The sequence below is a fragment of the Actinospica acidithermotolerans genome (assembly GCF_018139625.1).
GTDB classification, from domain to species: domain Bacteria; phylum Actinomycetota; class Actinomycetes; order Streptomycetales; family Catenulisporaceae; genus Actinospica; species Actinospica acidithermotolerans.
Map to the genome: position 1 here is coordinate 1 of NZ_JAGSOH010000027.1, position 55574 is coordinate 55574.

General features: G+C 70.8%; 55 protein-coding genes and 1 pseudogene (1 of these 56 running past the window's edge). 24 read left to right on the plus strand and 32 right to left on the minus strand.

Annotation, left to right across the window (positions count from 1 at the left end):
* From KDK95_RS11925 to KDK95_RS11950, 6 genes are all read right to left on the minus strand, one after another.
* On the minus strand, positions 1-989 hold a 989-nt coding region (locus KDK95_RS11925; protein ID WP_212518166.1), incomplete at its 3' end, for a hypothetical protein.
* 90 nt (positions 990-1079) lie between these two features.
* Positions 1080-1997 (minus strand): hypothetical protein, encoded by a 918-nt coding sequence (locus KDK95_RS11930; RefSeq protein ID WP_212518167.1) that lies wholly within the window; start codon positions 1995-1997, stop codon positions 1080-1082.
* Between the two features lie 159 nt (positions 1998-2156).
* Positions 2157-3098 (minus strand): hypothetical protein, encoded by a 942-nt coding sequence (locus tag KDK95_RS11935; protein WP_212518168.1) that lies wholly within the window; start codon positions 3096-3098, stop codon positions 2157-2159.
* Positions 3099-3235: 137 nt separating this feature from the next.
* Entirely contained in the window at positions 3236-5872 is a 2637-nt protein-coding gene (locus KDK95_RS11940; protein ID WP_212518169.1) for a helix-turn-helix transcriptional regulator, read from the minus strand.
* A gap of 256 nt (positions 5873-6128) precedes the next feature.
* Positions 6129-6878, minus strand: coding sequence for a GOLPH3/VPS74 family protein (locus KDK95_RS11945; protein ID WP_212518170.1), 750 nt, complete (start codon positions 6876-6878; stop codon positions 6129-6131).
* Between the two features lie 123 nt (positions 6879-7001).
* The gene (locus tag KDK95_RS11950) at positions 7002-8237 is read right to left on the minus strand and encodes a serine hydrolase domain-containing protein (protein ID WP_212518171.1); all 1236 of its coding nucleotides are present in this window, start codon (positions 8235-8237) and stop codon (positions 7002-7004) included.
* Positions 8238-8371: 134 nt separating this feature from the next.
* Here KDK95_RS11950 and KDK95_RS11955 point away from each other — a divergent pair, with 134 nt between their 5' ends.
* Positions 8372-8800: a nitroreductase family deazaflavin-dependent oxidoreductase gene (locus tag KDK95_RS11955; RefSeq protein ID WP_212518172.1), complete on the plus strand. Its 429-nt coding sequence runs from the start codon at positions 8372-8374 to the stop codon at positions 8798-8800.
* 162 nt (positions 8801-8962) lie between these two features.
* Here the strand turns inward: KDK95_RS11955 and KDK95_RS11960 are convergent, their stop codons facing one another.
* Positions 8963-10354, minus strand: a complete 1392-nt coding sequence (locus KDK95_RS11960) for a TldD/PmbA family protein (RefSeq protein WP_212518173.1) — start codon at positions 10352-10354, stop codon at positions 8963-8965.
* On the minus strand, positions 10351-11793 hold the full coding sequence (locus tag KDK95_RS11965; protein WP_212518174.1) for a TldD/PmbA family protein: 1443 nt from the start codon (positions 11791-11793) through the stop codon (positions 10351-10353). The genes KDK95_RS11960 and KDK95_RS11965 overlap by 4 nt, the downstream gene beginning before the upstream one ends.
* Before the next feature lie 209 nt (positions 11794-12002).
* Here KDK95_RS11965 and KDK95_RS11970 point away from each other — a divergent pair, with 209 nt between their 5' ends.
* Complete coding sequence (locus KDK95_RS11970; RefSeq protein ID WP_212518175.1) at positions 12003-12908, plus strand: hypothetical protein; 906 nt, start codon at positions 12003-12005, stop codon at positions 12906-12908.
* 11 nt (positions 12909-12919) lie between these two features.
* Here KDK95_RS11970 and KDK95_RS11975 read toward each other — a convergent pair whose 3' ends face one another.
* Positions 12920-13537, minus strand: a complete 618-nt coding sequence (locus KDK95_RS11975; RefSeq protein WP_212518176.1) for a QsdR family transcriptional regulator — start codon at positions 13535-13537, stop codon at positions 12920-12922.
* A 291-nt stretch (positions 13538-13828) separates the two neighbouring features.
* Here KDK95_RS11975 and KDK95_RS11980 point away from each other — a divergent pair, with 291 nt between their 5' ends.
* Positions 13829-15955 carry an MFS transporter gene (locus KDK95_RS11980; RefSeq protein WP_212518177.1) on the plus strand — a complete coding sequence of 709 codons (2127 nt, stop codon included), beginning with the start codon at positions 13829-13831 and terminating at the stop codon, positions 15953-15955.
* A gap of 50 nt (positions 15956-16005) precedes the next feature.
* Here the strand turns inward: KDK95_RS11980 and KDK95_RS11985 are convergent, their stop codons facing one another.
* The 10 genes and pseudogenes from KDK95_RS11985 to KDK95_RS12025 form a co-directional block, all read right to left on the minus strand.
* Positions 16006-16800, minus strand: coding sequence for a DUF6390 family protein (locus KDK95_RS11985; RefSeq protein ID WP_212518178.1), 795 nt, complete (start codon positions 16798-16800; stop codon positions 16006-16008).
* Positions 16788-17030: a HypC/HybG/HupF family hydrogenase formation chaperone gene (locus KDK95_RS11990; protein ID WP_212518179.1), complete on the minus strand. Its 243-nt coding sequence runs from the start codon at positions 17028-17030 to the stop codon at positions 16788-16790. Before KDK95_RS11990 ends, KDK95_RS11985 begins: the two co-directional genes overlap by 13 nt.
* A 19-nt stretch (positions 17031-17049) precedes the next feature.
* Positions 17050-17154, minus strand: a complete 105-nt coding sequence (locus KDK95_RS38200) for a DUF6893 family small protein (RefSeq protein ID WP_372463310.1) — start codon at positions 17152-17154, stop codon at positions 17050-17052.
* 52 nt (positions 17155-17206) lie between these two features.
* Positions 17207-17668: pseudogene (locus KDK95_RS11995) on the minus strand (hydrogenase maturation protease); the annotation flags it as partial.
* Entirely contained in the window at positions 17665-18957 is a 1293-nt protein-coding gene (locus KDK95_RS12000) for a hypothetical protein (protein WP_212518181.1), read from the minus strand. The gene KDK95_RS12000 and the pseudogene KDK95_RS11995, both read right to left, overlap by 4 nt.
* Positions 18954-19592 carry a DUF6084 family protein gene (locus KDK95_RS12005; protein WP_212518182.1) on the minus strand — a complete coding sequence of 213 codons (639 nt, stop codon included), beginning with the start codon at positions 19590-19592 and terminating at the stop codon, positions 18954-18956. The genes KDK95_RS12000 and KDK95_RS12005 overlap by 4 nt, the downstream gene beginning before the upstream one ends.
* Positions 19589-20131, minus strand: a complete 543-nt coding sequence (locus KDK95_RS12010) for a DUF5947 family protein (protein WP_212518183.1) — start codon at positions 20129-20131, stop codon at positions 19589-19591. Before KDK95_RS12010 ends, KDK95_RS12005 begins: the two co-directional genes overlap by 4 nt.
* 110 nt (positions 20132-20241) lie before the next feature.
* The gene (locus KDK95_RS12015) at positions 20242-21105 is read right to left on the minus strand and encodes a NifU family protein (RefSeq protein WP_212518184.1); all 864 of its coding nucleotides are present in this window, start codon (positions 21103-21105) and stop codon (positions 20242-20244) included.
* A 9-nt stretch (positions 21106-21114) separates the two neighbouring features.
* A complete protein-coding gene (locus KDK95_RS12020; protein WP_212518185.1) occupies positions 21115-22896 on the minus strand; it encodes a nickel-dependent hydrogenase large subunit in 1782 nt (593 codons plus the stop codon).
* A 15-nt stretch (positions 22897-22911) separates the two neighbouring features.
* A complete protein-coding gene (locus KDK95_RS12025) occupies positions 22912-23913 on the minus strand; it encodes an NADH-quinone oxidoreductase subunit B family protein (RefSeq protein WP_249161009.1) in 1002 nt (333 codons plus the stop codon).
* A gap of 253 nt (positions 23914-24166) precedes the next feature.
* Between KDK95_RS12025 and KDK95_RS12030 the strand changes: the two genes are divergently transcribed.
* The 9 genes from KDK95_RS12030 to hypB all read left to right on the plus strand — a co-directional run bounded on the left by KDK95_RS12030 (position 24167) and on the right by hypB (position 31017).
* Entirely contained in the window at positions 24167-24706 is a 540-nt protein-coding gene (locus KDK95_RS12030) for a helix-turn-helix domain-containing protein (RefSeq protein WP_212518187.1), read from the plus strand.
* Positions 24707-24811: 105 nt separating this feature from the next.
* Entirely contained in the window at positions 24812-25372 is a 561-nt protein-coding gene (locus KDK95_RS12035) for a YceI family protein (protein ID WP_212518188.1), read from the plus strand.
* Positions 25366-25653 carry a muconolactone Delta-isomerase family protein gene (locus KDK95_RS12040; RefSeq protein ID WP_212518189.1) on the plus strand — a complete coding sequence of 96 codons (288 nt, stop codon included), beginning with the start codon at positions 25366-25368 and terminating at the stop codon, positions 25651-25653. Before KDK95_RS12035 ends, KDK95_RS12040 begins: the two co-directional genes overlap by 7 nt.
* 97 nt (positions 25654-25750) lie before the next feature.
* Positions 25751-26128, plus strand: coding sequence for a helix-turn-helix domain-containing protein (locus tag KDK95_RS12045; RefSeq protein WP_212518190.1), 378 nt, complete (start codon positions 25751-25753; stop codon positions 26126-26128).
* Positions 26129-26151: 23 nt separating this feature from the next.
* On the plus strand, positions 26152-27174 hold the full coding sequence (locus KDK95_RS12050) for an extracellular solute-binding protein (RefSeq protein WP_212518191.1): 1023 nt from the start codon (positions 26152-26154) through the stop codon (positions 27172-27174).
* Between the two features lies 1 nt (position 27175).
* Positions 27176-28816, plus strand: coding sequence for an ABC transporter permease (locus KDK95_RS12055; RefSeq protein ID WP_212518192.1), 1641 nt, complete (start codon positions 27176-27178; stop codon positions 28814-28816).
* An 8-nt stretch (positions 28817-28824) separates the two neighbouring features.
* Positions 28825-29868, plus strand: coding sequence for an ABC transporter ATP-binding protein (locus KDK95_RS12060; protein ID WP_212518193.1), 1044 nt, complete (start codon positions 28825-28827; stop codon positions 29866-29868).
* Positions 29869-29878: 10 nt separating this feature from the next.
* Positions 29879-30208: a hydrogenase maturation nickel metallochaperone HypA/HybF gene (locus KDK95_RS12065; protein WP_212518194.1), complete on the plus strand. Its 330-nt coding sequence runs from the start codon at positions 29879-29881 to the stop codon at positions 30206-30208.
* Between the two features lie 2 nt (positions 30209-30210).
* On the plus strand, positions 30211-31017 hold the full coding sequence (gene hypB / locus KDK95_RS12070; RefSeq protein WP_212518195.1) for a hydrogenase nickel incorporation protein HypB: 807 nt from the start codon (positions 30211-30213) through the stop codon (positions 31015-31017).
* Between the two features lie 13 nt (positions 31018-31030).
* Here hypB and KDK95_RS12075 read toward each other — a convergent pair whose 3' ends face one another.
* The gene (locus KDK95_RS12075; protein ID WP_307844320.1) at positions 31031-31903 is read right to left on the minus strand and encodes an endo alpha-1,4 polygalactosaminidase; all 873 of its coding nucleotides are present in this window, start codon (positions 31901-31903) and stop codon (positions 31031-31033) included.
* 154 nt (positions 31904-32057) lie between these two features.
* On the opposite strand from KDK95_RS12075, the gene KDK95_RS12080 reads away from it, so the two are divergent.
* Positions 32058-32501: a universal stress protein gene (locus KDK95_RS12080; RefSeq protein WP_212518196.1), complete on the plus strand. Its 444-nt coding sequence runs from the start codon at positions 32058-32060 to the stop codon at positions 32499-32501.
* On the opposite strand, the gene KDK95_RS12085 is transcribed toward KDK95_RS12080, so the two are convergent.
* Positions 32485-33903, minus strand: coding sequence for an MFS transporter (locus KDK95_RS12085; protein ID WP_212518197.1), 1419 nt, complete (start codon positions 33901-33903; stop codon positions 32485-32487). The two genes, KDK95_RS12080 and KDK95_RS12085, sit on opposite strands and share 17 nt — an antisense overlap.
* Before the next feature lie 94 nt (positions 33904-33997).
* Here KDK95_RS12085 and KDK95_RS12090 point away from each other — a divergent pair, with 94 nt between their 5' ends.
* Positions 33998-34471, plus strand: coding sequence for a winged helix-turn-helix transcriptional regulator (locus KDK95_RS12090; protein ID WP_212518198.1), 474 nt, complete (start codon positions 33998-34000; stop codon positions 34469-34471).
* A gap of 21 nt (positions 34472-34492) precedes the next feature.
* Here KDK95_RS12090 and KDK95_RS12095 read toward each other — a convergent pair whose 3' ends face one another.
* From KDK95_RS12095 to KDK95_RS12110, 4 genes are all read right to left on the minus strand, one after another.
* Positions 34493-36640, minus strand: coding sequence for a hypothetical protein (locus tag KDK95_RS12095; protein ID WP_212518199.1), 2148 nt, complete (start codon positions 36638-36640; stop codon positions 34493-34495).
* A gap of 78 nt (positions 36641-36718) precedes the next feature.
* Entirely contained in the window at positions 36719-38113 is a 1395-nt protein-coding gene (locus KDK95_RS12100; RefSeq protein ID WP_212518200.1) for an MFS transporter, read from the minus strand.
* 125 nt (positions 38114-38238) lie between these two features.
* The gene (locus KDK95_RS12105; protein WP_212518201.1) at positions 38239-39705 is read right to left on the minus strand and encodes a ricin-type beta-trefoil lectin domain protein; all 1467 of its coding nucleotides are present in this window, start codon (positions 39703-39705) and stop codon (positions 38239-38241) included.
* Between the two features lie 79 nt (positions 39706-39784).
* Positions 39785-40249, minus strand: coding sequence for a universal stress protein (locus tag KDK95_RS12110; RefSeq protein ID WP_212518202.1), 465 nt, complete (start codon positions 40247-40249; stop codon positions 39785-39787).
* Positions 40250-40369: 120 nt separating this feature from the next.
* On the opposite strand from KDK95_RS12110, the gene KDK95_RS12115 reads away from it, so the two are divergent.
* Complete coding sequence (locus KDK95_RS12115; protein WP_212518203.1) at positions 40370-41023, plus strand: TetR family transcriptional regulator; 654 nt, start codon at positions 40370-40372, stop codon at positions 41021-41023.
* Between the two features lie 17 nt (positions 41024-41040).
* Here the strand turns inward: KDK95_RS12115 and KDK95_RS12120 are convergent, their stop codons facing one another.
* Positions 41041-41901 carry an SDR family oxidoreductase gene (locus tag KDK95_RS12120; protein ID WP_212518204.1) on the minus strand — a complete coding sequence of 287 codons (861 nt, stop codon included), beginning with the start codon at positions 41899-41901 and terminating at the stop codon, positions 41041-41043.
* 143 nt (positions 41902-42044) lie between these two features.
* Between KDK95_RS12120 and KDK95_RS12125 the strand changes: the two genes are divergently transcribed.
* Positions 42045-42458 carry a winged helix-turn-helix transcriptional regulator gene (locus tag KDK95_RS12125; RefSeq protein WP_212518205.1) on the plus strand — a complete coding sequence of 138 codons (414 nt, stop codon included), beginning with the start codon at positions 42045-42047 and terminating at the stop codon, positions 42456-42458.
* Here the strand turns inward: KDK95_RS12125 and KDK95_RS12130 are convergent.
* Positions 42428-43444 (minus strand): bile acid:sodium symporter family protein, encoded by a 1017-nt coding sequence (locus KDK95_RS12130; protein WP_212518206.1) that lies wholly within the window; start codon positions 43442-43444, stop codon positions 42428-42430. The genes KDK95_RS12125 and KDK95_RS12130 overlap by 31 nt on opposite strands.
* Positions 43445-43499: 55 nt before the next feature.
* Here KDK95_RS12130 and KDK95_RS12135 point away from each other — a divergent pair, with 55 nt between their 5' ends.
* The 3 genes from KDK95_RS12135 to KDK95_RS12145 all read left to right on the plus strand — a co-directional run bounded on the left by KDK95_RS12135 (position 43500) and on the right by KDK95_RS12145 (position 45461).
* Positions 43500-44408, plus strand: a complete 909-nt coding sequence (locus KDK95_RS12135) for a LysR substrate-binding domain-containing protein (protein WP_212518207.1) — start codon at positions 43500-43502, stop codon at positions 44406-44408.
* A gap of 79 nt (positions 44409-44487) precedes the next feature.
* Positions 44488-45015 (plus strand): NUDIX hydrolase family protein, encoded by a 528-nt coding sequence (locus KDK95_RS12140; protein WP_212518232.1) that lies wholly within the window; start codon positions 44488-44490, stop codon positions 45013-45015.
* Complete coding sequence (locus tag KDK95_RS12145; protein WP_212518208.1) at positions 45015-45461, plus strand: secondary thiamine-phosphate synthase enzyme YjbQ; 447 nt, start codon at positions 45015-45017, stop codon at positions 45459-45461. Before KDK95_RS12140 ends, KDK95_RS12145 begins: the two co-directional genes overlap by 1 nt.
* A gap of 8 nt (positions 45462-45469) precedes the next feature.
* Here KDK95_RS12145 and KDK95_RS12150 read toward each other — a convergent pair whose 3' ends face one another.
* Both KDK95_RS12150 and KDK95_RS12155 read right to left on the minus strand, forming a co-directional pair.
* Positions 45470-46240 carry a hypothetical protein gene (locus KDK95_RS12150; protein ID WP_212518209.1) on the minus strand — a complete coding sequence of 257 codons (771 nt, stop codon included), beginning with the start codon at positions 46238-46240 and terminating at the stop codon, positions 45470-45472.
* A gap of 75 nt (positions 46241-46315) precedes the next feature.
* Positions 46316-47080, minus strand: coding sequence for a cupin domain-containing protein (locus tag KDK95_RS12155; RefSeq protein ID WP_212518210.1), 765 nt, complete (start codon positions 47078-47080; stop codon positions 46316-46318).
* Between the two features lie 184 nt (positions 47081-47264).
* Here KDK95_RS12155 and KDK95_RS12160 point away from each other — a divergent pair, with 184 nt between their 5' ends.
* Together KDK95_RS12160 and KDK95_RS12165 are read left to right on the plus strand one after the other, a co-directional pair.
* Positions 47265-47612, plus strand: a complete 348-nt coding sequence (locus KDK95_RS12160) for a VOC family protein (RefSeq protein WP_212518211.1) — start codon at positions 47265-47267, stop codon at positions 47610-47612.
* Positions 47613-47661: 49 nt separating this feature from the next.
* Positions 47662-48126 (plus strand): DUF8821 family protein, encoded by a 465-nt coding sequence (locus tag KDK95_RS12165; RefSeq protein ID WP_372463311.1) that lies wholly within the window; start codon positions 47662-47664, stop codon positions 48124-48126.
* Between the two features lie 46 nt (positions 48127-48172).
* Here KDK95_RS12165 and KDK95_RS12170 read toward each other — a convergent pair whose 3' ends face one another.
* Complete coding sequence (locus KDK95_RS12170) at positions 48173-48910, minus strand: DUF427 domain-containing protein (RefSeq protein ID WP_212518213.1); 738 nt, start codon at positions 48908-48910, stop codon at positions 48173-48175.
* Positions 48911-49135: 225 nt separating this feature from the next.
* On the opposite strand from KDK95_RS12170, the gene uppS reads away from it, so the two are divergent.
* From uppS to KDK95_RS12185, 3 genes are all read left to right on the plus strand, one after another.
* Positions 49136-49888 (plus strand): polyprenyl diphosphate synthase, encoded by a 753-nt coding sequence (gene uppS, locus KDK95_RS12175; RefSeq protein WP_212518214.1) that lies wholly within the window; start codon positions 49136-49138, stop codon positions 49886-49888.
* The gene (locus KDK95_RS12180) at positions 49870-51303 is read left to right on the plus strand and encodes an oxygenase MpaB family protein (protein WP_212518215.1); all 1434 of its coding nucleotides are present in this window, start codon (positions 49870-49872) and stop codon (positions 51301-51303) included. The genes uppS and KDK95_RS12180 overlap by 19 nt, the downstream gene beginning before the upstream one ends.
* Before the next feature lie 73 nt (positions 51304-51376).
* Positions 51377-53572 (plus strand): DEAD/DEAH box helicase, encoded by a 2196-nt coding sequence (locus KDK95_RS12185; protein ID WP_307844322.1) that lies wholly within the window; start codon positions 51377-51379, stop codon positions 53570-53572.
* Positions 53573-53599: 27 nt separating this feature from the next.
* Here KDK95_RS12185 and KDK95_RS37665 read toward each other — a convergent pair whose 3' ends face one another.
* Both KDK95_RS37665 and KDK95_RS12195 read right to left on the minus strand, forming a co-directional pair.
* Complete coding sequence (locus KDK95_RS37665) at positions 53600-54382, minus strand: N-acetylmuramoyl-L-alanine amidase family protein (RefSeq protein ID WP_212518216.1); 783 nt, start codon at positions 54380-54382, stop codon at positions 53600-53602.
* A gap of 455 nt (positions 54383-54837) precedes the next feature.
* On the minus strand, positions 54838-55574 hold the 3' portion of the coding sequence (locus KDK95_RS12195; protein WP_212518217.1) for an NHL repeat-containing protein. It continues 514 nt past the right edge of the window; the window shows 737 of its 1251 coding nt (coding positions 515-1251); its start codon lies beyond the right edge, outside the window — the gene reads right to left on this strand; it ends in the stop codon at positions 54838-54840.

Below are 55574 nucleotides of genomic sequence, written 5' to 3' on the forward strand. Positions count from 1 at the left end.
CCCGGCACGCGCACCTCGACGTACCAGAACCCGGAGTACCAGAAGGCGGCCGGGGCGTTCGCGAACCTGACGCTGCAGGAGATCGACTCGGTGAACATCAACCAGCCGGGCGTGGCCCCGCAGCCGGCTCCCGGCGTGTACTCGGCCACGTAGCTGCGATCGGGGGCCAGGCCGTAGAGCGTGCTGCGGCTGACGGCGAACATGTAGCCGGGGCCGCCGACGGTCGTCCAGCTTCCGGGAGTGCCGGTGTACTGCTGCAGGTTGCCGCTGCCCGTGGCGGCGGCGTAGACGTTGCCGGACGTGCCGCCGACGAACAGGCTCTTGTACCCGGAGCCGAGTACGGTCCAGCTCTCGCCGTAGCCGGCCCACTGCTCGACCTGTCCGGCGGCGTTCAGGACGTAGACGCCGCCGTCGTCGACGGCCATCAGCTGATGGTCGAATGCGACGTCGGAACCGCTGATCTGCGTCCACGAGCCGGGGGTGCCGTTGTACATGTACGTGTCGGGGCCGCTCGGCCCGATGGTCGCTACCAGGCCTTCGCCGCCGCCCTCAAGGTCCGTGACGCTGCCGACGGAGCCGCTGTAGATGATCGTCCAGCCGCCGGATGCGCCGTTCCACTCGGCGATGTAGTTGGTGTACGGGCCCACGCCGAACAGGTGGCCGCCGCTCTGTGCGAACGTCCAGCCAGGGCCGCCGATCACGGTCCAGCTGCCCGGCGTGCCGTTGTACTGGGAGATGTCGCCGGTCGACGGGTCGGTGGCGAAGACGCCGGCCGATCCCACGTAGAGCTGGTTCGCCGGGCCGCCTATCTCGGTCCAGCCGAGGCCCGGGCCGTTCCACTCGGCCACGTAGCTGTCGTTCGGGCCCAGGGCGAACACGGTGGTCTGCCAGGTTTGCAGGCTCGACCGGACCGTCGCGGCGCCGGCGGTGCCGGACGAGGCGGCTACTACGAGTGCTGCGGCGACAATCGCCGCGCTTCTGCGGATCATGCGATTCCCCTCCTGGAAAGATGTGTCCTGACTCGCGCGTCGCGACCGGCCGGGCGGGGTCGCCCGGGCCGCGCGACCCCACCCTGCCGCTCAGCCGCCGGCGGCGATCGCGTTGACCTGCGAGCCGGTCAGGCCGCCGCTGATCACGTACCAGCCGTTGCCGGGCGAGTACTGGGCCACGTAGCTCAGGTCGGGGGCAAGGCCGTAGACGGCGGTGTCGCTGACGGCGAAGTCCGAGCCGGGGCCGCCGATGATGGTCCAGTAGCCCGGCGTGCCGTTGTACTGCGCGATGTCGCCGGTCGACGACTGGACGCCATATACGCCGTCGCCGCCGACGTGGAGGGTCTGCACGCCGCTGCCGATCACGGTCCAGCTCATGCCTCCGGCCCACTGCTCGACCACTCCGGCGGCCGTCACGGCGTAGATGCCCGAGTCGCTGACGCTGAACGTCGAGCCGGTGGCGATCGAACTGTCGCCGATCTGGGTCCAGGAGCCGCCGACGTAGCGGTACACCGCGTTCCCGGCCGGGTTCTTGGCGACGAGGCCGTAGCCGCCCGCCGCGATGGCGCTCGCGGCGCCGCCGATGACGGCCCAGCCCGACGAGAGGCCGTTCCACACGGCCACGTAGTTGCCGGAGGGGCCGAGGCCGTAGAGGTACGAGCCGCCGATGGCGAATTGCGCGCCGGGGCCGCCGATCGTCGTCCAGCTGCCCGGGGTGCCGTTGTAGATGGCGATGTCGTTGCTGTCGGGCAGGATCGCGAACACGCCGGGCGCCCCGATGTAGACGGCTCTGGCCGTCAGTTCGAGGTTGGTCCAGCCGCCCTGGCCGTAGTTGTACAGGTTCACCATGTCGCAGGCGTCAAGCACGGCGACGGTCTCCACGTATGGCGAGAGCGAGACGGAGATGGGAGCCACCGACACGGACGCGGACGCGGTCGAGGCGGCTGCGAGCGGGCCGCCGACCGCGGCGGCCAGGGCGGCGGTGAGCATGGTTCTGCGAGTTGGCATGGCGGTTCTTCCTGCCCTTGAAGGTCGGTCGGTGCTGCGAACTGACGTGACGTCGGTGCTGCGAACTGACGTGACGTCGGTGCTGCGAGCTGATGGTCGGTGCTGTTGCGAGCCGATGGTCAGTGCTGCTGCGAGCTGATGGCCGGTACGGCGCGGCGGTCAGTCGCCGGCGGCCAGCGGGATGTCCGCGGGGCCGCCGATGACGGTCCATGAGGTGCCGGTGCCGTTGTAGATGTCGACGGCGTCGATGTTCGTGACGAGCGTCGTGTCGGTGACGATGGCGTAGAGGCTCGTCCGGCTTTCCGCGTCCGGGAACGGGCTGCCCCAGCTCACGTCGCTGATCTTGGTCCAGCTGTTCGGCGTGCCGTTGTACTCGAGGTTTCCGCCCCCGCTGTTGGAGGCCCAGCGCATGTACACGCCCGCGTAGCCGGCGAGGAGGTCGTCGACCGTGTCGTCGGGGCCGCTGGTGAAGATCGGGGTCCAGGTGGTGCCGCCGGTCCACACGGAGACGGTGGTGACGCCGGTGATGCCGGGCGCGCTCGGGATGCCGACCCGGTAGACGGCGCCGACCCCCACGGCGAAGTCGTCGCCCGGGCCGCCGATGTCGGTCCAGTCGTTCGGGGTGCCGTTGTATTTCCACACATCGCCGGTGGAGCCGTCCGGCGCTGTCGCGACCAGGCCGTCCGGACCGGCGTAGATGTGCTTCGCCGGGCCGCCGATGATGGTCCAGCTGTTCGGCGTGCCGTTCCATTCGGCGACGTACGCGTCGTTCGGGCCGAGGCCGTAGAGGTGGCCGGCGCCCTCGGCGAACTCGGCGCCGGGACCGCCGATCTCGGTCCAGCTGTACGGTGTGCCGTTGTACATCCAGATGTTGCCGGACGCGTCGAGCTCGAACACGCCCGCCGAGCCCGCGTAGACCTGCTTCGCCGGGCCGCCGATGACCGTCCAACCCGAGGACAGGCCCATCCACTCGGCCACATAGCTGTCGTCGGGCGCCAAGGCGTAGACCGTGTCCTGCGGCCACGGGTTGTACCGCACCGCCGCCTGGCTCGTGCCGGTGGCAGCCGCGGATACGGCCGCTGTCACGAGTGATAAGGCCACCAGGGCAGCCTTCTTCTGAAGCACGTGGATCCCCCTCCAGGAACACGCTGAGCGCGCGATCGCCCACACCGATGCTCCCGGCGCGGCCTGGGGGGCGTCATGAGTAACGCGTACTCACATATGCGCCAAGCGACAGATCAGGCGCCGAGGACGCGCCGTAGGTCGCTCCGGCTGGTCACGCCGAGTTTGGTGTAGGCGCGCTGCAGGTGGTTCTGGACGGTGCGCACGGATACGTGCAGCGACTCGGCGATCTCCCGGCTCGGGGTCCCGCGCGCGGCCATGACGGCGATCTCGCGTTCGCGGTCGGTGAGCGAGGCCGTGGTCTGTGAGTCGCGCAGCAGCGGGGTACGCGGGCGGTCGCCGCAGCGTTCGAGGTGGCGGTTGGCGTCTTGGGCCGCCGCGGTGGCCCGGCGGGTGTCGCCTGCGCGGGCGTACGCGGCGGAGGCGGCGCACGATGCCTCGGCGGCCATCAGGTCGGCTCCGCGGGAGGCTAGCTCGGCGGCGGCCGCGACGAGCTGTGCCGGAGAGTCGTCGGCCAGTGCGGCGGCCAGGTGCGCGAGCGCGGGGACCAGGTCGCCGTCGAAGACGTCTGCGATCTCGCTGAGCCTGGCGGCGGACTGCGCGGCGCCGCCCAGCCGGGCGAGGTCGGCGAGGAGCAGTGCCTCGCCGAGTAGGCAGCCGGAGGCACGCGCCTGGTCGGCCGCGGCGATCAGAGTCGCCTGGATCTCGCGGGCGGATTCGCCGTTGGCGACGCGGATCCAGACTCCTGCCAGTGCGTTCCAGTGTGCGTGCATTCCGAGCACCGGGTATTTGTCCGCCTCGGTGCGCGCCTGCTCGGCCGCGTCGAGGTCGCCGAGGAGGGCAGCACAGAGAGCGAGTCCGGTCTGCGCGGTGCTGACGGCCACCACTCGGCGCAGGGCGCGTGCGACGGCGGCGGCCTCCGCGAAGAGGCGGCGCGCGTCGGAGAGGTGACCTGCCATCAATTCGAGATAGCCCACGTACACGGACATCCACATCCGGATGCCCGATGCGCGCGCCTGGGTCAACCGGTAGATGGCGTCCTGGCCGATGCCCCGCGCTTCGGTGAAGCCGCCGGCCGCGCTGTGGGCGACGACGGCCGAGATGAGGTGGAACGAAGGATGAGGGAACAGGACTCGCTCATCCATGCTCAGCCGTAGCCGGTAGGCGCGGTCGGCCCATGCGACGGCCTGCGCGGTGCGGCCGGCATAGCTGAGGCCGACCGGTTTCATCGTGGCGGCGTGCAGCCACGCGGCCCCTTCCGCGGTGGGGCTCAGCTCCTCGGCGAGATCTTCGAGCAGCGTCAGGCCGCGTGCGGTGTCGCCCGCGTTGATGCGCACGGCGCCCTGGAAAAGGCGCAGGGCGGTGAGGACTTCGGGCTCGCTGGCGCTCTTCTGGGCCGATTCGAGCAGGTCGAGGGTCCCGTCGTAGTCACCTTCGCCCCAGGAACGGTTGAGCGCGTGGGCCATGACGACGGAGAGGAACTGCCGCTCGCCTTCGGCGGTGCGTCCGGCGGCGGTCAGGACCTCGTCGGCGCGGGCGGGCTCGCCGGTGTGCCAGAGCACGTCCCCGAACAGCAGTCGGGCGGAGGTGGTGAAGTCGTCCTCGCTCAGCGCCTCGAGGAGGCGCTTGGCCTGCGGGTAGTCGTGGGCGTGGCGAGCCAGTGCGGCGGCTTCGATCAGCAGCGCGGGCTCGGCGGTACCCGTGGCCTCCAACTGCCACGCGGCGATCCTGCGGGTGTCGACCGCGTTCGGATCGGCGCCGGACTTGACCCGATCGACCTGGTCCAGCAGGAGGCGGCGTCGGCGCAGGGGGGTCAGGCCGGCGCGTAGGGCCTCCGCGTAGAGGGGGTGGGCGAGGGAGACCGAGGTCGTCCGCTGGTCGGTTCGCGTTCGGATGAGGCCGGCGGCCTCGAGTTCCACGAGCACGTCCATCGGAGCGACGGCCTCCGCGTCGGCGAGCGGGACCGGCTCGCAGAGGGCCAACAGTTCCAGGACCGGTCGGCCCGCGGGTCCGGCGGACTCCAGGCGGGCGCTGATCAGTTCGGCGAGGCGCGGCGTGCCGGAGGTCCGGCCTTCCGCGAGCTCCCATATCTCGCCGTCGTCGGCGAGAGTGCCGTGCTTCAGGGCGCCCGCGACCAGCTCCCTGAGATAGAGGGCGTTGCCGCCGCTCGAATCGTGCAGCCTGCGCACGGTCTGCCGGCTCACCGACCCGCCCAGCGCCGCGCTGAGGACCTCCTCGACCTGGTGCAGGTCGAACGCGGCCAGGTCGACGCGGCACACCGTGTCGCCGCTGCACAGCGCCTCGACCGCCTCGCCGATCGGCTCCCCGCTGCGGACCGTGCCGATCAGCCGGACCGAACCGGCGTCGATCAGCTGCCGCAGCAGCACCGCCGAAGCGGCGTCCAGCCATTGCAGGTCGTCGACCAGGACGACCTGGCCGCGGCCCGGCCGGGCCAGCGCGCTCGCCACCTGGGCGAAGCCGCGGACCGGGTCGGCCAGGTCCACTCCGGCCGGGATCAGGTGCGCGATCGCGCCCAGCGGCACCGCCGCGGCCGCGCGCGACGCCGTCGCCCGGCCCAGCACCGCCCCGGCACGCGCGGCCCGGCCGTAATACTCGTCGGCCAGGCGCGTCTTGCCGATGCCGGGCGGCCCGCAGACCACCACCGACCGGCAACGCGCCGTGCTCCAAACCGTGGTGAACACGTCCAGCTCGGCGGCCCGAGCCGTCAGCGGCCACAGGTACACCGCATCCACTGCAACAACACTCCCGCGCGCCCACCCACGAAGCCCAAGACGGCGCCGCGGCGGGCCCACCGACCGCGGTACGGGAATCGTAAGGCCTCCTCATCGATCGCGAAGCCTCGTTGTCAGAGCTTTCGTGCACAGTAAGGGCCGTGTTCGCCGGACAGGGCGTGCGAAGGAGTTCGTCGCGTGGACGGCGGACGAGGACGCGTTTTCGGACGCGTGCGCGCAGGCCCTTGGCGGCGGGTGACGGGGCGGTGGGCGACGGTCAGTGGTGGCCGCCGCCGCCCGCGCCGCCGTCGTGCGCCGCGTGGTGTGCGGCGTGCACGGACGCGTCGACGGCAGCGTGAATCGAGGCCTCGACAGCCGCATGGACGGAGGCGTCCACCGCGGCGTCGATCGATGCCTCGACGGCTGCCTGTTGTGCTGCCGAATGGACCGCCGTGGCGGCCTGATCGCGGCGGGCGATCTGCTTGAGCCGCTTGCGGGCGATCTCGCACGCCGGGCCGCCGTTGCGCGGGTAGATCAGCGCGTCGAGGCCGATGGCGTGGACGAGGCCGCCCAACGCCGACTGAGCCGCCTCGACCGGACCGGTTGAACGCGCCACCGCATCGAGCCGGGCGCGTGCTTCGGCGGCGCGGGCGGGGTCGAGGACGGTCCACCAGGTGACGTTGAATATGCCGAGGGCCTTATGGCGATCGGCGCGGATCACGCCGCGCGCGGCGAGCTCGCCGAGGTACGCGTGCACCAGGCCGCGCCGTTCCCGGGCCACCCAATCCCTGGCCCGCGGCGGACGCTTCGAGCGCTGGATGTCCGCGAACGCCGCGTCCAGCAGCGCGTCCCCCGTCGGTTCCGGGCTCAGTACGTGAATTCGGTCTTTGACGACGTCGACCCGGCGCTCGGCGGCCAGCCGCACGAGCTCCGAGCCCGCCACGGCGAAACGCAGCTTCTCCGCGGCACCGAGCTTGCCGTCCGGCCGGATCGCCAGCAGGACGATGTCCTCCCCAAGGCTCTGCATGATGCTGAAGATAGCGCGCAGGCGCTGTCAGAGGGCGAATGCCGGGCAGATCCGGGCCGATGGCTCTGCGCATGAATGAAGTCCCTGATGTCACGGATACCGCGGATGTCCGGTGAGCGCCGGTCAGGTGCCGAGCGGGTGATTCGGCGCGAGGTACGCGGCGATGCTGGTGGCGATCGTCTGCGCGTAGTTGGTGTTCGGGGTAGTGGCGGGGCCGTCTGTCGTGCTGACCGCGATGGACAGGTGACGGGACGGCAGGTAGGCCTGGACCGCGAAGTAGCCGGAGAACGACGGGTTCTGCACGATCCACGTGTTGATCACTTGGATGCCGATGCCGTAGTGCGCCGCCTCCGTGTTCAGGCGGCAGATGCCGGGCGGGCAGGCGCTGGGATCGCCGAGCCCGACCGTGCCCGGATCGAGCTGGACCCGGTACGACGCCGGCGAGAGCAGGGCGCCCGAGCCGACGCCCCACGCGGACGTGGCCAGGTCGCAGATGTTCTGGGTGAGGATCGCGCCGTGGGCCGTGGTCCAGGACGGGTTCCAGTAGGTGGATTCCTCATACGTGCCGCGCTCCGCGGTGAATGCGTGCAGCACGGGGCCGGGGATCGGCGGCTTGGCGTTGATCGCGGTGTTGTCCAGGTGGAGCGGGTTGAGCACGCGCTCTCGCAGCAGTTCGCCGAGCGGCTTGCCGGTGATCTTCGCCAGGGCCTGGCCGAGCAGGACGAAGTTGGCGTGCGAATAGCTCCAGTTGGTCCCGGGCGTGTACCAGAGGGGGTGGCTGAACGGGAATGCGAGGAGCTCGCTCTCGGTCCAGAACTTGAACGGCTGCGCCTCGAGCTCGGCCGCGAACACGGGGTCGATGACGTAGTCGTGCAGGCCCGAGGTGGAGTCGGCGAGCATCCGCAGCGTGATCTCGCTGGAGTGCGGGACCTGCGGAAGCCAGCGCGAGATCGGGTCGTCGAGGTCGACCGCGCCCTCCTGCGCCAGCTGAAGCAGGATGATGCCCATGTAGGCGATGCCGACGGAGCCGGTGCGGAAGTGCATGTCCGTGGTCGCGGGGACGCCGGTCATCGACTCGCCCAGGGCGGTGGTCAGCAGGTTGCGCTTGCCCTGGGTGACCCTGAGGATGACGGAGTTCAGGCCGTACTGCTGCTTGGCCGTCTCGGCGATGTCGAGGATCTTGAGACCCGGGCCGTGCGTGGGCGCCGGCGAGGCCGGGCAGCTCGGCCGGTGTCCGCGGCCGCCGCCGTTCGACACCGTGGCGCTCGCCGAGGCCGCCGGCAGGAGGGCGGCGACCAGCGCGGCAGCGCCGAAGAAGGCTGCGGAACGCGTCTTCCGGGAAGTCCGTGTCAGTACCATGCACGCCAGTAAACGGATGAAGCTAACGAACTTGTACATAACACGCCGATCACCGGGACGCGCCACGATCCGCTTCACCCCTTCCCGCCGTGGCGACCCGGACAGGCCGGCACGACGCCGTTACGATGAGCGACATGACCGACGCGAACGACTGGAACGCGAACACCATCGCGGAGTTCCGTGCGAACGAGGGCAAGGTCGGCGGGATGTTCGAGGGCGCCCCGCTCGTCCTGCTGCACCACCGGGGCCGCAAGTCCGGCCGCGAGCACGTCACCCCCATGATGTACCTCCCGAACGAGACCGACCCGAACGTGATCTACGTCTTCGCGAGCAAGGCCGGCGCGCCGAGCAACCCGGATTGGTACTACAACCTGGTCGCCGCAGGCAGCGGCAGCGTCGAGCGCGGGACCGAGTCGTACGACGTGACCGTGCGCGAGCTGCCGGGCGACGAGCGCGACCGCATCTACGCGGAGCAGGCGAAGCGCTACCCCGGCTTCGCCGACTACGCCCGCAAGACGGAAGGCATCCGCGTCATCCCGGTCCTCGAGCTCAGCCGGGCGTGACCGGCCGCTACGCCGCACACGAAGAGTCCCGCCGCCGAACCACGCAGCCGTCGTCCGGCCGGGCGTAGCCCGCCGCCGCGCCGCACCCGAGGCCCGCGCAGCCGGTCCGGCTGCGCGGGCTCTCTTCGGGCGGGGCTCGCTCGCGAGGTTCTCCGGCCGCCCTCAGCCCGAGGCGCCGCCGGTGAAGTTCCAGGCGGCCAGGTGCAGGCCGGGGGCCGTCGCCGAGTTCGCGCCGTAGTTGTACGGCGTGGCGATCGCGTCGCTGCCGATGCCGAGCACGTTGCCCGGCCCGAGCGACTCGGAGTACGACTGGGTGAAGCGCATGTTCTTCACCGGGCGGACGATCTCGCCGTTCTCGATCAGCCAGGTGCCGTTGCGGGTGAGGCCGGTCATCAGCACGCGGCGAGGGTCGAGGCAGCGCGTGTAGAAGTGGTCTGTGACGAGCAGTCCGCGTCCGACCCGCGCCACCAGCTCCAGGACGGACGAGTTCGACGCCGGCCCGTCGACCTCGGTCGGAGCCGGGCCGGCCGCGGGTTCCAGGCGGATGTTGCCCGGCGACATGCCGAACACCGCGCTCTCGGCGGCGGCGTACCCGTTGGCGGCGACGCCGGCTTCCACGGCCGAGCGGCGGTCGTATGCGGCGTCGCGACTGACACCGTTCTCGACCAGGACCAGACGACGGCGCGGCGTGCCCTCGGTGTCGAACGGCAGGCCGGCCGCGACGGCCGAGACAGCGTCGTCGACCAGGGTGACCGAGCCGTCCATCTGCTGGCTGCCGAACTCCAGGAACGACTGGTGCTCGTTGACCAGCTTCCCGTTGAAGCCGAAGTTCCCCAGGCAGTACAGCACGTCGGCGACCGCCGTCGGTTCGAGTACGACCTCGTACGCGCCCGGCTCGATCTCGACCGCGCCGTCCCACGCGCGCGCCTTGGCGGCGGCCCGCGCGCCGTGGACCGCGCAGTCGATGTCGGCGATCCGGCGCGATGCCTGGCGCGCCACGCCGTCCGAGAGCGAGGCGGTCTTCGCGATCGCGTCGAGGGCGGCCTCGGTGCACGCCCCGGACACCGCCTGCCCGGCCGAGTTCGCGTAGGCGCTGCTCCAGTAGCGGGTGCGGAAGTACCCGGCCGCCGTGAGGTCCCCGACGGCTTCGATGTAGTCACGCACGCGAGAGGCCCGGTCGGCCGGCGACGCGTCGACGATCGCCTCGTCGACGTCGTGGCTGGGCAGCACCGGTGCCGGGCCGATCAGCCCCGGCCAGCCCGGGTCCGCCGGCGAGGCCTTGGCCGCCGCGACGGTCCGCTCGACCATCTCCCCCAGCGCGTCCGCTCCGACCAGCGTCGAGGACGCCGAGGCCGTGCGGCCCTCGCTGTGGATGCGCAGCTGGACCTCGGTCGTGGTGTCCGCGACGTTCTGGTGGATGTATGAGTTGGCGAAGCGGGTGAGCGCGAGCGCGACACGGTTGACCGACACGTCCACGTCGGCGGACGGCCCGGCCGAGGCGCGCGCGAGTTCCAGGACGCGCGCGGCGAGTTCGAGCTCTGTCTGGTCGCTCATCCGCGCACTCCCACTCGCACGTTGGTGAACCTGGCCGGCGCGGAGGGGTGGCCGGTGTGCCCGGTCTGGCCCGGCTGGCCCTTGCCGCAGTTGGGCGTGCCCCAGGCGACGATGTCCGAGGACAGCATGTCCATCGACGCCCAGAACCGCGGGCCGATGCCGGTGTACGTCGGGTTCTTCAGCATCCGGCCGAGCCTGCCGTTCTTGATCTCGTAGGCGATCTGGCAGCCGAACTGGAAGTTGAGCCGGCGGTCGTCGATCGACCAGGACCGGTTCATGTCCATGTAGATCCCGTCGTCGGTGGCCGCGATCATCTCCTCGAGCGTGTGCGGCCCCGGTTCGAGGCCGACGTTCGTCATCCGCACCATCGGCAGCCGGGCCCAGCCGTCGGCCCGGACGCTGCCGCCGTAGTCGAGCCCGGCGACGGCCGCGCTCTCCCGTCCGGCGAGCACGCCGGTCCAGACGCCGTTGCGGACCGCGTCGCGCTTGTGCGCCCGCGTCCCCTCGTCGTCCCAGCCGAAGGAGCCGAGCGCGCCAGGGTAGGTCGGGTCGATGACGATGTTCATCAGCTCGGAGCCGAACCTGAGGCTGCCGAGCCGGGACAGGTCGAGCCACGACGTGCCCGCGTACGCGGCCTCCCAGCCGAGGATGCGGTCCAGTTCGATCGCGTGGCCGACGGACTCGTGGATCTGCAGGGCCAGCTGCTCGCCGCCGATGATGACGGTGGTCTCCCCCGCCGGGCACTGCGGCGCGCGGGTCAGGGCCCGGGCCTCCTCGGCGATGCGGGCGGCGTGCGCGCCGAGGTCGGTCTCCTCGACGAGCTCCCATCCGCGGGTCCCGAACTGGCCGCGGCGCGAGGGGTAGGACCGCACCTGCGTCTCCCCGTCGCCGATCACGGTCGAGGTGATCGCGCCGCCGCACTCGCGCACGTGCTGGTCGATGCGGTGGCCCTCCGACGAGACGAACCACTTCCGGGTGTCCCAGATGTCGTAGGAGCCGACGGCGATGTCCGCACCCTGCTTGCGCATCTCGGCGGTCGCGGAGGTGAGCAGGTCGCCTTTCTCGGAGAGCGGCACGGACAGCGGGTCGATCCGGCACTCGCTGGCCCAGGACCCGACCTCCGGCTCCGCGGGGATGAGCCCCGGCCCGCCGCGCCGGTTCGGCACGGTCGCGGAGGCCGCGGCGATCTCGGCGGCCCGCGCCCCGGCGCGCCGGGCGACCGCGTCGTCGAGATCCGGCACGCCGAAGAAGCCCCAGCTGCCCCCGACCAGCGCGCGGACCCCGATCCCGGCGCTCTCCCGCTGCGTGAGATCCTCCACGTCCCCGTTTCGGGCCGACATGGACTCGTAGCGCCGGTGCATCACCCGCGCGTCGGCATAGGTGGCACCGGCGGCCAGCGCCGCCTCGACAGCGGCGTCGGCGGCGTCGAAATGCGTCATGAGCCAGAGGGTATGACATGGCTTACCGCTCCGCTACCGGCCGCGCCGCCGAGGTCGTCGCCGGGCTGAGCTGTCATCAGCTTCGAACCACAGCACGCCTCTTCCCGTGGTAAAAGTGGTCGGCGCGGTCACGGATGGACTCTGCGGGAGCGGAGGTGCGGACGCCGACGCGCGCGAGCATGACACCGGATTATCCGAGCGGAGCATTCGTGACAGATACCTGGACTTGTGCACGCTGCGGGACGACCAACGCGGCGACGGGCTACGCGTGCATGGGATGCACTGGAACGGAGCGGGCCTTCGATCTCTCCACGCCGCCGAGCATCGGCATGGCCCCGCTCGCGATGAGCGGCTCGCGCGGCGGGTCCACGCAGGAGTTCCCTGCGATGCCGGAGTATCCGGCGATGCCGGCGTGGTCCGACGTCGCGCCCACGGCGCAGATGCCGCCGGCGGCTGCGGCTGCGGCTGCGGCTGCCGCGACGGCGTATCCGCCGGCTCCGCGGCCCGCGACGGTGCCGCTGGTGCCGCTGGCCCCTTCCGTGCCGTCGCCTCGGCCTGCCGAGCCCACGCGTGAACCCGCCGGGCCGCGGCCGTCCTCGCGCCCGTCGTCGCGCGGCGCGAAGCGGCCCAAGAAGGCCGGGAACCCCGCTGCCCGGAAGAATCTCCTCCGGCGCGTCAAACAGCTGGTCGTCCTGGCCGTCATAGCCGCCTTCCTCTTCACGACGCGGGGTTCCTGGCTGCCTGTCTGGCGTGAACTGCTGCACGGGTCTTCGCAGACCGCGTCGACCGCGGCGAACACCGAATCGACCCCGGCCGCGGCGGCGTGCCCGGCGAAGATCGCGGACTCGATCCCGGACGGCGCGGGCCACGGCGCGACGCTGGTCGAATCCCGGTCGACGAGCCAGTACGACATCACGATCTGCGACAGCAACGGCCAGCTGTACTACTACGGCGTCTCGCGCGCGAACGCCGCGCTGGCCATCACGCTGCCCGCCACGAAGTCGGGCTCGAACTACGTCGCGATGAACCAGAACTTCACGTACAACGTCGGTCCGACGAAGCTGGTCGTCTCCAACCAGGGAGCGGTCGTCGTGGAGCAGAACTTCACCGACTGACGCGGACGGGATCAGCTCTCCGGGCCGCTGAGGCGGTACCGCGCGCGACCACCCTCGATGAGGGCGTATTGAAGGCGGTCGGCCTTCTCCACGTCGGGGGTGCGCGCGGCGATCACGTCCGCGTACAGGAAGGATTCGCCGATGCGCACGAGCGCGTAGGCGAGGGCGTCCGGGTCGATCACCGTCTCCAGCCCGTGCTCGTCGATGTCCCAGAGCAGCAGGTCCCTGATCGCGGCGACGGTGCCCGGCTGAACCAGGCCGACGGGGTCCATCAGTACCCGGACGGCCAATGCCGGCTCGTCGTCGATCAGCCGGCGCAGGCCCGGAGAGGCCGCCACGATCGCGTTGAAGTGCCGAAGCGCGCCCGTGGTGTGCAGGGCGTCGGCGGGCTTCTCGCGCTCCCAGCGCTTGATGGCGACGGCGATGGAGCGCTCCGTCTGCGCCCAGACCGCGCGGGCGAGCAGTGCCTCGCGGCCGCCGACGCGGCGGAAGAGCGTGGTGCGCGAGATGCCGAGTTCCTCGGCCAGCGCCTGCATGTCCAGACGCCGTCCCTCGGCGAACCAGTGTGCGGCGCGCTCCACGGCGTCGAACTCGTCGACGGCGTGATCACTGTCGCCTGCGGCCGCCATGGGCCCGCCTCCACTGGTCCCGGATCGCGGAACGGTGAAACATCTTCGCGAAGTGTTGCACGCGGCGCCGGTCGGTGCCATTCTCTGCGATACCCCGCGGGCGCGCCGTTCCGTAAGCGGCACGACACGCACCGCGGACCGAGATCCAGTCACGTGTCACGTCAAGTCCCGCGGCCGCCAGAACCGTGCCGCAGCAGCACGCGCTCAATCATAAGCAAGCGCTCACTTAACGGCGGTGCGGCGAGGCCGCCCGCGCCGGATCCATCGGAACCACCAGGGAAGGGCAACTCAATGGCGAGCAGCTCCTCAGCGCGTTCCGCCGCCCCGCCCGCGCCGGCCGTCGAGGCCAGACGCGGCATCTGGGGCCGGCAGCTGGACCACTATCCGTCCACCGCGCCGCGGGCGACGTATCTGGTCATCGTGGTCCTCGCGACGATCACCCTGTACTACGAGCTCTACGTCCAGGGCTCGGTGGCGACCGCGCTGGCCGCGAACCTGCACATGACACTCGTGTACCTGATCGCGATATCGATCGTGGGCAACGCGGTGGGCGCGCTCGCGTCGGTGGTCGCAGGGCTCGCCGACCGATGGGGCCGGGCGAACCTCGTGGTCTACGGGCTCGCGGTGACCGGCGCGCTGGTGGCGTTCGGGCTCGCGAACTCCACCGACAAGTGGGTCTACCTGGTGCTGTTCGCGGTGGTCAGCTTCGTCGAGGGCATGATCCTCGTGGCCACGCCGGCGCTGATCCGCGACTTCTCGCCGCAGCTGGGCCGGGCGTCGGCCATGTGCTTCTGGACGATGGGCCCGGTGCTCGGCAGCCTCGTGGTGAGCGAGGTGGCGAGCCACACGCTGGACTCGCACCCGGATTGGCAGTACCAGTACCGGGTCTGCGGCATCGTCGGCCTCGCGGTGTTCCTGATCGCGTTCGTGGGCCTGCGCGAGCTCGCGCCGCAACTGCGCGACCAGCTGATGGTCAGCATGCGCGACAAGGCTCTGATCGAGGCGAACGCGCGCGGCATCGACCCGAACGAGGTGCTGTCCGGGCACTGGCGGCAGATGCTGCGCAAGGACATCGTCTTCCCGGCGATCGCGATCAGCGTCTCGCTGCTGTTCTACTACATCGCGGTGGGCCTGTTCGTGGTCTTCTACGCGACGAACTTCGGCTACACGGAGGAGCGGGCGAACGCGCTGTCCAACTGGTACTGGGCGGTGAACGCGGTGGCGCTGCTGGTGACCGGCGTGCTGTCCGACATGCTGAAGGTGCGCAAGCCGTTCATGCTGGTCGGCGGCGTGGTCAGCCTCGTCGGCGTGGCCATGTTCGCGATCGCGACGACGCATCCGGGTACGACCTACTACGAGTTCGTCGCGATCCTGATGCCGATCTCGATCGGCGGGGCACTCGCGTTCGCGGCGTGGATGGCCGCGTTCACCGAGACCGTGGAGGCGCACAACCCCGCGGCGACCGCCACCGGCCTCGCGGTCTGGGGTGCGACGCTGCGCACGATCGTGGTCGTGGCGCTGCTGGCGCTGATCGCGGTGATCCCGGCGGCGAGCACGCTGGTGAACCAGGGCTCGCAGGTCTCCGCCGCGGCGGCCGGACAGGCGCCCGGACTGACGGCGGCGGAGAACGCGACGGTCAAGGCCGTGGCTGCCGACCCGACGATCGCGACCCGGGTGCAGACGATCGCGACGGACGACGCCGCGCAGCTGGCCACGGCGGAGAAGCTCAGCTCGACCACGCAGGCCGAGCTCGCCGCGTCGCCGAACGACCCGACCGTCCAGGCGGAGGCGATCAGCGAGATCTCCGGAGTCTCGGCGGCCGACGTCGCGCGAGTGATCACGCTGGGTGCGAAGTACCAGAACCAGCTCGCCACCGCGCAGGCGATCGACTCCGGCACGCAGGCGGCGCTGGCGACAAACCCCAACGACACCGCCGCCCAGGCCAAGGCGGTCAGCGACATCGCCACGGCGTTCCATCTGACGGCCGCTCAGGCCGCGGCGCGTTTCGAGGCGCTGGCCGCCGTGCCGCAGGCGGACCTCGCGCTGCTGGACACCGACGGCAAGCAGGTGCAGTCGGCCGCCGCCGCGCTGACCGCGCTCGGCAAGGTGCCGACCGCCGATCTCACGCTGGTGAGCACGTACGGCCCGGGCCTGCAGGACCCCAAGGTCGTGGCCGAGCTGAAGTACCTCCAGGCCAACGCGCCGGCCGTGGAGAAGGCGGCGAAGGACTCGCCGATCCAGTGGCAGCGCTGGTGGTGGGTGTGCTTCGGCGGCCAACTGCTGTTCATCCCGTTCATCTGGATGCTGAAGGGCCGCTGGAGCCCCCGGAAGGCGCGTGAGGACGCGCGGCAGCACGCCGAGAGCGTGGACCGGCAGCTCGCGGCGCTGGCCGGTCTCGCCGGCCGACCCGCCGAGTGACGGCGATCGGATAGCCGAGAAGCCCCCTGTGGCCAGGGGGCTTCTTCGCGTCAGCCGAGCACTTCCGCCGCTCCGCTGTGCTCGACACGATGGTTGGTGATCTCCAGCTGGCGCAGCGTGTAGTGCCGCAGGGCGTTGAGCCGGGTCGGAGTGAGGATGTCGCACACCCAGTCCCAGTGCAGCGAAACCCAATCGCCGACCGCGAGCTCGCCGAGGTAGCCGAGCCCGTCGGCGGAGCGGCGCGCGGTCTCGGTGACCGGGTCGCCGAAACCGAGATCGCCGCCGTCGTAGGTGAGGGGTCGGTAGCGGACGACGGCCTGGTCGCCGCGCAGGGCCTCGACGCGCCCCCAGCGGATCCTGCACCGGTCCAGCACGCTCAGGGCGTGGTCCGCCTTGCGGTCGTCGGTGAGCAGCCCGACCCACGGGTAGATGCAGAACACGTGGAAGCTGTGGTGCGGCACTCCTCCGGCGAGCACGCCTTCGAGCAGGCGCGGGAACATGCTGCCGATCCGCGGGCGGAAGCGGTCCTCCATCGACGTGGCGACGGCGCCGAGGCCCACGCGGTCGAGCAGCGGGCTGCCGACCCAGTAGGCCTCGACGACGCGACGGTCCAGCGGGTCGGGGATGCCGGTGGCTCCGGCGATCAACTCCAGGTAAGGCCAGGCGCCGGCGAAGCCGCGTGCCAGTTGGGCGAGTCCGGGATCGACGACGCCGGCCGCGCCGTACTCGAAGAGCGCGGCGCTGTCCGCCGGGCCGCAGTAGCCGAGCGAGTTGGGCGGGTAGGCGTAACGGACGAACAGCTGCGCGCCGGGGATTTCGGCGCGCGGCGGGGTCAGGGTGTCCATGCGGCCTCCGCGCTGTACGAGTCCAGGGTCTTGAGCGATTCGGCCGCCTCGTCGTCGGTGAGCGTCTGGAGGGCGAAGCCCATGTGCACGAGCACCCAGGTGCCGCCGGTCGGCGGGGCGTCGAGCAGGCCGACGTTCACCGGCCGCCGGACGCCCGCGATGTCGACCAGCGCCACGTCTGGTCTGTCTTCGACGAGTCCGGCGACCTGCCCGACGAGTCCGAGGCACATGGAACCGCTCCTCCCACCGCTACATCTCACGTATTTCCAGGTAGCGCTTGAGGTCCGGGATGGACCGGATGATCACCGCCACCAGCGCGCCCAGCCCGATCACCTTGACCGCTCTGCCCAACATCGCACTCCTCCTCGGGATGTGTTCGGTCACCGCCCGGCAGCCGTGCGATCACGGCGTCGGCCGCAACGTCCACGGCGGCCTGCACCCGGCTGCTCAGCCCGATTCCCGGCTCCGACCGATCCGGTTCGCACGTCACCACAATTGTCCGTCCGGCGTGGCCGCCGAGCGCGTCGAGCAGGCCGAGTACGGCGTCCGGGCCCATGTCGTGCGCGTCCATGAGCGGCGCGAAGCCGACCTCCCGCGCCGGGTTCTGCCGATGCTCGTCGCCCTGCTCGACCTCGATGACGCAGACGGTGCCCGGCGCCTCTCCGCGTTCCGCGGCGTCGATAAGGATCAGCAGTTCGACGCCGTCCAGCAGCTCGAACGCCAGGTGCACGCCGCGGATGCCGATGTCCGCCAACTCGACGCCGGACGGCAGCGGACGGTCGGCCAGGCGCCGCACGACCTCGACGCCGAAACCGTCGTCGCCGAGGAACACGTTGCCGAGACCGGCCACCAGCACCCGTCCGCTCATATCGGCGACCCCTCCGCGCTCGCCTCGAGCACCGGCTCGACCTCGTCGGGGGCGAAGTAGAGAAAGCGTCCGTGCATTCCGTGCAGGTCGGCGTCGGGGTCGTCCTGCGGGGTCACCGCGAGGTGGACATTGCCGTCGACGTCGTGCAGCACGGCCTCCACGAGTGCCGGGCGGCCGGACAGGAACAGATCCTGGGCGTCGGCCCGCCGGCTTCCGGGCCGCATCACGACGGTGCTGCCGCGCGCGACCGGCACGCCGCCGATGACCACCTCGTCGGTTTCCGGTGAGACCGAGGCGTCGGTCTCCGGATCCCACCAGGGGTCGGTGGTGACGAGGTGGGTCGGCGGCTCGGCTGACGGCGCGGGACGCGCGTGGTCGCTCGCCTCCCGTACGGAGCGGATGGCGCCGTGCAGCCGGTCCATGATCTCCGGGCTGAGCCCGTCGGCCCGGTCGATCACGGCGGCCGCCCGCGGGTCGGTGGCGCGCGCCTCGGCCTTCTCCTCGTCGGTCAGGGCGAGGGTGCGCAGCAGCAGGATCTCGTCGATCTCGGTGGAGTCGTACAGCTGCGCGGGACTCTCGGCTGCCACCTCCGCGTGGTCGTAGAGGATGATCGGCGAGACGAGCAGCAGGTCGCTGCGCGACTCGGGCCCGGCGAGCACCGGCCATCCGCCCTCGTTGACGCACTCTGCGACGTACCCCGCCGCCCAGCGGGGCGGATCGGTCGGCGAGAGGAACCTGCCGCCGGGAACCTCGACGATCACGTGCGCGGCGACCAGAGCGTGCCACAGCGCCTCCTGCCGTCCGCTCTGCTCGATGACCTCGGTCGGCGTGGTGTTCGCGACGTCCAGGCGGAGTTTGAGGGCGCCGTACGGGCCCGGCAGGCGTGTCAGGTCTGCGCGGAGGAGGCCGTCGAGCTCAGCGCGCTGGACTCCGTCGCCGGCCGCGCTGAAGCCGACCGTCGCCTCCCCGTCGAGCAGCTCTGACGCCATGAACGTGAACCGCTGTTCCTGCTCCACGCCTTCGTACCAGGACTGGCGGCGGTGCATCTGCAGGAAGCGCACGAGCACATGGAGCTCGCTGTCCTGCGCGCACTCGAGGACGCATTCCGCGTGAAGGGTCTTGCGCTCCGACGCGTCCGCGTATCCGGGTGGCATGAGCACGCCGAACTGGAAGCGCTGCTGGTTCTTCGTGGCGGAGGCACGGTAGGGGTACAGCAGGTATCCCTCGTAGAGGACGGCGTCGGCCAGCTCGCGCACCTGGTCCACCGCGGATCCGACACTGCTGGTCATGGTGCCTCCTCGGCTCCGGCGAGCAAGGCTTCGAACGTGCTGTCCCAGGTGGGCAGCGCATTGACGGACTTGTACTTCAGCAGCGCGTCGAGGGTCTCGCGGTGCACGCGGATCCACGTCGTGTGCGGGAAGTGCGTGTCCACGAGCTCCTGCCACACGGCCACGGGCAGGCCGAAAGCGGCCTCCTTGCTCCACGGCACCTGCAGCACGCTCAACCGCCCGGCCGCCGTGCTGAACACCGTGCCGCTGAACAGCATGAGCAGCGGAACGACTCCCGATTCCAGGGAGTGGATATAGCGCGCCCAGCCGACTTCGAGGTCGTATGTGCAGGGCACCGGAAGATCGATCTCGACGCTTCCGGTGAAGCCCGGCACCATCGTGGAGACCGTCGCCAGCTGGATCGGCTTGAGGCTCTCCGCCCAGCGGGCCGGCTCGCCGAACAGGTCCCGCAGCCGCTCAGCCTCCGCGTCGGCGTAGCGCCGCTGCTGCGGCTGGATCCTGATCTGGGCGCGCAGCGCGATCGCGTCGATCTGCCGGCCGGTCGTCTCGCTGATCCGCAGGGTGAAGGTGAGCGTGGGCACGACCGCGTAGCGCTCGTTGCGGGCGCCGACGCAGTCGAAGACCAGCTCGCTCATACGAGTTCCCGGGAACGTTCGGCGACCCTCGTGAAGAACTCCTCGATGTGCGCCTTGGCCTCGGCGCCGCCATCGAATCCGTGCCAGTCGAGCCGCATCGCGCCGACGAGCTCGTAGCAGGCGTCGACGGGGACCAGGCAGCATTGGACGCCGTCCTCGGTGCGCCGTACGAGGATGGCCTCGATCTCCGGTTCGGCGGCCGCGAGCAGCGGAAGTCCGGCGGCGAGCCGGTTCCAGGCGGCCAGGTCCAGCAGGCATTCGGTGGCCCCAGCCGGGCTCGGGTAGAACGCGGCGACCTCCCGGCCGGCCATGCCCTTGACGAAGAAGGCCATCCCGACCGGCACCTGGAGCTGCTCCCAGAGCGCGGCGGTGATCGGGTGCCGGGAGTCCGTCAGGTAGCGGTCCGGTACGGCGCGGAACCGGCCGCCGTTCCATTCGCCGGTGAACAGCAGGTAGCAGCCTCGGCACGTGCAGACGAGCTGCTGGTTGTGCCGGTCGACGACGTGGCCGTGCCGCGCCTCGACCGGCTCGTCGCACATGCCGCAGCGCTCCGAGGCGGGCTCACGTTCGGACTCGGGCTCGGTTCCGGGCCCGCGGCGGGCCGTCGACCCGGGCTCCGCCGAAGCCGTGAAACGGCTGAGCGCCCAGGTCATCGGACCGCCGGCTTCGGGATCGCGACGCGGGTGCCGTGACTGTCGGAGAGCAGCGGAAGCGGGTCGAGGTGGAAGTCCCCGTCGTCGATGCAGCGTCCGGCCACGCGAACGTCGTAGCGGTGCCCGCAGCCGGGGCACGTGAGGACGTCGCCGTTCTGCGCACCCGCGCTGACGGCGCCACCGCAGGCCGGGCAGCGGTCACGGTACGCGTAGAGCGTGCCGCGGAAGGAGCACAGCACGAGCCGCATGCCCTCCACGTTGACGGCGGTCGGGCGGCCGGTCGGCGGACCCGCATCAGGCAGGGCTGCCCACGCGTCGCCTTCCGTGCCGTCGGTCGCGGCAGCCGCGCCGGGCGGCCCGGAGCCGATCTGCAGCAGCGCGGGGCCGGGGTCCGCCGCCATGCCCTCGACCTCGATCGCGCTGATCTCCGGCACGGCGTCGAGCAGGGCGTCCTCGATGGCGAGTTTCACCGTTTGCGCAGAGGAGGCGCAGCCGTTGCAGCTACCGGACAGCCTGAGCCGCGCCACCGCCGCCTCGTCGATGCCGAGGAACTCCACTCCCCCGGCATGCGAGCCCAGATACGGCCGGACCCGGTCGAGCGCGCGCTGCGCCCGCGTGCCGGCGTCGAGCGGGTGCAGGCCGTGCAGCAGGAGCAGCCCCTCGACCAGCGGATCCTCAGCCAGCTTCCCGACCAGCGCGGTATCCGCGGCGCCGACGACCGACACTACATGCTCCAGCCCCTCGCCGTAGAGCGCGAGGAGTTCGCGCACCAGCTCCTCGGCTGCCTCCCGCGCCGGGCCGGGCGGCAGCCCGCCGAGGATCTCCTCGATCCGCGCGCCCGCCTTCCGCACCCCGCTCATGGGCACCTCTCAGGAGATCGTCCCCAGCGCGCCGGGGGTGTGCATCCGCTCGATCACCCGGCCGCCGCCGAGGTACATGTGCACGCCGCACGGCAGGCAGGGGTCGAAGCTGCGCACCGCTCGCATGATGTCGATGCCCTTGAAGTCGTCCGGCGGGTTCTCCTCGAAGATCGGCGTGTTCTGCACCGCGTCCTCGTACGGTCCCGGGGTGCCGTAGACGTCGCGGACGCTGCCGTTCCACGGGGTCGGCGGGTACGGGTGGTAGTTGGCGATCTTGCCGTCGCGGATCACCATGTGGTGCGAGAGGACCCCGCGCACCGCCTCGGTGAAGCCGACGCTCTCGGCGTTCTCCGGCACCTGGAACGGCTCCCAGGTCCTGGTGTTGCCGGCCCGCACCTCGGCGAGGGCCTTGTCGACGAAGTGCAGCGCGGCCGCGGCGCAGTAGGCCTGGAAGTAGGTCCTGGCCCGGTTGCGCTCGATCGCGTTGCTCCACCGCGGGATCTTCCACTCGAAGGTCACCGCCGGCTTGCTGACCGTGCGCGGCAGGTTGATCTCCACGCTGTGGCCGGTGGACCGGACGTAGCCGCCGATGTCGACGAGGCCGCCGAGCGCGGTGGCCCACAGCCGGGCGATCGGGCCGCCGCCGGTGTCGCAGGCCAGGTAGTCGGTGCCGTCGAACCAGCGCGGGGACATCGTCCAGCTGTACTTGTCGTCGAAGTCGCGCTTGGCCGGCCGCGGGATCGTGTGCTGGTTCCACGGGTGGCGGGCGTCGACCGGGTTGCCCAGGGCGTCGTGGGTGACGAACTTCTCCATGCCCTCCCAGTCCTCGTAGAAGGAGTGGCCGAGCAGGATCCTGATGCCCAGGTTGATGTCCACCAGGTTGTTGGTGACCAACTCGCCGTCGACCACGATCCCGGGGCTGACGAACATCTTCCGGCCCCACTGCTCCATCGTGCGGTAGTCGAAGTCGCAGTACTCGGGGTTGTTCAGCGAGCCCCAGCAGACCAGCTGGATGCGGCGTCGGCCGACCTCCTCGTAGCCGGGCATGGCCTCGTAGAAGAAGTCGAACAGGTCGTCGTGCAGCGGCACCACGCGCTTCATGAACTCGACGTAGCGCATGAGACGGGTCAGGTAGTCGGTGAACAGCTGGACCGTGGCGACCGTGCCGACGCCGCCGGGGTAGAGCGTGGACGGGTGCACGTGGCGCCCCTCCATCAGGCAGAACATCTCGCGGGTCATCCGGGAGACCTGCAGGGCCTCCTTGTAGAACTCGCCTTCGAGCGGGTTGAGCGCCCGCATGATGTCGCCGATGGTCCGGTAGCCGTGGTCGGCGGCGTGCGGGGCCTCGGTCCGGTTCGCCTGTTCGAGCACGCCGGGGTTGGTCTCGCCGACCATCTTGGCGCAGTAGTCCACGCCGACCAGGTTCTCCTGGAAGATGTTGTGGTCGAACATGTACTCCGCGGCCTCGCCCAGGTTGATGATCCATTCGCCCAGGTGCGGCGGCGCGACCCCGTAGGCCATGTTCTGGCAGTACACGGAGCAGGTCGCGTGGTTGTCGCCGCAGATGCCGCAGATCCGGCTGGTGATGAAGTGCGCGTCGCGGGGGTCCTTGCCGCGCATGAAGATGCTGTAGCCGCGGAAGATCGACGAGGTGCTGTGGCATTCGACCACCCGCTTGGCGCCGAAGTCGATCTTCGTGTAGATCCCCAGGCTGCCCACAATCCTGGTGACCGGATCCCAGTTCATCTCCACGATCCGGCTCGTGTCCTTCTCGTCCTGGACGCTCGTCATCGCCGATCGCCCTCCTCACCAGGTCTTGTGGTAGCCGGTCAGCAGTTCGGGGCCCTTCCTGCGCCACTTGGGCTCCGCGTCGGCCGTCTTCGCGGTGAAGCCGCGCAGGGTGCGGATCACCGAGCCGTACAGGCCGGACGCCGTGGTCGAGACCCGGGCGCCGGGCGGCTCGTCCATGAACGGCATGAACTTGTCCGGGAAGCCGGGCATCGTGCAGGCGATGCAGATCCCGCCGACGTTCGGGCAGCCGCCGACGCCGTTGATCCAGCCGCGCTTGGGCACGTTGCACTTCACCACCGGCCCCCAGCAGCCGAGCTTCACCAGGCACTTGGGCGAGTCGTACTCCCTGGCGAACTCGCCCTGCTCGTAGTAGCCGGCCCGGTCGCAGCCCTCGTGCACGGTGTTGCCGAACAGCCAGGTCGGCCGCAGCGCCTCGTCGAGCGGGATCATCGGCGCCTGCCCGGCCACCTGGTAGAGCAGGTAGAGGATCGTCTCGGCGAGGTTGTCCGGGTGGGTCGGGCAGCCGGGCACGCACACGATCGGCAGGCCGGCCTTGGAGCGCCAGTCCCAGCCGAGGTAGTCGGGCACGCCCATCGCGCCGGTCGGATTGCCGGACATGGCGTGGATGCCGCCGTACGTCGCGCAGGTGCCGACCGCGAGCACGCAGGTGGCCTTGGGCGCGAGCCGGTCGAGCCACTCGCTGGTGGTCATCGGCTGCCCGGTCTCCGGGTTGTTGCCGAAGCCGCACCAGTAGCCCTCCGGCTTGATCGCCTCGTTGGGGATGGATCCCTCGACGACCAGGACGAAGGGCTCGAGCTCGCCGCGGTCCGCCTTGTGCCACCACTCGATGAAGGTATCGGCGCCCTGCTCGGGGCCGCACTCGTAGTCGATGAGCGGCCAGTGCACCGCGATCTTCGGCAGCCCGGGCAGCGCGCCGAGCGCGATCTCCTCGATGCTCGGCTGGGTGGCGGCGGTCAGCGCCACCGAGTCCCCGTCGCAGCCGAGGCCGCCGTTCATCCAGAGGATGTGCACCGGCTGCGCCGAGGCCTCCTCGGGCGCCGGAGCCGGCTGGGACGCGGATTCCGTGGCCGTGGTCACCGGGACCACCTCGGTTCGAAGAGATACTCCACCAAGGAGCGCTAACGGATTGTTTCGAATAACCCTATCTCCGTGCTCACCACCGCACAAGACGGAAAAGTCGGCGCCCGGACAGAACTGTCCTTCCGTGCCGCCCGTGCTGCATCCGGGCAGCTCGCGTATGCTCGCTGCTATGGACCCGCAATCCGACGAGAATGCGGAAAACGGGATCGAAGTAGTTCCCTTAGTCGTTCTTTCGCGGAATTTCCCGGCCCGGCCATCCGCGATTCCGGAAATCCGGGAATTCGTCCTGGCCGGCCTGGCGCGCTCGCCGCTCACCGAGCAGCAGGGCCGGGAGGTGGGCCGCGCGGTGCTGCGCGTGCTGCTCGAGGCGGCCGGCCGGTCCGGCGCCGTCCAGATCTCCTTCCGGATCTCCCGGGACCGCGTCGAGGTGGACGTGCTGCGCTCGGAGCCCGCCGTCGGCGAGGCCGGCGGCCTCGCGGACCTGGCGGCCTCGGCCGCCGCGGCCGGCCCGCGGCCGCGGCGCCCGGCGAGCTTCGCCGGGTGGATGGCGGACGCGCTGCGCCGCGCGGGGATGACCCGCGAGGACGCGGCCCGGCAGCTCGGCGTCTCGGTGAAGACGGTCGGCCGGTGGATCGGCGGGGAGACGGAGCCGCGGCTGCGCGACCTGAGGCGGATCCAGGACCTGTTCGGCGAGGTGCCGTTCCCCTGAACCTGGATCGGCGGGGAGACGGAGCCGCGGCTGCGCGACCTGAGGCGGATCCAGGACCTGTTCGGCGAGGTGCCGTTCCCCTGAACCGCGACTAGCCTGTGAACCATGTCGGCACCTGCTGGGCGCCACGCGATCGGCCCGGATCGGGGCCGCGTGCTGCTGCGCACCTACCGTCAGGGCCTGGCCGCGTCCGCGGGGCACGACCTGGTCGTCGAGTTCGCGCGCTGGTCCGCCGAGCTGACCGTGGACGGATCGGGCGTGACCGGTCTGACCGCCGTGCTCGACGTGACCTCGTTCACCGTCGTCGAAGGCACCGGCGGCGTCAAGCCGCTGAGCGACCGGGACAAGCGCGAGATCGCGGCGACGGCGCGCAAGCAGCTCTCGTCCGACCGCTTCCCGGAAGCCCGCTTCGCCGCCACCGCCTTCACGCCCGGCGAATCCGGCGGCGGCACGGTCTCCGGAACGCTGACGCTCGTCGGCAGGGAGCGGCCGTTCGCGCTGACCGTCGCCTCCCCGGCCGACGAGCGCTACCACGCGTCGGGCCAGGTCGTGCAGAGCGAATTCGGCATCAAGCCCTACTCCGGCTTCTTCGGCGCGCTCAAACTGCGCGACGCGGTCGACGTCGAGATCGACGTCGACCTGTCCGGACTCGGCGGCGGATGGTGAAGTTCCTGGTCCTCTGGCGGATCGAGCTGTCGCTGCTCTCGCGGGAGATGGCCACCGCGGTCGCGCGGATGCCCGGGTACGCCGCTCCGCTCGAGCACTCGGGCAAGGTCGTCGCGCGCTACCACCTCGTCGGCCAGCACGGGGGCGCCTGGATCTACGACGTGGCCTCGAACGAGGAGCTCGAACGGCTGCTCGGCGCGGCACCGGTGTACAACTTCGCGCGGTATGAGATCCACCCGCTGGCCGAGATGACGGAAATGGCAGAGCTCGATACCGAATAGCCGAATAGTCCGATTCAGCGATTGACCGATCGGCGGGCCCGGCGAAGACTGGAAGTGCGGCCGCGTCCGCGGCCGCTACGGGTGGCGGTGGAGGGTCATGTCCTCGGCTCAGGGCACCTCGGCGAGAGAGCGGCACTGGACGTGCGCGGTGCGGCTGCGCGAGCGCCGCCGCGAGCTCGGGCTCACCCAGATCGACGTCGTCGACCGGCTGCGCGCACGCGGCGCGGGCCTGACCAACCGAGCGCTCAGCGCGATGGAGAACGGCCGCGGCCTGGACCTCGGCATACTGCCCGACCTGGCCGCCGTGCTGGACTGCTCGATCACGTACCTGCTCGGACTGACCGCCGACCCCTCGTGCTGGCAGCCGGACCAGCCGCCGCGCCCGGAGTCCGGGTCATGCGCGTCCTCCGCCGCCGACCGCTGCTCGTGGATCCTCGGACCCGACATCCCGGACACCACCCGCGCATCCAACTGAACCCGCACCCGTAGGAGGCACCGATGGCGCTGCCCCTGCACCGACCGTTCCGGCTCGGCGCCGCGCTGGCGCTCGCCGCGACGACGGCGATCACCGCGGCCTGCAGCGGCAGCGCCTCCGCGTCTCCCGGCTCTTCCGCGGCCACGGGTTCGTACACGATCACGATGTACACCTCGGCGACGCAGAAGACCGTGGACGCCGTGGTGGCGGGCTACAAACGGACGCATCCCGGTGCGAGCTTCAGCATCTACCGCGCCGTGACCGGGGACATCAACGCGCGCATCGCCGCCGACGAGCGCACCGGAGGCGTGCGGGCCGACGTCATCTGGGGCACCGACCCGCTGTCGATGGAGGCGTACGCGAAGGACGGCATCCTCAGGGCGCACCCGATCACGGTGCCCGCCGGGATCCCCGCGCAGTACAGCACCGAGTACCTGATCCCGACCCGGCTGCTCTACAACGTCCTCGTGGTGCACAAGGGCTTCACCCCGGTGCCGGCCTCGTGGTCCGACCTGACGCAGCCCGCGTACCGGGGCAAGGTCGCGATCTCGGACCCGGCAGCGGCGGGCTCGGCGTTCGCAGTACTCGGGTACTTCGCCCAGACCCCGGGATACGGGATGGCCTACTTCTCGAAGCTCAAGGCGAACGGAGCCGTGCAGGTCAGCACGCCGACCGAAGTGGTCACCGACGTCGCGGACGGCCGCTACCAGGTCGGGATCACCCTCGACTCGCTCGTTCGGCCCGCGATCAAGGCCGGATCGCCGGTGGAGATGGCATGGCCCGAGCCGGGCGCGATCGCCGAATACAGCCCGATCGCGGTCACCGCGAACTCGAAGAAGACCGCCGCGGACGCCGCCTTCCTCGACTACGTGCTCTCCAAGCCCGGGCAGCAGGAGATCGCCGCGACCGGATGGCAGCCGGTGCTGCCGGGCGTCCCCGGGCCCAGGATTCCGGCCGGCGGCCACGAGGTCTGGCCGAACTGGAATGCGCTGTTCCCGCAGGAGAAGCAGCTGCTGACCCGGTATCAAGCGATCTTCGGCGCCTGACATGCTCCCGGCGCGCGCCCGACCGGTGAGCGTCGTGCTCGTCGTCGCTCTGCTCGGGGCGCTGATCGCGGTTCCGGTCGGGCAGCTCGCCAGGACGGCGTTCGCCTCCGGCTGGTCGGGAGCGATGGCGGCGGCCGGTTCCCGGCAGGCCGTCCTCGCCCTGGAGCACACGGCGCTGGTGTCCGTCCTGGTGACGGCGTTCGCCGTGATCTGCGGTGGCGCGCTCGCGCTCGTCGTCGAGCGACGGCCGCGCCGTAGCCGCACGCTGCTGCGCCTTGCGGTTATCAGCCCGCTGCTGATCCCCGAGTTCGTGCTCGGTTTCTCCTGGTCGCAGGCTTACGGACCGTCCGGCACGCTGGACCGCGCCGCCGGGATCACCGTTCCCGGGCTGCTCGGCCCGACCGGCGTCGTGCTCGTGCTCACGGTGCATGCGATCCCCTTGGCCTACCTCGTGATCGCCGCCGGACTCGCGACGCGCGCCGAGCCGGACCTCGAACTGGCCGCGCGGGCATCGGGCGCGAACGGCCGGACCGTACTGCGCACGGTGACGCTGCCGCTGCTCCGTCCGGCGCTGACCGCCGCCGCGGCGCTCGTGTTCGTCACCTCGACGAACAGTTTCGCCGTCCCGCAGGTGCTCGGCGAACCTGCCGGGTTCGCGACCATGTCCACGCTGATCTTCAACGACCTGAATCTCTCCGCGTCGCCGGACGTCTTCAACCAGCTGGCCGTCGTCGCCCTGGAGCAGACGGCGCTGGTGCTGGCCGCAATCCTGGTCTTCGGCCTGATCCTGCGCAGGACGGCGACGGAGTCGGTCCGCGGCCCGACGACGGTCGGCGAACGCGCCGCGGTTGCCGCCGGCGGGCACGTCGCGAGCCGTATCACGACTGCCCTGGTCGGACTCTACGTTCTGATCGCGACAGTCGTCCCGCTGCTCGTGCTGATCGGCGTGGCCCTCACCCGCGGGCCCGGCCTCGCGCCCACCCCGGCCAACTGGACGACGTCGAACTTCGCCGACGCCTTCAGCGGACCGACCTGGGTCGGCCTGTGGCACAGCCTGGTCCTCGCCGCGCTCGCGGCCGTGATCGTCATCGTCATGTGCCTGCCCACAGTGCTCGGCACGGGAGGCCGTGCGCGAACCACGCTGGGCGCCGGGGTACTGCTGGGCTACGCCGTGCCGGGCTCGGCTCTCGCGGTCGGCATCCTCATCGCGTATGGCAGCCCACTGGAGGGCTCGGCGATGATCATCCTCATCGCGTACCTCGCCAAGCTGTGGGCGGTCGGGCACCGCCCGCTCAGCGCGGGAGTGGATCGTCTGGTGCCCGAGCACGCCATGGCGGCTCGGGCGAGCGGCGCCGGCCCGCTGACCGCCCTGGGCTCGGTCGTGCTGCCTCCGCTTCGCGTCGCGCTGCTGACGGGCGCAGGCCTGGTGTTCGTGCTCGCGGTTCAGGAAGTGACGATGTCAGGGATCCTCTACGGTCCGGGCTCCGAGACCTTCGCGGCGGTCATCCTCAACCAGCAGGATCTGGGCTCCGACGGCGCGACGGCGGCCCTCGCGCTGACGATGACCGTGCCGCTGCTGTTCATCGGCCTGTTACTCGTGGCCGGACGACGCCGCCTGCGATCACCGGAAGCGGTCGCATGAGCCCGGCCATGACCGCGCTCCAATGCCGGGACGTGACCGTGGGCCACGCAGGCGTCCCGGCGCTCGACGGCCTTTCGCTGACCGTCGGCGCAGGCGAACTGCTCGCCATACTCGGCAGCTCGGGTTCGGGGAAGACGACGCTGCTGCACACCATCGCCGGGTTCATCCCGCCGCTGGCCGGGGAGATCTGGCTGGCCGACCGCTTGGTCGCGGGCGGTCGACGGACGGTGCCGCCCGAACATCGCAGTGTCGGCGTCGTCTTCCAGCACTACGCCCTGTGGCCGCACATGTCGGTGCTGGACACGGTCGCGTATCCGCTGCGCAGGTCGGGCGGTACACGCGGGCAGGCCCGGAGTGACGCCGCCGAACTGCTGGGAGACCTGCACATCGAGCACCTCGCCCACCGACGGCCGAGCGAGTTGTCCGGCGGCGAGCAGCAGCGCGTCGCACTCGCCCGCGCACTCGCCCGGCATCCGGCGGTCTACCTGTTCGACGAGCCGACCGCCCACCTCGATGCCCCACTGCGCGGCGTGGTCCTCGATGAGGTCGCCGACCAGCGGAAACAGCAGGGCACCGCCGCGTTGTACGCGACGCACGACGCCGCCGAGGCGCTGGCGCTCGCGGATCGGGTAGCGGTGCTGGACCACGGCCGACTCGTGCAGCTGGGAACGCCCACGGAGGTCTACGAACGACCCGCGTCGCTGGCCGTGGCACGGCTGGCCGGACCCGCGTCGGTGCTCGCCGCCGAGCCCGGATCCCGTGACCGTACCCCGCGGCTCGTGCGGCCCGACTGGGTCGGTCTCGATCGGGCGAGTCTCGGCGAAGGCGGCGCATGGGAAGCGCGTGTCACCGCAGTCGCGTTCCACGGCCCGCACACGGACTACCGCCTGGAGACCGAGGCCGGCGAACTGCTCGCTCGCGAACCCGGACCCGCGCGTTTCTCGGCCGGCGAGCGCGTGCGCTGGTCGCTGACGAGGTCGTGGCCGCTCGCCGACGCCTCCCGCTTCCCCGAAGCTTCCCAGCCCGCCACCGACGTGCCTAAGCTGGCGTGAAGGAGCACCGATGCACGAACTCGCGATCACCCAGAGCATCGTCGACGCGATCACCGATCGGGTCGGGGACGAGCGCGTGAGCGTCGTGCACCTGGAGATCGGCGCGCTGGCCGGGATCGTGCCCGACTCCGTGTGCTTCTGCTTCGACCTCGTATCCGAGGGGACCGGGCTGGCCGGAGCCGAGCTGGAGATCTCCCGGCCGCAGGGCAGGTCCCGCTGCCGGGAGTGCGGGAGCGAATTCGAGCACGAGGACCCGATCGCGGCCTGCCGCTGCGGCGGGGTGGACCTGGACGTGCTCTCCGGCCGCGAACTGCGGATCGTCTCGGTGGAAGTGGTCTGACCATGTGCCGGACCTGCGGCTGCGGCGAAGACGAGGATGTCCGCGTCTACGAACCGGCCGAAGCAGGCCACGAGCATCCGCACCCCCGCGACCACGAGCACGGCCACGAGCACGGCCATGAGCACAGCCACGAGCACCCGAATCCGGCCTCGCACTCCGCTCAAGCGCGGACCGTCGAGCTCGACGTTCCCGTACTCGCCAAGAACGACGAGCTCGCCGCGCGGAACCGCGAACGCCTCCGGGAGCTCAACGCGTTCGCGGTCAACCTGATGAGCTCCCCCGGCTCGGGCAAGACCACGCTGCTGGAACGCACCATCCGCGCGCTCGACGGTGCCCGCCCGGTCTGCGTCGTCGAAGGCGACCAGGAGACGCCGCTGGACGCGCAGCGCATCCGCGCCACCGGATGCCGCGCGGTCCAGATCAACACCGGCGCCGGCTGCCACCTCGACGCGGTGATGTTCGCCGACGCCCTCGACCGCCTCAGGCCGCCCGCCGACGCGCTGGTGCTGACGGAGAACGTCGGAAACCTCGTGTGCCCGGCGCTGTTCGACCTCGGGGAGCAGGCCCGCGTCGTGATCGCCTCGGTCACCGAGGGCGTTGACAAGCCGTTGAAGTACCCGCACATGTTCCAGAGCGCCGACGTGCTGATCCTCAACAAGATCGACCTGCTGCCGTACGTCGACTTCGACGTCGAGCAGTTCGCCGAGCACGCGCGCCGCGTCAATCCGCGCGTCAGGATCATGCACCTCTCGGCGACCCGGGGAGACGGCCTCGGCGCGTGGACCGATTGGCTGCTCGGCCGCACGTGACCGAGCCCGGACCTCAGCGGCAGGCCTGATACGTCTTGTCGTCGAGGTTGATGTCGAAGCGGACGCCGTTGAAGTCGTTCTTGTTGTCAGCCGCGCAGAACTTCGCAGTGGCGAGGTAGTACTCGGCCTGGAAGACCGGCTTGCCCGCGGCGACGTACTGGTCGTAGCCGTAGTCGCCGTTCTGGGCGGTGGTGCACTCCTCATACTGGTTGCACTGCTCGTTCAGCGCGCCGTCGAAGTAGGAGACGAGCTGCGGGATCTGCGCGTCGTCGTTCTTCTGCAGCACGCTCAGGCCGCGGACGTGGGCGTCGTCGGCGAGCGTGGCGTTGAAGTAGATCTGGTCGTTCGCCGTCAGCGGGAACCCGGTGGTGTTGGAATAGCCGTCGACGTTGTCGAGCTCGACCATGTCGAAGCCCTTGGTGTGGCACATGTCCAGGCGGGTGTCCATGATCTTGCGCAGCACGCTGCCGGACTTCTGCACGTTGCGGATGTCCAGCCATTTCTCCCCCGCCCAGCCGTTCGACTTGCCGAGCAGCGCCGCCGGGAACTGCGAGGCGTCCGGACGCCAGTTCTCGTACGTGCCCGCGGAGATGTAGCAGACCGCCTTGATGCCGGCGGCGTGCAGCTTCGCGACGTCGGCGGCGGTGTTGTCGAAGCCGTCCACGTCGTACATCTTCACCGACCGGTAGGGCGCGCTCGGCACCTTGGACAGCACCCAGTCCCACGACGTGCGCACGGCCGGATGCCAGCAGGCCGAGCAGGCGACCGGCTTCGGCGGCGCCGGAGCGGCCGAGGCGGCGGGGGCGATCAGGACCGCGCCCGAGACGGCCAGGACGCCGGCTCCTGCCAGCATCAGCAGCCGCTTGCCGGAAAGGACGAAGAACACCGCTACCTCCCAAGGATCCGCGCACATTCGCGCTCGGATATGGAGTACGACGCCGACCCGGATGGCGTTCGGTTCCGCCGTGCGGAATGGTAGGAGGTCGGTGGACGACCGCGGCGCGCCACGGCGGTGGCCGACGAGTACGGCTGGAGGGCCGATGTTCGAACTGGGCAGCGACGGACCGCGCGTGATCCTCGTCGGGGTCGACGGCTCGCGGTCCTCGATGCGCGCGGGCGCGTACGCCGCCGGACTGGCCAGGAGGCAGCGGTCCCTGCTGGTCATCGCGTACATCCAGCCGGTCGGCGCGGGCGCCGTGCCGCAGGCGGCGGCCTCGATCGCCGCGGCCGGGCGGGACATCGCCGAGGACATCCGGGCCGAGATCCGCGCGGCCTTCGACCGGCTGCCCGAGGACACCGGCCCGGCCTGGGAGTTCCGCACCCGGCCGGGCGATCCGTACGGCGGCCTGGTGCAGCTGGCCGGGGAGGTGCGCGCCGAGGCGGTGGTGATCGGCGCCTCCGAGCACGCCGGTCACCGGATCCTCGGCTCCGTCGGCGTGCGGCTGGTGAAGTCGGGCCGCTGGCCGGTCACGGTCGTGCCCTGAGCAGGCCGAGCCGCGGCGTCCAGACCACGAGGCCGCTGAACACGCCGAAGGCCGCGAACAGCCACCAGGTGTGGTGGAAGGCCGCGACGGCGGCCTCCGGGCTCGGCGAGCCGACGATCGCGACGAACAGGCTGATGCCGAGCACGGCGCCGAGCTGCCGGAAGCTGGCGTTGATCGCCGAACCGAGGGCGAACCGCGCGGGCGGCAGCGCCTGGACGGACGCACTCGACTGAACCGGGAGCGTCATGCCGATACCGACGCCCATCAGCATGGATATCGGCAGCCAGTGCGCGAGCCACTCCGGATGCGCGGTCGTCACGCCCGCGAACAGCGCCAAGGCCGCGGCGTAGCAGGCGGCGCCGATCGCCAGGATGATCCGCGGGCCGAAGCGGTGCGCGAGCTTCGTGGCGATGCGGGCCACGACGGCGACGGTCAGCGGACCCGGCGAGCTGGCGAGCGCGGCCCGCAGCACGCTGTAATGCCAGACCGTCTGCAGAAAGATGATGTTCGAGAGCAGCGTCCCGTAGAAGGCGGCGGCGAAGACCAGGGTCGCGGCGTTGACCAGGCTGAACTGGCGGACGTGAAACAGCGTCAGGTCGATGGCCGGGAAGCGCGCGCCGCGGCAGCGCAGCAGGAACAGCGGGAGCAGCACGGCCGAGGCGGCGAAGCCGGCGATGACGCGTCCGTCGGACCAGCCCCAGCGCGGGCCCTCGATGATCGAGAAGCTGAGCGCGGCCGGGACGGCGGCGATCAGCAGCACGCCGAGCGGGTCGGGCAGCCCCCGCGCGTGCGGATCGCGGCTCTCGCGCAGCGTGCGCAGGCCGAGGAGCACGACGGCGGCGCAGATCGGGACGTTGATCAGGAAGATCCAGCGCCAGGAGACGTACTCGGTGAGCAGCGCGCCGATCGTCGGGCCGAGCGCGGCGGCCACGGCGCTCATCGACCCCCAGGTGCCGATGGCGAACGGGCGCCGCTCGGGCGGGAACTCCGGCAGGATCAGCGCAAGCGACGTCGGGGTGATCAGCGCCGCGAATGCCGCCTGCAGGGCCCGGGCGCCGATCAGCACCCCGGCGTTCGGCGCGAGCCCGCAGAGCGCGCTCATCAGCGCGAATCCGGCCATGCCGACAAGGAACAGCCGCTTGCGCCCGTACCGGTCGGCCAGCCGTCCGGCCGGGATCAAAGCGGCGGCGAAGACCAGGCTGTAGGCGTTCAGCACCCAGGCGAGCCGGTCGGTGGTGCTGTGGAAGCTGTGGCTGATCGCCTCGAAGGCCACGTTGACGATGGTGGTGTCCAGGAACACCACGAAGGCGCCGAGGCTGCTCAGCGCGAGGGTGCGCAGGGCGTGCGGATGGTCGGCGCGTACCGGGTCGGCCGGCTTCGCCTGGGTCTGCGGCAGGGACATGGGCCACCCTCGTGTGAGTTGGGATTCCAAACTTACTGCGAGGCTAGCAAGGGATGGTTGGAGAAGACAACCCACTCGGTCTACGCTGGACGGCATGGAGAGCCCCGAGTACACCCCCGTCGACCTGGCGGAGTCCCCGCTCGCGGTGCGGCCGTGCACGATGGCGGCGGCGCTCGAGATCGTCGGCGAGAAGTGGTCGCTGCTGGCGCTGCGCGAGATGGCGTACGGCGTGCACCGCTTCGCGCGGATCGTCGGCTACACCGGAGCGCCGCGCGACGTGCTCACCGACCGGCTGCGCAAGCTGGAGGCGGCCGGGATCGTAGAGCGGCGGCCCTACAGCGAGCACCCGCCGCGGTACGAGTACCACCTCACCGAGGCCGGGCGCGAGCTGTTCCCGGCGATGATGACGCTGCTGGCCTGGGGCGACAAGTGGGCCGTGGACGCGCCGGCCGTGCAGTTCCGGCACACGTGCGGCGAGCCGGTCGCCCTGCGGCTCGATTGCGGGCACTGCGGCGAGCCGGTGACCCGTGCCTCGCTCACGCCGATGAAGGCGCGCGCCGAGTCCTGACTCCCCGACAGGCGTGGCGCGTCAGTTCGCGGGAAGCATGTCCAACTGCTGCTGGGCCCAGGTGTATGCCTGCGTGAGGTCCGCCGAGTCCGAGGTCGACACGCTGACGCTGACCTCGTAGACGCCCCTCCACGCCAGCACGCGGACGGTCTCCTTCTGCAACAGGTCCGTGGTGCCGACCGGCGCGGCCAGGCACCACGAGTCGGCCACGGCGGCGTCGGTGCAGACGCGGTTGTCCGGCGCGTTGACCCCGTAGTCGAGCAGCGTCGACGCCTCCGCCTGCGCCGGGGTGCCGTAGCGCAGCAGCACGGCGTCCGCCGTCGCGCCGTTCGACGCGGTCCACGAACGGTGCTCAGCCGAGACGAAGCCGTCCGAGGTCAGCCACGTGTTCACATCGGCGCTGGCCGTGGTCTCATACCGGTCGGCGAACTCGGCCGCGGTGAGGTTCTCGCTGCCCTGGTACGACGACGAGGTGGTGTCGGCCGCTCCGGAGGGCAGCGGGATCAGGCAGTCGCCCGATCCGGCGCAGGGGCTCGGGGTCGGCGACGGCAGCGACGGCGCGCTGAGCGGGAAGAGCCCCATCGGCGAGGTCTGCTCGCTCGCCTGGACCCGGTCGAGCTCCGGCTCGGCCCAGCTGTCCGCCGTGCTCCCGTCGAAGGACCCGTAGAAGTAGAACCAGCCCATCACGATCACGTTCCCGACCTTCGCCGTGTACGCGAAGTCGATGAAGCCGCTCGAGTCGGTCTTGTTCGTGTACCAGGCCTGCGCGCCCGAGGCGTTGGGGATGCTGAAGGACACCCCAGTCAGGCCGCCGCCCCACTGCGGCTCGCCGAAGTTGCTGGTGTTGAGCGCGGTGGCACCGGCTGCGGTCGCCGTCTGAACGAGGTAGAGGTCGGCCTGTTCGAGGCCGCTGTCGACCGTCCAGTCCTCGTGCGCGATCCCGTTCACGCCGTCCGCGGTGAAGTCGGAGAGCACCTGCGCCCGCTGCGAAGCCGACTCGCTCTGCCAGAAGAGGTTCACGAACTGGCTTGCGGTGAGCGACGCGCTGGAGACCCAGTGCGTGTCGGACGGCGTGGTCCACGGGGTGCCGTTGCCCGGCACCGCCATCAGGCAGGCCTGGAGTCCCGAGCCGCACGCGACCTGCTGCGTGCCCGCGGCGGTCGGTGCGGGATCGGCGGTCGGCGCGGCCGCGGTGCGCAGCGACGTCAGCTCGGTGCCGGCCCAATTCCTCAGGTCCGCGGTGCTCAGCTGGTTCGGACTTGAGTACGCGACATCGAGCACCATCCGGTTGACGACCGTCGTATAGGCCGCGTCGAAGTCGCCCTTGGAGTCGGCCTTCACCGCGGCGTGCGCGGTGTTGGCCGAGTCGCCGGGGATCGGGGTGTCGGTGCCCGGATACGCCGCGAGGATCTCGGCGGCCCGGGTCGAGTACCAGCTCCGCGCGCCCTTCTCGGTGGCGAACGCGAGCACGATGAGGTCGACGTCGTCACCGTCGACGGCGCTCCAGTCGTTGTGCGCGATCGTCTGGAGCCCGTCCTGGCCCAGCAGGCCCTGGGTCTCGCCCCCGACGCCCGGCACGTTCGTGACAACGTTGGCGGCGTACTCATCCGCGGTACCGACCGTCAGCTGCGGCCACTGGCTGTCGCCGACGGTCGGCATCCGGCCCGCCCCGGCCGGCGCCTTGATCAGACACGACGTCAGGTCGGCGGGGCGGCAGGTGACCGCGCTGACCGCCGAGTTCCCGCCACCTGCCGGCAGCAGCACGTAGATCCCGGCGCCGATCAGCGCCAGCACCACGACCGCCGCGCCGATGAGCCGCGTCCGCCGCTGTCGCAGCTTCATCGCGACCGTGGCCGGAACGGGCGCGGGGACGGCGTCCTGGTACGGGATCTGCTGGGTGTAGTCGCCGTAGTTGAAGGCGGGCTGCGGCTGAGGCTGCGGGTGCGGCAGCGGCGGGAACTGCTGGGGCACCAGAGGCGGCGGCACCAGCGGGCCGAAGCCCTGCTGCGGCTGGGGCGGCTGGGGCGGCACCTCCGGCTGGGTCGCGGTGGGCGCAGGCGCTTCGGCAGGCGGGGTCGGCGTCACCGTCGTGGGCGTGTGATCAGCCGGGACTTCTGTGCTTTGACCTGCGTCTTCCGGCTCGACCGGCTGCGTCGACACTTCATCCACGACGCGACTGTAGCAGTCAACTGACTTTCCTGGCAGGGCGCTAAAGCACAGTTCATCGATGCGTAATAACCGACTGCTTCAACTCGCCTCCGCAGTGAGAGCACTGCCGACGTCCCGAGGCAGCAGTGCTGCTTCGATGGCCGGGATCAGCAGCGCCACGGCGACGACGATGAAGGCGCCTTGATATACGTCGTGCACCCCGAGCGCGCCCGTCAGCCGGAGCGCCAGGGCACCGGCCGCGGCGCCGAGGCCCATCGCGACCTGCTGAAGCGCGGACGAGAGCGTGTTGGCGTCGGTCAGTTCCGTGGCACTCACGTCCGCGTACGCGACAGTGTTGTAGACCGTGAACCCGATGGAACGGAACGAGCCGCTGGCCACGAGTAGCGCGACGATCAGGACGATCGGCGTCTGCGCGGTCAACGTCGCGATCAGCGCAGTTGTGATCACAGCGCCCACCACGGCGCCGAGGACCACGGTCCGAAAGCCGAACCGCTTCAGCAGCGGCGTGGTCGCGGGCTTGATACCGAGGTTCCCTGCGTACAGCGCGATGAATGCGGCGCCGGCGTGGGCTGCGGTCCAGCCGAACGCGTCTACGAACAGCAGCGGGACGAGGAACGCGACCGCGTTGATCGCCACGCGGTAGACCGAACCGCCCGCGTGCGCGAAGCGGAACGTGCGAATCCTCAGGGCGTTCAGACGCAGCAGCGGCGCCTCGGCGGAGCGCAGGCGCCGAATCGCGAGGGTCCCCGTGAGCACCGCGGCAAGCAGGCAGCCGGCGGCCAGCCAGGGATTCGATCCGGCAATCGCCTCGAACGACGCGGCGGCGGTCAGGCTCGCCAGGCAGGCCGCGCTCCACCACCAGCCGGGCACGTCGAGACGCCTGGGCTCGCCGCGCTCGGCCGGGATCGCGCGCACGCAGCAGAGCGCGGTGATCCCCAGCGGCACGTTGAGCAGGAAGATCCACCGCCATGACGCGTACGTCGCCAGGAAGCCGCCGACCACCGGCCCGAGCAGCGGCGCGGCCAACGCCGGCCAGGTGAGGAACGCGACCGCGCGGATCACCTCGTCGCGGCGGATCCCGCGCAGCACGACGAGGCGCCCGACCGGGACCATCAGCGCGCCGCCGATGCCCTGCGCGATCCGTGCCAGGTCCAGCAGCGGAAGGTCGGGTGCCAGCGCGCACAGCGCCGAGGCGACGGTGAACAGCGTCACCGCCGCCGCGAACGTGCGCCGGCCGCCGAAGCGGTCGACCGCCCAGCCGCCGACCGGGATGAACGCCGCGACGGTGACCAGGTACGCGCTGATCGGGACCGCCATCGCGGCCGACGGGACGCCGAAGGCCGCCGCCGCGCGCGGCGCGGCCGTGGTCAGCGCGGTCCCATCGAGCAGTTCCATGAACATGGCGCCCGCCACGAGCAGGGCCGTCGGCCGCGAGAACGCTCCCGGCTCGCTGGATCGCGCCGATATCCGCATGGGCAGCAGCATGTCACGGCCGATCAAGGAACCGGCGGGGCCGTCCGCCTGATGGAGGGCGGAAACGCGGCGTGCCGGGAGAGATCGCTCTCCCGGCACGCCGACGGTACCCAGGGAACTGCGGCCTACGAGGCCATCTTCCAACTCTGGCTCGCCGCGCCGGAGCAGGTCGCGACCTGCAGCAGCGTGCCGTCGGCGGTGGCTCCGCCGACCGTGTCGAGGCAGAGGGTCGAGTCGGCGGCGCTGGTGATCGTGCCGCTGGAGTTCACCGTCCACTGCTGGTCGGTGGCGCCGGTGCAGCTTTCCAGGACGACGGCGGCGCCGGACGCGACGGACGAGGTGCCCGCCTGCATGCACATGTCGCCGTACACGCTCAGTTCCTTGCTGCCGGTGTAGTCCCAGGTCTGGTTGCCGCCCGCGTTGCAGTCCCACATGTCGAGCTGTGTGCCGGCGGTGGTGGAGAAGCCGGGGACGTCGACGCAGCGGCTGGAGGCCGAGCTGACGATCTCCTCACCGGGAGGGGCGGCCGGCTGGTCGTTGACCGGCGGGACGGTACCGAAGCCGTAGCCCCACTGGAGCTGCGCGACGCCCGAGGCGCTGTTGTTCGTCAGCTTGCCGTCCGAGCCGAGGGACTCGATCGAGTAGGAGTCGCCGAAGCGCAGGCCGGGCCAGTAGACCAGCCCCATGCCCATACCGCGGGCGATGTCGGTGGTGGCGGCGAGGTACGACGTGTACGTATTGCCGTTGTGCGCGCCGTAGTTCAAGCCGATCGTCATCGGCGCGCCTGCCTCGTCGATGATCGTGCGCGAGGCGTAGGCGCCGAGGCGCGGAAGCAGGTTGTTGATCCAGTCCGCCTCGGTCGTGTAGCTGGCCCAGTAGCCGTAGAAGTGCAGCGACAGCAGCGTGCCGTCCAGGGCGGGGGCCGCGCCGACCGCCGTCACGTTGTCGTTGTAGCCGGTGCCGCTGACGACCACGCGGTTACGCGGGATGTAGGCGCGGTCCGTCACCCACTGCGTGGCGATCGACACCCATTGGCCGGCCGAGTAGCCGTACGGCTCGTTCATCGGCTCGAAGTACACGCGCGGGTTGTTCGCGTACGCCTTGGTGACGGTGTCCCACATCTGGTTCCACGTCGTCGTGTCGTCGATCACGCCGTCGTTGGAGGACTTCTCGTCCCAGTAGCTCAGGATGACCTTGTCGCCGTTCGCGGTCGCGGCGTCGATCGTCGCGCGGTACGAGTTCCACCACGCGGTTCCGACGCTCGCCGGGTTGATCGGCAGCCGCAGGGTGTTGGCGCCGAGGTTCTTGCGGAAGCCGGCGACCATGTTCTGCGCGATCTTGTAGACCTGGCCGTAGGAGTCGCCGGTGCTCAGCCCGCTCGGCACCACCGGACCGCTGTTGTAGTTGTCGTTCGGGTCGGCCCAGTTCACCCCGTGGAAGCTGCTCGGCGCCGCGGCGGCCGAGGCTGCGGACGAGTCGGCCGCCGACGAGCTGCCGGCGCTCGCGGTGGCGGTCGCGGCCGCGGTCGCGACCAGTCCTGCGGTGACGACGAGGGCAGCACATCGGCGCCAGTTGGAAAGTTGCACAGTCATCGCTCCCGAGTGATTAATTCGCCCATGAATTAACTCGGCTGGACGGTAGGCCCGCGCCGCCCGGCTGTCAAGATCAATATCAGGGTACGACGATCACCGGGCACGGTGCGGTGCGCGCCAGCCGGGCGGAGAGGGAGCCGACGCCGAACCAGCGGTGGACGAGGCGTTCCGACGCGCCCACGACGAGTGCCGAGACGTGCAGATCGCGGGCCAGGTTGCGGATCGTCTCGGCGGGCGGGCCCTCCAGGACCGTGAACGCGCACGCGGTCCCGAGCCGCAGGGCGCTCTCGGCGAGGTACTCCCCCGCCTCCCTGGCGACCTCGGACTCGGCGGACTGCGCGTAGGCCGTGACCCCGGGATTGGCGAGCACCAGGGCACTGTACTGGCGCACGTAGACGCCCACGACGCCGACGCCGTTGCGGCGGGCGAGGCCGGCCGCGTAGTCGGCGGCGCGCAGCGAGGTCCGGGAGAGATCGACGGCGACGAGCACGCAGTTCGGCGCGATGGTGCCGATGTCCGTGCCGCTGAGCTGGTGGACGGTCATGGCCGGCGCTCGCATTCGTCTCAATCCGCGGATCGCTCTGCCGTCACCATACGCCCAAAGTGGCACCCAGTGTCAACCTGGCCCGCCCGTGTCGTAGCTAACACGGGTAAAGTGGACGTCATGTCGATCGAATCGTCCGCGGTTCCCGCGCCCGGCCTGCGCGAACGCACCCGGCGCGCGGTGCGGGCCGAACTGACGGCGGTGGCCCTGGACCTGTTCCTGCAGCGCGGCTTCGAGGCGACGACGGTGGACGAGATCGCCGCGGCCGCGGGCATCTCGCGACGCAGCCTGTTCCGCTATTTCGCCTCGAAGGAGGCGATCATCTTCGACAACCTCCAGGACGTCGGCGAGACGCTGGCCGAGGCGCTGGCGAAACGTCCGTACGACGAGGACGCCTGGGTGGCGCTGCGCCGCTCTTTCGAGGTCGTGACCGCCTACAACGTGGACAACCCCGAGCGCACCTTGGCCTTCTGGCGGATGCTCGAGGAGACGGCGTCGCTCAAGGCTCGGCACTTCCAGCAGCTGATGAGCTGGCAGCAACTGCTGGTCCCGGACATCTCCGTGCGCCTCGGCGAGGCCGGTCCGGCCGCGAACGGCAACGGGAGCGGCGGCTACCCCGACGGCGAGTACGGCCCCCGCGCCCCGGCCGTCGTCGGCGCCGCGCTCGCCTGCCTGGACGCGGCGAACCACGCCTGGCTCCGCTCACAGGGCAGGGCGGACGTCGTGCAACTCCTCGATGAGGCGATGCGCGCCGTCCGCCCTGCCCAGTTCTGAAGAGACTTCGCCGGCCGTCAGGCCTTGAGCGCCTGGGCGACGGCCTCGGCGACAGTGGTCGTCGGGCGGCCGATCAGGGTCTTGAGGGTGTCGGTGGCGTCGGCGAGCGCGCCCGCGGAGATGGCGACGTCGGCCTGGGCCAGCTCGACCGCGATCGCCGCGGGGATCCCGAAGCCCTCGAGCGCCTTCGCGTACTCCTGCTCGGGCAGCGTGACGTAGCCGACCTGCTTGCCGGACTGCGCGGAGACCTCGGCGGCGATCTCGGCGTTGGGGATCGCGACGTCGCCGGAGAGCTCGTAGACCTGGCCCTCGTGGCCCTCGCCGGTGAGCACGGCGGCGGCAGCGGCTGCGTAGTCGGCGCGGGTCGCGTAGCCGATCCTGCCCTCGCCGGCCGAGCCGATGAACGCGCCGTGCTCCAGGGCGGCGCCGACCGAGCCCAGCAGGTTCTCGAAGTACCAGTTGTTGCGCAGGAAGGTGAAGGGGATGCCGGACTCGATGATCGCGGCCTCGGTGTCCCTGTGCACCCGCGAGAAGGCGATCGCGTTGCCGTCCGCCTTGGTGATGGACGTGTAGACGAGGTGCTTGACTCCGGCCTGCTTCGCCGCGGCCACCGCGTTCAGGTGCTGCCCGAGCCGCTCGTCGCTGGTGCCCATGCTGGAGATCAGCAGGAGCTTCTCGGCGCCCTCGAGCGCGGCGACCAGGCTGCCCTGGTCGGTGTAGTCGCCGCGGACGACCTCGACGCCGCGGTCGGCGAAGTCGGCGAGCTTGGCCGTGTCGCGCACGACGGCGCGGATGCCGGAGGCGGCGACGCCGCGGCCGAGCAGGTCCTCGAGGACGAGGCGGCCGAGGTTTCCGCTGGCCGCGGTGATGACGATCATGAGGGGACTCCCGTCGTACGGTGCTGGCGATGCAGGACGTGCGCTCGTCGGAGGCACTTACCCGAGGATGGCACTAACTTTTAGAAAGTGCAATCTGAGCGATAGTGCTGTCTTGCGGCGGGCACGGGGTTATCCTGGAGGGTATGGATACGCAGCAGACGCCCGCCGACGCCGACGCGGGCGAGGACTTCGCGTTCGACGTGCTGGCTCAGCGCTGTCCGTCGCGCCCGGTCCTCGAGCACATCACCGGGCGCTGGGGCTCGCTCGTGCTGATCGCGCTGCGGGAGAAGCCGGCCAGGTTCAACGAGCTGCGCCGCCGCGTCGGCGGGGTGAGCGAGAAGATGCTCGCCCAGGGCCTGCACGCGCTGGAACGCGACGGCTTCGTCGCACGCGAGGTGCACTCGACCATCCCGCCGCGGGTCGAGTACAGCCTGACGCCGCTCGGTTCGCAGACCGCGGAGATGCTCTGGGAGCTGATCATGCACCTGGAGTACGCGATGCCGCACGTGCTCCGGTCCCAGCAGTCCTACGACGCCGCCGCCAGCGCCGAGGCCTGAGGCCCCGCCCCGTCCGCGAGGGCTTCCGGCGCCTGCCGCCGGGCGTAGCGCCGGGAGAGCGCGGCGCAGGCGATCAGCTGGATCTGATGGAAGATCATCAGCGGTAGGACGATCGTACTGACCGTCGCCGCCGGGAACAGCAGTGTGGCCATCGGCAGCCCGCTGGCCAGGCTCTTCTTCGAACCGCAGAACACCGCAGCGATCCGGTCCCCGCGATCGAACCCCAGCATTCGGGCGCCGACCGTCGAGATAGTGAGCACGATCGCGAGCAGCGCGACGTCGATCACGCCCACCGCGACGAGCTGCTGCCACGAGACGCGGTGCCAGATCCCCGCGACGACGCCGGCGCCGAACGCCGTATAGACGACGATGAGCACGGATCCGCGATCGACCGAAGCCAGAGCACGCGGGTGCCTCTTGAGCGCGGGCGAGATCCTTGACCGCAGAAGCTGCCCGGCCAAGAACGGAAGCAGCAGCTGCGCGGCGACACTCAGCATCGATGAGCCGGACACGCGTGCGTTCGCGCCGAGCAGCACGGACACGAGCAGTGGCGAGAGCACGACGCCGATCAGATTCGACATGGAGGCCGAGCAGACGGCCGCGGCGACGTTTCCGCGGGCTATCGACGTGAAGGCGATCGAGGACTGCACGGTCGACGGAAGAACGCTCAGAAAGACCAGCCCGACGAACAGCTCGTGCGGGATGAGCCCGGGTTCGAGCAGCGTGAGCGGCAGCATGAGCAGTGGGAACACGACGAACGTGAGCGTGAAGATGAGCAGGTGCAGGCGCCACTGACGCATCCCGTCGAGTGCGGCGCGAGGTGAGAGGCGTGCGCCGTGCAAGAAGAACAGCAGGCAGATTCCGGCCGTGCTCAGATCGCTGAAGGCGCGGGCGCCGGCGCCGCGCGCGGGGAGCACGGAGGCGATCGCGACGGTCGCGAGCAGCGAGAGGATGAACGGGTCGAGACTGGAGCGGAGCCTTTGCACGTCATCCAGCGTGCCAGCGGGGCGGTATGCGGGAAAGCGGGTTACTGTGGTAACTGTGATCGCGAAATCCGATGGCACGTCGGCCGCCCCGCTTCTCGACACGACGCAGCTGCGGACGTTCCTGACCGTCGCGCAGACGCTCAGCTTCACGGCGAGCGCGCGGCAGCTCGGCACGAGCCAGTCGACCGTCAGCCAGCACGTGCAGAAGCTCGAGGCGGCGGTCGGACGCCCGCTGCTCGAACGCGACACGCACTCGGTGACGCTGACGGCGGACGGGACCGCGATGGTCGGATTCGCGCGCGACATCCTCGACAGCAACGAGCACGCCGTGGACTACTTCGCGGGCCCCGCGCTGCGCGGCCGTGTGCGGCTCGGCGCGTCGGAGGACTTCGCGTACTCCCGGCTGCCGGACATCCTGCGCGCGTTCCGGGCCACGCACCCCCTCGTCGAGCTGGAACTCACGGTGGGTCTGAGCGGCGTGCTGCACCGCGCGCTCGAAGCACGGCAACTCGACCTCGTCATGGCGAAGCGGAAATCCGGCGAGACGCACGGCACGCTCGTCTCACGCGATCCGATGGCCTGGATCGCCGCGCCCGACGTACGGCTGAGCCCGGATCCGGCCGAACCCGTGCCGCTGATCGCCTGCCCCGAACCGAGCATCAGCCGCGAGCTGGCGATCCGGGCGCTGGAGCGGGCCGGGCGCTCGTGGCGCATCGTGTGCACGGCGAGCAGCTTCAGCGGCCTGCACACGGCGGCGCGCGCGGGCCTCGGCGTGACCGCGCATACCCGGAGCCTGATGCCCGAGGGCCTCGTCGAGCTGCCGCACGACTCCGGCCTGCCCCCGCTCGGCGAGATCGAGTTCGTACTCCTCGCGCGCGGCCGCGGCGCCAGCGGCCCCGGCGCGGCGCTCCAGCAGGCGATCCTCGCCAGCGAGGCCCAGCCGGAGTCTCCCGCGCCCGCGTGAGGGCCCCGCGGCTCACATTCCGCCGGCGGGGGCGCGCCGGGTGGCAGGTTCCGGATACGATCAGCGCGTGGCAGAGGTGATGGAAGAGACGAATCCCGGCTGGCTCACGCGCGGCGAGCTCGAGCAGGCGCGCGCTCAGATGCCGATCCTCTACGTCGAGGCCGTGCCGGTCCGGGTGGACGACGCCGGCGAGGTCACCGAGATCGGCCTGCTGCTGCGGATCATGCCGGACGGGACGATGAGCCGGGCGATCGTCTCCGGCCGGGTGCTGCACCACGAGCGGGTGCGCGACGCGCTGCTGCGCCACCTGGAGAAGGACCTCGGCCCCGTCGCGCTCCCCCGCATCCCGGTGTCCCCGCAGCCGTTCACCGTCGCCGAGTACTTTCCGACGCCGGGCATCACGCCGTACCACGACCCGCGTCAGCACGCTGTCGCGCTCGCCTACATCGTCCCGGTCTCCGGCGACTGCCGGCCCCGGCAGGACGCGCTGGACCTGGTCTGGTTCACGCCCGAGGAGGCCGCGTCCGCGCTCGTGCAGCAGGAGATGATCGGCGGCCAGGGCACGCTGCTCAAGCAGGCGCTCGCGCACATGGGCCGGCTCGTCTGATGGCCGGCTCGGGCGGCTCCGCCGCGTCCGCCGGCTTGCGCACGACGGTCCTGCGGGTGCGCACCGGACGCGAGGAGGCCGTGCACGACCTGACCGCCGACTGCGAGGCCTTCCTGCGCGAGGCGGCCGACGGCGCTGACGGCCTGCTGAACGTGTTCGTCCCGCACGCCACCGCGGGCGTCGCGATCCTGGAGACCGGCGCCGGCAGCGACGACGACCTGCTCGCCGCGCTGCGCGACCTGCTGCCCGCCGACCAGCGCTGGAGCCACCGTCACGGCTCCCCCGGGCACGGCCGCGACCACGTGCTGCCCGCCTTCATCGCCCCGCACGCCACGCTCCCGGTCATCGGCGGACGCCTGGAACTCGGGACCTGGCAGTCGGTCGTCCTGGTCGACACGAACCGCGACAACCCCGACCGCCAGGTCCGGCTCAGCTTCCTCGGCTGAGGGTCCGATCAGCCGCTGCCGCTGTACACCGTCTGCTTCACGCCGTCGTGGTCACTGCAGACGCCCTCGATCCCACCCGACATGCTGACCGTGCCGTCCTGGCACTCGACCATGTAGCCGTTGCCGTTGGAGAAGTTCTCGATGCAGTTGAAGTAGCTGCACGTGCCGGGCTGCGGAGCGTAGATCCTGCTCCCGTTCGGGCAGTAGGTATAGCCGTACGGGTTCTGCGGAGCTCCGCACAATGCGGCGTTCTCCGTCGGCGCGTTCAGCCGGGTGATGGACGCACTGCTGATCGCGCCGTCCGTGACGTAGTACGTCCCGGTGAACTGCTGCTGGGAGCCGTCCGTCTGGGTCGCGGTGAGATCGACACTCACCGCGTTGCCGCTCGTCGCCAGGATCTCGACGGTGTCCTGGGCCGTGTTCGCGAAGCCGTCGACGAACTGCGCGTAGCTCTGGCCGAGGTTGTCGCCGCCGAGCGTCCACGCCAGTTGGTAGTCCTGCGCGTTGATGGCGGAGAAATAGGCCTGGACGACGGACGCGGGACCGGCGTTTCCGACGGCGCCGGTCTGGCTTGTCGCCGGCGCGGGCGCCGCGGGCGCGGTGGACGCCGGCGCGGTGCTCGTGGCGGGGGCCGGAGCGGGCGGGGCGGTCGTGGCGGAAGCCGGCGCACCGGCGGTGCTCTTACCCGGCGAGCCCGTCGAGGTGCCCGCGCAGCCGGCCAGCACCAGGACGAGACCTATCGCGATCGCGGCAAAAATCTCCATCCTTCGCAGATTCATGATGCGTTCCCCGTTCATGGAACCGGAGCGCCGCGTGCGGGACGCGGCGCTCCGGGAATGATCTTCTCCTCGAGATCAGCTCTTCTCGGCGTAGTGCATCGCGCCCTGCCAGTCGACCATCTCGACGGGCTCGTCGCCGACCACCCACGCGTCGTGGCCGGGCGGGATGACGGCGACCTCGCCCGCGCGCACGTCGAACTCGGTGCCGTCCCGCATCTTGATGTGCAGCGTTCCGGACGTCTGGTAGTGGAAGTGCGGGGCCTCGCACATCTCGGTGCCGGCCAGCGGCTTGACGTCGTTCGACCAGCGCCAGCCCGGCTCGAACGTCGCGCGGCCGACCATCCCGCCGCCCGCGCTGACGAGCTCCAGCCGGCCGTGCTCGAAGGGGCGCACCTCGTCCGGGCTGGCGAACGCCCGGTGCTCGGCCTTCGTCGCGCCCGTCGCGCCCGTCATGCCCGTCTCGCCGGCCGACGCCTCGTCCCAGGCCTGCACCAGGGTCTGCGCGGCGATCCGGCCGTCGCGCAGGTCGAGCATCGACGTCGACATCACCTTCGTGCCGTCCGGGTAGCGGCACTGCTCCAGGTACGCCGCGTGCGTGCCGTCCGCGGAGACGACGACCTGGTCCAGGTGGTGCTCCATGTCGCGGCTGCAGATCTCGTCCAGGAACGCCCCGATCGCGGCGGCGCCCGAGATCTCGTGCGGGTGGCTGGGCTGGTCACGCTGGTCCACGAGCGTCATCAGCGCGTTCTCCGCGTACAGGCCGCGCATCGCGGTCGCGTCGCGCATCTCGATGCCGCGGCGCAGGGTCTCGATGTCGAACATCGAGCTTGTGTCCGACATGCTCATCGGATACCCCTTTCGTGTCGATGGTCCCCCAGTCAACGTTCCTCCCCGAACATCAAGAGATCGTCAAGACGGGCGAACCGATCAGGAATCGAGAAGCCGGTTCGGGTACCGGCCACGTAGCGTGAACCATGCGCCGGGAGAACCGGCGGGAACCCGGCGAAACGAAGGAATGATTCACGTGGCCGACAACTTCAAGGCGATCGTCTACCCGGTCAAGGACCTGGCGGCGTCGAAGGCCCTGTTCACCGCGCTGCTCGGCGCGGCACCCGACCAGGACGCGCCGTACTACGTCGGATGGAGCATCGACGGCCAGGACATCGGGCTCAACCCGCAGGGCTTCGATCAGGGCATGACCGGCCCGGTCCCCTACGTGAACGTCGTGGACCTCAAGGCGCGGCTCGAGGCGCTCGTCGCGGCCGGGGCGAGTGTGCTGCAGGAGCCGACGCCCGTCGGCCCGGGCCTGCACATCGCCACGGTCAAGGACGCCGACGGCAACGTCATCGGCCTGCGCGGCTCGGGCGCCTGAGAACCTGGAATCGGCGACAATCCGTAGAGATCACTGTTAAGGAGCAGGCGTGCCGTACACCGTCGACTTCACGAACGTGTCCACCGTCGGCCTGGAATCGTCTCCGGTCGCGAACGCTCTCGCGGGACTGCGCGCGAACGAGTCGCGCTATTACAAGAACAAGTACGATCACGATTTCACCGTCCACCCGGTGGCCGAGGCGCCGGAAGTGCTGGAATACGTGAACCGCGTGCTGTCCGAGGAGCGCGGCATCGTCATCGCCTCCACGCCGCTCGAGGTGACGGCCTTCGAGGTCGACGGGCTGCGGATGTCGTATGTGTTCTACGAATCCGGCCTGGCGGTCAACGTGATGTACGCCATCGCCGAAGGGGGCAAGCGCGCGGTCGGCTTCAAACTCTCCGAGGGAATGGACGTCCCCGAGGAGTTGGAGTCGCGATTCAAGTTCGCGCGCCAGAAATCGAAGCTGGCGGGCGTGATCCGCGGGTCCTTCTTCGTCATCAAGGGCGAGTACTGAGTCGCGGTGCGGGCTCTTCAGACGGTCCCGGACGGTCCCGGGCGGTTCAGGACGGTCGCGGGACTGCCCGGCCGTCGACGAAGATGTCCACCTTCTCGTTGTAGAACGCGATCAGGCCGGCGATGGGCTTGAGGTCGACCGTGGGGAAGTCGTAGGCCCACGCGAGGTCCTCGTACACGGTGCCGTCCACGTTCGCCGACCAGTAACCGCTGGTCACGCCCTTGTACGGGCACTGTGAAACCGTCTCCGACGGCACCAGGCGCATGAAGTCGACCTCGGTGCGGTTGAAGTAGTACCGGGTCGGCAGGCCGGTCTCGAACAGCAGAACGGGCGAGGAGGACTCAGCCAGCGTCGTGCCGCCGAGCGCGACGCGGACGTGGCGCGTCGAGCGCAGCGCGTCCACGCGCGTGTAGGGGCAGCGCGGGTGGACGAAGACCTCCTCGTCCTCCTCGAACCAGGCGTCGAGCGCGTCCCACTGGAGACGGACGTGGCCGCGCACCTCGGGCTTCTTCGCGTCGTCGCCGTAGACGCGGGCCGCACCGGACTTCTCGACGCCGCCGACCCTCAGTGCGTGCCGGCGGGCGGTGCCGAGCGAGCGGTCCTCGGTGCGGCCCTCGTCCACGAGGACGCCTTCCGCCACGTCGCCGAGCGGAATGTAGAACTGCGGGTAGTACACGTGCTCCCAGACGTAGAGCGCCCGCGTGGTGTCGAGCACCGTCCGGCCGCCGAGTCGCGCGCGCACCCGCCGCGGCACCGGCTCGACGTGGTCGACCTCTGCGATCATTCGGGGATAGTCGCGCATCGCCGCTCCCGTGCGTTGGGTAACTTGTCTTCGCAGTTCACCGGCCGAGTCCCATGGTTTCACGCGCCGCCTTCACGGTCCACCGGAAGCGGCGGATCTTCGCAGGCGGCACCGGGCCTGTCCAGCGGCTTCAGGGACCTTCACTCCTTTGTGTCATCTCGCCGCCGCACCCTCGGCCGACGATCCCCGGCGGGTAAGGACACTGACGTGAGACCCGCATCCGCACCCGCCCACGTCGCCTGCATCATGGACGGAAACCGGCGCTGGGCCGAGCAGAACGGCCTGCCGGAAACCGCCGGACACCGCGCCGGCCGCTCCGCGGCGCTGGACGTCATCGACGCCGCCCGCAGCGCCGGGGTGCGCTGGCTGACGCTGTTCGCGTTCTCCAGCGAGAACTGGCGCCGTCCGGGCGAAGAGGTCGCCTTCCTGATGCAACTGGTGCAGCACACCGTCCGCCGGCACGCCCTGGCGTTGCACGCGAAGGACATCCGCTGCCGGTTCCTGGGAGCCGCCGACGCCCGAATACCCGCCGCGCTGCGCCGCGACATCGCGGACCTGGAGAACCTCACGCGCGACAACCGCGGCATGACCCTCACCGCGGCGTTCGGCCACGGCGGACGCGGCGACCTGATCTCGGCCGCCCGCTCGTTGATCCGCGCGGGCGTCCCGGCGGACGCGGTGACCGAGGAGCTTTTCGCCGCGCACCTGCCGCTGCCCGACACGCCCGACGTCGACCTCGTCGTGCGCACATCCGGCGAGCAGCGGATCTCCAACTTCATGCTCTGGCAGGTCGCCTACGCCGAGTGGGTGTACCCGCCGGAGCTGTGGCCCGACTTCGGCACCGAGCAGTTCCTGCGGTGCCTCGACACGTACAGCCGCCGTCAGCGCCGATTCGGCGCCCGCCCTCAGAACCCTGCGCATCACACCGACGGGAGCGAACCTTGTCTGACGCGACTTTGACCGACACCACCCCCTACCCGCTGCTGCGCGAGCTGAGCAACGAACTGGGCTGGGGCCTCGCCGTGGTCCGCGCGGCCGTCCTTCAGGCGGCGCTGCCGCAGATCGCCGCCGCGCTCGCCGACCAGTCCACCTTCGTCACCCATCCCTGGCGACGGCTGCACAACACCATGGCCAGCGTGGAACGGCTGCTCGACGAGGACGCCGCGGTCCGCGAGCGCGAAGTCGCCCGGCTCAACCGGCTGCACGCGCGGATCACCGGCGCCGGCCCGAACGGCACCTCCTACAGCGGTCTCGACCCGGAGGGGCGCGCGTGGGTCATCGCGACCCTCTTCGAGTCCTCCGTGACGATGCGCCGCAACAGCGGACGCGCGCTCGACTGGTCCGCACAGGAGCAGCTGTACGCGGAGTTCCGGCGGCTGCTCGCGGCCTTCGGCGACGACGCGTCCGTGCTGCCGGAGCAGCTCTCCCGGTTCTGGCCGTACTACCAGCAGATGCTCTCCGAGCGGCTTGAGCACACCGACGCCGTGGACGCCGTGCTCTACCGCCTGCTCGACGCGGTGCCGCCGCCTCCGGTGCTGCGGGACCAGCGCACCGCGTGGGCCGCGGTGCGCTCGATCGCCGGGCCGGTCGCCGCCCGGGTCACCGTCGCGTCGCTGCCGCCGACGTTCCGCGAGCGGGTGCGGATCGACAGCCCCGTGCTGTCCGACGCGCTGATGGTCGGCGCGTACCGCGGCAGCGGCCTGGCCACGCTCGCTCTGCCGGTCCTCTCCAACCCGTGGACGCTCGCGAGCGTTATGGACGGGGACGGGGACGGCGATCAGTCCGCCTCGCCGCTGTTCGGCGCCCTGCTGCGCGGCGCGAGCGCGTTCACGTCGGTCGTCCGGGCGGCGCGTCCCGCGCAGCCCGCCGCCTCCGGGCCGAACCGGGACGCCGAGCCGTGGCCCGCGCAGCGCTTCTTCGTGAACGTGCTCGATCAGACCGGCGACGGCACGGTCAGCTGGCCCGACCTCGCGGCGCTGGCCCGCGAGGTCGCCTCCCGCCTGGATCTGGACGCGGACCGGGAAACAGAGGTCTACGACGCGTTCCACGGCTGGTGGCGGGAACTGTCCGCGGCCCTCGACACCGACGGCGACGGCGTCGTCTCGCTCCAGGAGTACGTCGCCGGCTCCGCGAACCTGCCCGCGCCCGCGCTCGTCCGCCTCGCCGACGTCCTGTTCGAGGTCACCGACGTCGACGGCAGCGGCACGATCTCCGCGCAGGAGTATCGCAAGCTGCTGCACACCGGCTTCTCGCACGAGCTCCCCGGCCCGCCCGGCGCGGACCTGACCAAGTCCGCCTTCACGACGGAGTTCATGCACTTCATGGCCGGGCGCCGGCCGTCGACGGCCTGGGAGCGGCTGACCACGGACAGTTGACCACGGACAGCTGACCGGCCGCCGCCGAAGGATCTGCCTGCGCCGCCGGGCGCCGCGCTCGCTATTGTGGCCGGTGCCGTCGACAGTAGGCAGGGAGACCGTGGTCGAGGAGATACGCACAGCCGCTCCGGCAGATGTCAAGGCACTGCTGGAGCGGGCCGCGGGCCTGCGCGCGAAGATCGACGGGCTGCACGCGAGCGAGCAGGAGCTCCACGAGGCGGTGCGCGGCGCGTATCAGGCCTCGCATACTGCGGCGGTGCGCGGCCGGCTGACGGGCATCCCCGTCGAACGGCTCAAGGACGTGACCGGGGCCAGGCTCCCGGCGGACAGGCTCGCGGAGGCCGGGTACCGGACCGTCGCGGATCTGGACGGCGTCACGGCCGAGACGCTGCAAGGGATTCCCGGCGTCGGCCGGGTCGGCGCCGAGCGGACCGTCGAGGCGGTCCGGCGCATCGCGGAGGCCGCCGAGCAGAACACCGGCGTCACCGCGGACATGGACCTGCGCGGACCGGACGCCGCGGCGCTGCTCACGTCGCTGTACCGGGCACGCGTCGCGGACCGGGTGATGGAGCGGGTGCGCGAGCCGGCGGCCCGTTTGAGCGGCGCGATCACGAGCCTGGCGACCGCCGCCAAGCCGCTCGGCGGGCGCGTACGCAGGCTGTTCCTCGGCCGCACCCGACGCGACGAGGCCCAGCGCGCGTACACCGAGCTCGACGGACTGCTCGCGAATCCGCGCACGGTCAAGGATCTGGACCGGATCGACGCGGCCGAACGGCGCTTGCAGGCCAAGCCGCCGCGTCCCGCCACGGCGCGCAACGACTTCGAGAAGCACTCCGCCGACTATTTCAGCACCCTCAGCCGGATCATCGGCGATCACCACCGCTCCGAGGCCTCGCGCGGATTCCTCACGGACGACCTCGCCTCACGGGTCGGCGCCCAGCAGCTCGACGAGACGCATCTGCGCGTCGCGCTGCGTCCGTACCAGGCGTTCGGCGCACGGTTCGCGCTCGCTCAGCGGCGCGTCGTACTCGGCGACGAGATGGGCTGCGGCAAGACCGTCGAATCGATCGCGGCGCTCGCGCACCTGCGGGCCGAGGGCGCGCGGCACTTCCTGGTCGTGTGCCCGGCCAGCGTCCTGGTCAACTGGATGCGCGAGGTCGCCTCGCACAGCACGCTGCGCGCGCACCGGCTGCACGGATCCCAGCGCGCCGCGGGCCTGCGCGCCTGGATCCGCGGCGGCGGCGTGGGCGTGACGACGTTCGAAGCGCTGCAGGGGCTCGACGTGCCGGAGAAGCTGGCCGTGGGCATGCTCGTGGTCGACGAGGCGCATTACGTGAAGAACCCTGACACGATGCGTTCCATCGCCGTGCGCGCGTGGTGCGATCGGGTGGAGCGCGTGCTGTTCCTGACCGGCACGCCGATGGAGAACCGCGTCGAGGAGTTCCGCAACCTGGTCGGATACCTCCAGCCCGAGGTCGTCGCCTCGATCGGCGAGATCGACGCGGTGGCCGGCTCCGAGGCCTTCCGCCGCGCGGTCGGCCCGGCGTATCTGCGGCGCAACCAGGAGGACGTGCTCTCCGAGCTGCCGGAGCTCGTGCAGGTGGACGAGTGGACCGAGTTCGGCCCCGAGGACGAGCTCGCCTACAAGGAGGCCGTGGCCGCGCGCAGCTTCATGGGCATGCGCCGCGCCGCGTACGCGTCGCAGGATCCGGCCTCGTGCGCCAAGCTGGCGAGGCTCGTCGAGATCGCCGACGAGGCCGCCTCGAACGGCCGCAAGGTCGTCGTGTTCTCCTACTTCCGCGACGTGCTCGACCTGGTCTGCCGCACCCTCGGCGAGGACCGCGTCTTCGGCCCGCTGACCGGCGGCGTCCAGCCTGCCCTCCGGCAGGAGATGGTCGACCGGTTCAGCGCGACGAAGGGCCACGCGGTCCTCGCCAGCCAGATCCAGGCGGGCGGCGTCGGCCTGAACATGCAGGCGGCCTCCGTGATCATTCTGTGCGAGCCGCAGGTCAAGCCGACGCTCGAGACCCAGGCCATCGCCCGCGCGCACCGGATGGGCCAGATCCGCCGCGTCCAGGTGCACCGGCTGCTGGCCGCCGACAGCGTCGACCAGCGCATGCTCGAGATCCTGGAGACCAAGAAAGAGCTCTTCGACGCCTTCGCCCGCCGCAGCGACACCGCCGAGAAGATGCCCGAGGCCGTCGACATCGGCCCCTCCGTCGCCCGCCAGGTGATCGCCGCCGAACGCGAGCGGCTCGGCCTCGGCTAGGCCGCGACGCTAGTTTGCAGACACGGCCTACCGGTTCTCCAGGAAGTCGATGATGCCGTCCGCGATCGCCGCGGCGAGCTTCGCGCGTCCGGCGCTTGACTCCATGAGTGCGATATCCCCAGGGTTCTTCATGTTCCCGCATTCGACGAGGACCTTCGGCACCGTGGACAGGTTCAGCCCCGCGAGATCGCTGCGCGTCTCGTAGCCGTCGTCGCCGATGTACGTCGCCGGCGTCTCGCCCGACTCGGCGAGGAAGGTCGCGTGCAGCGCCTTGGACAGGGCGTCGGAACGCGCGTCGTTCGCCGCGCCGCCCTCGGAGCGGGTCGCCTGGATGATCTGGAAGCCGTGCCCGGAGGACGCGAACCCGTCGCCGTGGATCGAGATCGCGGCATCCGCGTGCGCGTCGTTGCCGATCGCGGCGCGCTGGTCGACGCACGGCCCGACGCCGTCGTCCGTCGTCCGAGTCATGATCACCTTCGCGCCGTGCTGCTCGAGGATCTGCTCCACGAGGACGGAGACCTGGAGGTTGAACTGGTATTCCGGGTAGCCGTCATCGGCGTTCGTGCCTGTGGTGTCGCACGTCTTGGTCTGCCCGAAGCCCATGGGCACGAGCTTCGCGATCTCCGCCGCGTGCGACGCGTTCCCGCCGTTGTGGCCGGGGTCGATGACGACGGTCTTGCCGGCGAGCGCAGCCGCCGGCGACGACGCGGCCGGGGACACGGTTGCCGAGGCGGTTGACGACGGACTCGCCCCGTTCACGCCGTTCGCGGCGAGCGCGGACGCGGCGGAGGAGGCACCGGTGGCCGGCACTGTCGACTCCTGACCGACCTGCGTCGCGGTCGTATCGCACGCCGATACGGCGAGCGCGCAGACGGCGAACACGGCTGCGAGCGCTGAACATATTCGTCGGTGGTGGGTAGGCACCCGCCCAACCTTGCCATGTCCCTCCGTACTGAGCGCAAGTCCCCAGTGCCGACGATCCGATCTCGTCGAGTACCAGGCATGGCGCCCCTCGGCCCTCGGTGAACATCGAGCGCCGAGGGGCACACCTCTGCCGGGCTGCGCTACGGACGCCGTGCCCGGAGAGTCATCGGTTGGAACCCGGCCGCCGCCGGAGCGGCGGTCCCGGGTGTGGGTGGAGCGGTGGGTGCACGTGCTCTTGGGTGCGTGGGTGGTGCGTGGGTTTAAGTGGGTGGTGCGTGGTTTCGCGTGGGTGGTGCGTCGTGCTGCCTGGTGGTGTGCGTGGGCGTGCGGGTGACGGCCGGTCAGCTGCCGCTGTAGCTGCTGTAGCTGCTATTGCCGCTGTAGCTGCCGTAGCTCCCGTTGTTGCCGCTACTCAGCGGGCCGAGCACGTTCAGGGAGTTGCTGATGTCGTCGACGTAGTACACCCACTTGCCGTCGGCGCTCGGGAAGAGTCCGAACAGGGCGCCGGCGCCCGCCATGGATCCGCTGACGGCGGTGGTGTCCAGGGCCTTGACCAGGGCGGTGGCTCCGCGCGTGGTGACCGCGACGAGGTTGCCGTTGTTGCCGTTGGCGACCAGCAGGACGTTGTTGGACAGCGCGGTCAGGCCGAGCGGGCCCTGGATCAGGCCGCCTTCGGCGAGGGTGGATCCGAGGCCGTCGCTGTTGTGCCGGGTGGTGGCGTTCGGGATCACCGCGATCCGGTTGCCGAGCGTGTCGGCGATGTAGAGGGTGGACCCGATCACCGCGACGCCGGTCGGTCCCACGATCAGGTTGGCGGCGCTGGTCTCCTCGGGCAGCCCGGAGGCGACGGCGACGGCCGTGAGGATCTGGAAGTGCTGCCGCGTCACGGCGAGGCGCAGCCGGATCACGGTGCCGCGGTTCACCTGCTTGCCCATGCCCGCCACCGCGCCATTGAGCACATTGGTGACGAACAGCTCGACCGAGTTGCCGCCGTCCACGGCCGCCATGTCCCACGGGCCGTTGATGCCGTGCCCGGTGATGACCGCCTTCGCCTGGCCCCGGCTGTTGAGCACGATCA

Bases quoted from the DNA above. Each gene is read 5' to 3' on its own strand.
- KDK95_RS12025 (WP_249161009.1), bottom strand. From the start codon at position 23,913: ATGAACGGCGGCCTCGGCTGCGACGGGGACTCGGTGGCGCTGACCGCC.
- KDK95_RS38200 (WP_372463310.1), bottom strand. From the start codon at position 17,154: ATGTTGGGCAGAGCGGTCAAGGTGATCGGGCTGGGCGCGCTGGTGGCG.
- KDK95_RS11955 (WP_212518172.1), top strand. From the start codon at position 8,372: ATGACCGACGCGAACGACTGGAACGCGAACACCATCGCGGAGTTCCGT.
- KDK95_RS12040 (WP_212518189.1), top strand. From the start codon at position 25,366: ATGGTGAAGTTCCTGGTCCTCTGGCGGATCGAGCTGTCGCTGCTCTCG.
- KDK95_RS12015 (WP_212518184.1), bottom strand. From the start codon at position 21,105: ATGAGCGGGGTGCGGAAGGCGGGCGCGCGGATCGAGGAGATCCTCGGC.
- KDK95_RS12060 (WP_212518193.1), top strand. From the start codon at position 28,825: ATGACCGCGCTCCAATGCCGGGACGTGACCGTGGGCCACGCAGGCGTC.
- KDK95_RS12000 (WP_212518181.1), bottom strand. From the start codon at position 18,957: ATGACCAGCAGTGTCGGATCCGCGGTGGACCAGGTGCGCGAGCTGGCC.
- KDK95_RS12005 (WP_212518182.1), bottom strand. From the start codon at position 19,592: ATGAGCGAGCTGGTCTTCGACTGCGTCGGCGCCCGCAACGAGCGCTAC.
- KDK95_RS11950 (WP_212518171.1), bottom strand. From the start codon at position 8,237: ATGGTACTGACACGGACTTCCCGGAAGACGCGTTCCGCAGCCTTCTTC.
- KDK95_RS12050 (WP_212518191.1), top strand. From the start codon at position 26,152: ATGGCGCTGCCCCTGCACCGACCGTTCCGGCTCGGCGCCGCGCTGGCG.
- KDK95_RS12170 (WP_212518213.1), bottom strand. From the start codon at position 48,910: ATGATCGCAGAGGTCGACCACGTCGAGCCGGTGCCGCGGCGGGTGCGC.
- hypB (WP_212518195.1), top strand. From the start codon at position 30,211: ATGTGCCGGACCTGCGGCTGCGGCGAAGACGAGGATGTCCGCGTCTAC.
- KDK95_RS12155 (WP_212518210.1), bottom strand. From the start codon at position 47,080: ATGTCGGACACAAGCTCGATGTTCGACATCGAGACCCTGCGCCGCGGC.
- KDK95_RS12010 (WP_212518183.1), bottom strand. From the start codon at position 20,131: ATGTGCGACGAGCCGGTCGAGGCGCGGCACGGCCACGTCGTCGACCGG.
- KDK95_RS11975 (WP_212518176.1), bottom strand. From the start codon at position 13,537: ATGGCGGCCGCAGGCGACAGTGATCACGCCGTCGACGAGTTCGACGCC.
- KDK95_RS12105 (WP_212518201.1), bottom strand. From the start codon at position 39,705: ATGACTGTGCAACTTTCCAACTGGCGCCGATGTGCTGCCCTCGTCGTC.
- KDK95_RS12150 (WP_212518209.1), bottom strand. From the start codon at position 46,240: ATGAATCTGCGAAGGATGGAGATTTTTGCCGCGATCGCGATAGGTCTC.
- KDK95_RS11960 (WP_212518173.1), bottom strand. From the start codon at position 10,354: ATGAGCGACCAGACAGAGCTCGAACTCGCCGCGCGCGTCCTGGAACTC.
- KDK95_RS12035 (WP_212518188.1), top strand. From the start codon at position 24,812: ATGTCGGCACCTGCTGGGCGCCACGCGATCGGCCCGGATCGGGGCCGC.
- KDK95_RS11990 (WP_212518179.1), bottom strand. From the start codon at position 17,030: ATGTGCCTCGGACTCGTCGGGCAGGTCGCCGGACTCGTCGAAGACAGA.
- KDK95_RS12020 (WP_212518185.1), bottom strand. From the start codon at position 22,896: ATGACGAGCGTCCAGGACGAGAAGGACACGAGCCGGATCGTGGAGATG.
- KDK95_RS11965 (WP_212518174.1), bottom strand. From the start codon at position 11,793: ATGACGCATTTCGACGCCGCCGACGCCGCTGTCGAGGCGGCGCTGGCC.
- KDK95_RS12090 (WP_212518198.1), top strand. From the start codon at position 33,998: ATGGAGAGCCCCGAGTACACCCCCGTCGACCTGGCGGAGTCCCCGCTC.
- KDK95_RS12085 (WP_212518197.1), bottom strand. From the start codon at position 33,903: ATGTCCCTGCCGCAGACCCAGGCGAAGCCGGCCGACCCGGTACGCGCC.
- KDK95_RS11930 (WP_212518167.1), bottom strand. From the start codon at position 1,997: ATGCCAACTCGCAGAACCATGCTCACCGCCGCCCTGGCCGCCGCGGTC.
- KDK95_RS12115 (WP_212518203.1), top strand. From the start codon at position 40,370: ATGTCGATCGAATCGTCCGCGGTTCCCGCGCCCGGCCTGCGCGAACGC.
- KDK95_RS11985 (WP_212518178.1), bottom strand. From the start codon at position 16,800: ATGGACACCCTGACCCCGCCGCGCGCCGAAATCCCCGGCGCGCAGCTG.
- KDK95_RS12080 (WP_212518196.1), top strand. From the start codon at position 32,058: ATGTTCGAACTGGGCAGCGACGGACCGCGCGTGATCCTCGTCGGGGTC.
- KDK95_RS12065 (WP_212518194.1), top strand. From the start codon at position 29,879: ATGCACGAACTCGCGATCACCCAGAGCATCGTCGACGCGATCACCGAT.
- KDK95_RS12045 (WP_212518190.1), top strand. From the start codon at position 25,751: ATGTCCTCGGCTCAGGGCACCTCGGCGAGAGAGCGGCACTGGACGTGC.
- KDK95_RS11980 (WP_212518177.1), top strand. From the start codon at position 13,829: ATGGCGAGCAGCTCCTCAGCGCGTTCCGCCGCCCCGCCCGCGCCGGCC.
- KDK95_RS12110 (WP_212518202.1), bottom strand. From the start codon at position 40,249: ATGACCGTCCACCAGCTCAGCGGCACGGACATCGGCACCATCGCGCCG.
- KDK95_RS12140 (WP_212518232.1), top strand. From the start codon at position 44,488: ATGGAAGAGACGAATCCCGGCTGGCTCACGCGCGGCGAGCTCGAGCAG.
- KDK95_RS12100 (WP_212518200.1), bottom strand. From the start codon at position 38,113: ATGCGGATATCGGCGCGATCCAGCGAGCCGGGAGCGTTCTCGCGGCCG.
- KDK95_RS12120 (WP_212518204.1), bottom strand. From the start codon at position 41,901: ATGATCGTCATCACCGCGGCCAGCGGAAACCTCGGCCGCCTCGTCCTC.
- KDK95_RS12145 (WP_212518208.1), top strand. From the start codon at position 45,015: ATGGCCGGCTCGGGCGGCTCCGCCGCGTCCGCCGGCTTGCGCACGACG.
- KDK95_RS11945 (WP_212518170.1), bottom strand. From the start codon at position 6,878: ATGCAGAGCCTTGGGGAGGACATCGTCCTGCTGGCGATCCGGCCGGAC.
- KDK95_RS12125 (WP_212518205.1), top strand. From the start codon at position 42,045: ATGGATACGCAGCAGACGCCCGCCGACGCCGACGCGGGCGAGGACTTC.
- KDK95_RS12030 (WP_212518187.1), top strand. From the start codon at position 24,167: ATGGACCCGCAATCCGACGAGAATGCGGAAAACGGGATCGAAGTAGTT.
- KDK95_RS12055 (WP_212518192.1), top strand. From the start codon at position 27,176: ATGCTCCCGGCGCGCGCCCGACCGGTGAGCGTCGTGCTCGTCGTCGCT.